This is a genomic window from Enterobacter bugandensis, assembly GCF_900324475.1.
Classification (GTDB): Bacteria; Pseudomonadota; Gammaproteobacteria; order Enterobacterales; family Enterobacteriaceae; genus Enterobacter; species Enterobacter bugandensis.
Map to the genome: position 1 here is coordinate 4356135 of NZ_LT992502.1, position 56877 is coordinate 4413011.

Annotated in this window: 53 protein-coding genes and 1 pseudogene (2 of these 54 running past the window's edge); 33 read left to right on the forward strand and 21 right to left on the reverse strand. The window is 57.8% G+C overall.

Annotation, left to right across the window (positions count from 1 at the left end; all coding sequences use genetic code 11):
- Nucleotides 1-1776, forward strand: partial view of an HTH-type transcriptional regulator MalT gene (malT, locus tag DG357_RS21180; RefSeq protein ID WP_047367202.1) — the 3' portion only. It extends 930 nt beyond the left edge of the window; 1776 of the gene's 2706 nt are visible here — the last part of the coding sequence; its start codon lies beyond the left edge, outside the window; it ends in the stop codon at nucleotides 1774-1776.
- 61 nt (nucleotides 1777-1837) lie between these two features.
- On the opposite strand, the pseudogene DG357_RS21185 reads toward malT, so the two are convergent.
- From DG357_RS21185 to glpE, 3 genes and pseudogenes are all read right to left on the reverse strand, one after another.
- A pseudogene (locus tag DG357_RS21185) lies at nucleotides 1838-2597 on the reverse strand (DeoR/GlpR family transcriptional regulator).
- A gap of 16 nt (nucleotides 2598-2613) precedes the next feature.
- A complete protein-coding gene (gene glpG, locus DG357_RS21190; protein ID WP_028014685.1) occupies nucleotides 2614-3444 on the reverse strand; it encodes a rhomboid family intramembrane serine protease GlpG in 831 nt (276 codons plus the stop codon).
- 47 nt (nucleotides 3445-3491) lie between these two features.
- Nucleotides 3492-3824: a thiosulfate sulfurtransferase GlpE gene (gene glpE, locus DG357_RS21195; RefSeq protein WP_028014686.1), complete on the reverse strand. Its 333-nt coding sequence runs from the start codon at nucleotides 3822-3824 to the stop codon at nucleotides 3492-3494.
- A 188-nt stretch (nucleotides 3825-4012) separates the two neighbouring features.
- On the opposite strand from glpE, the gene glpD reads away from it, so the two are divergent.
- Nucleotides 4013-5521 (forward strand): glycerol-3-phosphate dehydrogenase, encoded by a 1509-nt coding sequence (glpD, locus tag DG357_RS21205; RefSeq protein WP_041911900.1) that lies wholly within the window; start codon nucleotides 4013-4015, stop codon nucleotides 5519-5521.
- A gap of 36 nt (nucleotides 5522-5557) precedes the next feature.
- Here glpD and glgP read toward each other — a convergent pair whose 3' ends face one another.
- The 6 genes from glgP to asd form a co-directional block, all read right to left on the reverse strand.
- A complete protein-coding gene (glgP, locus tag DG357_RS21210; RefSeq protein ID WP_041911899.1) occupies nucleotides 5558-8005 on the reverse strand; it encodes a glycogen phosphorylase in 2448 nt (815 codons plus the stop codon).
- An 18-nt stretch (nucleotides 8006-8023) separates the two neighbouring features.
- Nucleotides 8024-9457, reverse strand: a complete 1434-nt coding sequence (glgA, locus tag DG357_RS21215) for a glycogen synthase GlgA (protein ID WP_088205105.1) — start codon at nucleotides 9455-9457, stop codon at nucleotides 8024-8026.
- A complete protein-coding gene (glgC, locus tag DG357_RS21220; RefSeq protein WP_028014690.1) occupies nucleotides 9457-10752 on the reverse strand; it encodes a glucose-1-phosphate adenylyltransferase in 1296 nt (431 codons plus the stop codon). The genes glgA and glgC overlap by 1 nt, the downstream gene beginning before the upstream one ends.
- A gap of 17 nt (nucleotides 10753-10769) precedes the next feature.
- Nucleotides 10770-12743, reverse strand: coding sequence for a glycogen debranching protein GlgX (gene glgX / locus DG357_RS21225; protein WP_069733643.1), 1974 nt, complete (start codon nucleotides 12741-12743; stop codon nucleotides 10770-10772).
- Nucleotides 12740-14926: a 1,4-alpha-glucan branching enzyme gene (glgB, locus tag DG357_RS21230; protein ID WP_088205106.1), complete on the reverse strand. Its 2187-nt coding sequence runs from the start codon at nucleotides 14924-14926 to the stop codon at nucleotides 12740-12742. The genes glgX and glgB overlap by 4 nt, the downstream gene beginning before the upstream one ends.
- A 239-nt stretch (nucleotides 14927-15165) precedes the next feature.
- On the reverse strand, nucleotides 15166-16269 hold the full coding sequence (asd, locus tag DG357_RS21235) for an aspartate-semialdehyde dehydrogenase (protein ID WP_022649649.1): 1104 nt from the start codon (nucleotides 16267-16269) through the stop codon (nucleotides 15166-15168).
- A gap of 177 nt (nucleotides 16270-16446) precedes the next feature.
- Between asd and yhgN the strand changes: the two genes are divergently transcribed.
- Nucleotides 16447-17040 (forward strand): NAAT family transporter YhgN, encoded by a 594-nt coding sequence (yhgN, locus tag DG357_RS21240; RefSeq protein ID WP_003861574.1) that lies wholly within the window; start codon nucleotides 16447-16449, stop codon nucleotides 17038-17040.
- Nucleotides 17041-17104: 64 nt separating this feature from the next.
- Here the strand turns inward: yhgN and tusA are convergent, their stop codons facing one another.
- A complete protein-coding gene (gene tusA, locus DG357_RS21245) occupies nucleotides 17105-17347 on the reverse strand; it encodes a sulfurtransferase TusA (protein WP_032653764.1) in 243 nt (80 codons plus the stop codon).
- Nucleotides 17348-17514: 167 nt separating this feature from the next.
- Here tusA and DG357_RS21250 point away from each other — a divergent pair, with 167 nt between their 5' ends.
- Nucleotides 17515-18180 (forward strand): 7-cyano-7-deazaguanine/7-aminomethyl-7-deazaguanine transporter, encoded by a 666-nt coding sequence (locus DG357_RS21250; RefSeq protein ID WP_028014693.1) that lies wholly within the window; start codon nucleotides 17515-17517, stop codon nucleotides 18178-18180.
- 72 nt (nucleotides 18181-18252) lie between these two features.
- Nucleotides 18253-18810, forward strand: coding sequence for a DcrB family lipoprotein (locus DG357_RS21255; protein ID WP_028014694.1), 558 nt, complete (start codon nucleotides 18253-18255; stop codon nucleotides 18808-18810).
- A 4-nt stretch (nucleotides 18811-18814) separates the two neighbouring features.
- Here the strand turns inward: DG357_RS21255 and DG357_RS21260 are convergent, their stop codons facing one another.
- Nucleotides 18815-20032, reverse strand: coding sequence for an MFS transporter (locus DG357_RS21260; RefSeq protein WP_041911894.1), 1218 nt, complete (start codon nucleotides 20030-20032; stop codon nucleotides 18815-18817).
- A 145-nt stretch (nucleotides 20033-20177) separates the two neighbouring features.
- On the opposite strand from DG357_RS21260, the gene DG357_RS21265 reads away from it, so the two are divergent.
- The 20 genes from DG357_RS21265 to acpT all read left to right on the forward strand — a co-directional run bounded on the left by DG357_RS21265 (nucleotide 20178) and on the right by acpT (nucleotide 37224).
- Nucleotides 20178-21227 carry an AI-2E family transporter gene (locus tag DG357_RS21265; protein WP_041911893.1) on the forward strand — a complete coding sequence of 350 codons (1050 nt, stop codon included), beginning with the start codon at nucleotides 20178-20180 and terminating at the stop codon, nucleotides 21225-21227.
- A 320-nt stretch (nucleotides 21228-21547) separates the two neighbouring features.
- Nucleotides 21548-21937, forward strand: coding sequence for an LptM family lipoprotein (locus DG357_RS21270; protein WP_088205107.1), 390 nt, complete (start codon nucleotides 21548-21550; stop codon nucleotides 21935-21937).
- Between the two features lie 68 nt (nucleotides 21938-22005).
- Nucleotides 22006-23070 (forward strand): class I SAM-dependent methyltransferase, encoded by a 1065-nt coding sequence (locus DG357_RS21275; protein ID WP_088205108.1) that lies wholly within the window; start codon nucleotides 22006-22008, stop codon nucleotides 23068-23070.
- A 47-nt stretch (nucleotides 23071-23117) separates the two neighbouring features.
- Entirely contained in the window at nucleotides 23118-23840 is a 723-nt protein-coding gene (locus tag DG357_RS21280; RefSeq protein ID WP_045631447.1) for a beta-ketoacyl synthase chain length factor, read from the forward strand.
- Nucleotides 23837-24652, forward strand: a complete 816-nt coding sequence (locus DG357_RS21285; protein WP_059357253.1) for a lysophospholipid acyltransferase family protein — start codon at nucleotides 23837-23839, stop codon at nucleotides 24650-24652. Before DG357_RS21280 ends, DG357_RS21285 begins: the two co-directional genes overlap by 4 nt.
- On the forward strand, nucleotides 24633-24890 hold the full coding sequence (locus DG357_RS21290) for a phosphopantetheine-binding protein (RefSeq protein ID WP_028014701.1): 258 nt from the start codon (nucleotides 24633-24635) through the stop codon (nucleotides 24888-24890). Before DG357_RS21285 ends, DG357_RS21290 begins: the two co-directional genes overlap by 20 nt.
- Before the next feature lie 10 nt (nucleotides 24891-24900).
- On the forward strand, nucleotides 24901-25152 hold the full coding sequence (locus DG357_RS21295; protein ID WP_024908875.1) for an acyl carrier protein: 252 nt from the start codon (nucleotides 24901-24903) through the stop codon (nucleotides 25150-25152).
- A gap of 6 nt (nucleotides 25153-25158) precedes the next feature.
- Nucleotides 25159-25746 carry a COG4648 family protein gene (locus tag DG357_RS21300; RefSeq protein WP_048960816.1) on the forward strand — a complete coding sequence of 196 codons (588 nt, stop codon included), beginning with the start codon at nucleotides 25159-25161 and terminating at the stop codon, nucleotides 25744-25746.
- Nucleotides 25739-27100, forward strand: a complete 1362-nt coding sequence (locus DG357_RS21305) for a class I adenylate-forming enzyme family protein (RefSeq protein WP_088205109.1) — start codon at nucleotides 25739-25741, stop codon at nucleotides 27098-27100. The genes DG357_RS21300 and DG357_RS21305 overlap by 8 nt, the downstream gene beginning before the upstream one ends.
- On the forward strand, nucleotides 27087-27440 hold the full coding sequence (locus tag DG357_RS21310) for an ApeI family dehydratase (protein ID WP_028014704.1): 354 nt from the start codon (nucleotides 27087-27089) through the stop codon (nucleotides 27438-27440). Before DG357_RS21305 ends, DG357_RS21310 begins: the two co-directional genes overlap by 14 nt.
- Nucleotides 27431-29122 (forward strand): glycosyltransferase family 2 protein, encoded by a 1692-nt coding sequence (locus DG357_RS21315; RefSeq protein WP_088205110.1) that lies wholly within the window; start codon nucleotides 27431-27433, stop codon nucleotides 29120-29122. Before DG357_RS21310 ends, DG357_RS21315 begins: the two co-directional genes overlap by 10 nt.
- A gap of 3 nt (nucleotides 29123-29125) precedes the next feature.
- A complete protein-coding gene (locus DG357_RS21320; protein ID WP_028014706.1) occupies nucleotides 29126-29548 on the forward strand; it encodes an acyl-CoA thioesterase in 423 nt (140 codons plus the stop codon).
- Entirely contained in the window at nucleotides 29545-30150 is a 606-nt protein-coding gene (locus DG357_RS21325) for a LolA family protein (protein ID WP_088205111.1), read from the forward strand. The genes DG357_RS21320 and DG357_RS21325 overlap by 4 nt, the downstream gene beginning before the upstream one ends.
- On the forward strand, nucleotides 30119-32443 hold the full coding sequence (locus tag DG357_RS21330) for an MMPL family transporter (RefSeq protein WP_088205112.1): 2325 nt from the start codon (nucleotides 30119-30121) through the stop codon (nucleotides 32441-32443). The genes DG357_RS21325 and DG357_RS21330 overlap by 32 nt, the downstream gene beginning before the upstream one ends.
- Nucleotides 32440-33018 (forward strand): DUF3261 domain-containing protein, encoded by a 579-nt coding sequence (locus tag DG357_RS21335; protein ID WP_028014709.1) that lies wholly within the window; start codon nucleotides 32440-32442, stop codon nucleotides 33016-33018. The genes DG357_RS21330 and DG357_RS21335 overlap by 4 nt, the downstream gene beginning before the upstream one ends.
- A gap of 1 nt (nucleotide 33019) precedes the next feature.
- Nucleotides 33020-34189 carry a beta-ketoacyl-[acyl-carrier-protein] synthase family protein gene (locus tag DG357_RS21340; protein WP_088205113.1) on the forward strand — a complete coding sequence of 390 codons (1170 nt, stop codon included), beginning with the start codon at nucleotides 33020-33022 and terminating at the stop codon, nucleotides 34187-34189.
- Complete coding sequence (locus DG357_RS21345; protein ID WP_047362581.1) at nucleotides 34186-34659, forward strand: ApeP family dehydratase; 474 nt, start codon at nucleotides 34186-34188, stop codon at nucleotides 34657-34659. The genes DG357_RS21340 and DG357_RS21345 overlap by 4 nt, the downstream gene beginning before the upstream one ends.
- Nucleotides 34656-35387, forward strand: coding sequence for a 3-ketoacyl-ACP reductase FabG2 (locus tag DG357_RS21350; RefSeq protein ID WP_049000486.1), 732 nt, complete (start codon nucleotides 34656-34658; stop codon nucleotides 35385-35387). Before DG357_RS21345 ends, DG357_RS21350 begins: the two co-directional genes overlap by 4 nt.
- Nucleotides 35384-36613 (forward strand): beta-ketoacyl-ACP synthase, encoded by a 1230-nt coding sequence (locus tag DG357_RS21355; RefSeq protein ID WP_028014713.1) that lies wholly within the window; start codon nucleotides 35384-35386, stop codon nucleotides 36611-36613. Before DG357_RS21350 ends, DG357_RS21355 begins: the two co-directional genes overlap by 4 nt.
- A 2-nt stretch (nucleotides 36614-36615) precedes the next feature.
- Nucleotides 36616-37224: a 4'-phosphopantetheinyl transferase AcpT gene (gene acpT / locus DG357_RS21360; RefSeq protein ID WP_063438474.1), complete on the forward strand. Its 609-nt coding sequence runs from the start codon at nucleotides 36616-36618 to the stop codon at nucleotides 37222-37224.
- Here the strand turns inward: acpT and arnF are convergent.
- The 8 genes from arnF to DG357_RS21400 all read right to left on the reverse strand — a co-directional run bounded on the left by arnF (nucleotide 37181) and on the right by DG357_RS21400 (nucleotide 45377).
- Nucleotides 37181-37561 carry a 4-amino-4-deoxy-L-arabinose-phosphoundecaprenol flippase subunit ArnF gene (gene arnF, locus DG357_RS21365; RefSeq protein WP_028014715.1) on the reverse strand — a complete coding sequence of 127 codons (381 nt, stop codon included), beginning with the start codon at nucleotides 37559-37561 and terminating at the stop codon, nucleotides 37181-37183. The genes acpT and arnF overlap by 44 nt on opposite strands.
- A complete protein-coding gene (arnE, locus tag DG357_RS21370; RefSeq protein WP_088205114.1) occupies nucleotides 37558-37893 on the reverse strand; it encodes a 4-amino-4-deoxy-L-arabinose-phosphoundecaprenol flippase subunit ArnE in 336 nt (111 codons plus the stop codon). Before arnE ends, arnF begins: the two co-directional genes overlap by 4 nt.
- Nucleotides 37893-39548 (reverse strand): lipid IV(A) 4-amino-4-deoxy-L-arabinosyltransferase, encoded by a 1656-nt coding sequence (gene arnT, locus DG357_RS21375; protein ID WP_041911879.1) that lies wholly within the window; start codon nucleotides 39546-39548, stop codon nucleotides 37893-37895. The genes arnE and arnT overlap by 1 nt, the downstream gene beginning before the upstream one ends.
- On the reverse strand, nucleotides 39545-40447 hold the full coding sequence (arnD, locus tag DG357_RS21380; protein WP_088205115.1) for a 4-deoxy-4-formamido-L-arabinose-phosphoundecaprenol deformylase: 903 nt from the start codon (nucleotides 40445-40447) through the stop codon (nucleotides 39545-39547). The genes arnT and arnD overlap by 4 nt, the downstream gene beginning before the upstream one ends.
- On the reverse strand, nucleotides 40444-42426 hold the full coding sequence (arnA, locus tag DG357_RS21385) for a bifunctional UDP-4-amino-4-deoxy-L-arabinose formyltransferase/UDP-glucuronic acid oxidase ArnA (protein WP_041911877.1): 1983 nt from the start codon (nucleotides 42424-42426) through the stop codon (nucleotides 40444-40446). Before arnA ends, arnD begins: the two co-directional genes overlap by 4 nt.
- A complete protein-coding gene (gene arnC, locus DG357_RS21390) occupies nucleotides 42423-43406 on the reverse strand; it encodes an undecaprenyl-phosphate 4-deoxy-4-formamido-L-arabinose transferase (RefSeq protein WP_041911876.1) in 984 nt (327 codons plus the stop codon). Before arnC ends, arnA begins: the two co-directional genes overlap by 4 nt.
- A 1-nt stretch (nucleotide 43407) precedes the next feature.
- Complete coding sequence (arnB, locus tag DG357_RS21395) at nucleotides 43408-44547, reverse strand: UDP-4-amino-4-deoxy-L-arabinose aminotransferase (RefSeq protein ID WP_088205116.1); 1140 nt, start codon at nucleotides 44545-44547, stop codon at nucleotides 43408-43410.
- A gap of 323 nt (nucleotides 44548-44870) precedes the next feature.
- Nucleotides 44871-45377: a phenolic acid decarboxylase gene (locus DG357_RS21400; RefSeq protein WP_028014722.1), complete on the reverse strand. Its 507-nt coding sequence runs from the start codon at nucleotides 45375-45377 to the stop codon at nucleotides 44871-44873.
- Nucleotides 45378-45476: 99 nt separating this feature from the next.
- Between DG357_RS21400 and DG357_RS21405 the strand changes: the two genes are divergently transcribed.
- Nucleotides 45477-46358 carry a LysR family transcriptional regulator gene (locus tag DG357_RS21405; RefSeq protein ID WP_063155485.1) on the forward strand — a complete coding sequence of 294 codons (882 nt, stop codon included), beginning with the start codon at nucleotides 45477-45479 and terminating at the stop codon, nucleotides 46356-46358.
- A 32-nt stretch (nucleotides 46359-46390) separates the two neighbouring features.
- Nucleotides 46391-47185, forward strand: a complete 795-nt coding sequence (locus DG357_RS21410) for an SDR family NAD(P)-dependent oxidoreductase (RefSeq protein ID WP_088205117.1) — start codon at nucleotides 46391-46393, stop codon at nucleotides 47183-47185.
- A 5-nt stretch (nucleotides 47186-47190) separates the two neighbouring features.
- Here the strand turns inward: DG357_RS21410 and DG357_RS21415 are convergent, their stop codons facing one another.
- A complete protein-coding gene (locus DG357_RS21415) occupies nucleotides 47191-47718 on the reverse strand; it encodes an NlpC/P60 family protein (protein WP_047367219.1) in 528 nt (175 codons plus the stop codon).
- 240 nt (nucleotides 47719-47958) lie between these two features.
- Between DG357_RS21415 and DG357_RS21420 the strand changes: the two genes are divergently transcribed.
- Complete coding sequence (locus DG357_RS21420) at nucleotides 47959-48621, forward strand: HAD family hydrolase (protein ID WP_028014726.1); 663 nt, start codon at nucleotides 47959-47961, stop codon at nucleotides 48619-48621.
- A 60-nt stretch (nucleotides 48622-48681) separates the two neighbouring features.
- Here the strand turns inward: DG357_RS21420 and DG357_RS21425 are convergent, their stop codons facing one another.
- Entirely contained in the window at nucleotides 48682-49707 is a 1026-nt protein-coding gene (locus DG357_RS21425) for a TerC/Alx family metal homeostasis membrane protein (protein ID WP_063944078.1), read from the reverse strand.
- 576 nt (nucleotides 49708-50283) lie between these two features.
- Here DG357_RS21425 and DG357_RS21430 point away from each other — a divergent pair.
- The 5 genes from DG357_RS21430 to DG357_RS21450 form a co-directional block, all read left to right on the forward strand.
- Nucleotides 50284-50838, forward strand: coding sequence for a fimbrial protein (locus tag DG357_RS21430; RefSeq protein ID WP_028014728.1), 555 nt, complete (start codon nucleotides 50284-50286; stop codon nucleotides 50836-50838).
- A 55-nt stretch (nucleotides 50839-50893) separates the two neighbouring features.
- Nucleotides 50894-51577: a fimbrial biogenesis chaperone gene (locus DG357_RS21435; protein ID WP_088205118.1), complete on the forward strand. Its 684-nt coding sequence runs from the start codon at nucleotides 50894-50896 to the stop codon at nucleotides 51575-51577.
- A 37-nt stretch (nucleotides 51578-51614) separates the two neighbouring features.
- On the forward strand, nucleotides 51615-54122 hold the full coding sequence (locus DG357_RS21440) for a fimbria/pilus outer membrane usher protein (protein WP_088205119.1): 2508 nt from the start codon (nucleotides 51615-51617) through the stop codon (nucleotides 54120-54122).
- An 11-nt stretch (nucleotides 54123-54133) separates the two neighbouring features.
- Nucleotides 54134-55177 carry a fimbrial protein gene (locus DG357_RS21445; protein ID WP_047367220.1) on the forward strand — a complete coding sequence of 348 codons (1044 nt, stop codon included), beginning with the start codon at nucleotides 54134-54136 and terminating at the stop codon, nucleotides 55175-55177.
- Nucleotides 55178-55284: 107 nt separating this feature from the next.
- On the forward strand, nucleotides 55285-56877 hold the 5' portion of the coding sequence (locus DG357_RS21450) for an integrin alpha (protein ID WP_063944074.1). The gene runs 231 nt beyond the window's last position; only the first 1593 of its 1824 coding nucleotides appear in the window; it begins with the start codon at nucleotides 55285-55287; its stop codon lies beyond the right edge, outside the window.

A 56877-nucleotide genomic window follows, 5' to 3' on the forward strand; every position in this document is an offset into this window, starting at 1 on the left:
ATGGACGACCCCGGCGAGTGGTTCAGCTATCACCCGCTGTTTGGCAGCTTCCTGCGCCAGCGCTGCCAGTGGGAGCTGGCAACGGAATTGCCGGAAATCCACCGCGCCGCCGCCGAAAGCTGGATGGCGCAAGGCTTCCCGAGCGAGGCCATTCACCACGCGCTTGCCGCCGGTGACGCCAGCATGCTGCGCGATATCCTGCTTAACCACGCGTGGGGGCTGTTTAACCACAGCGAACTGACGCTGCTGGAAGAGTCGTTGAAAGCCCTGCCGTGGGAGAGCCTGCTGGAGAACCCGCGCCTGGTGCTGCTCCAGGCCTGGCTGATGCAGAGCCAGCACCGCTACAGCGAAGTGAATACCCTGCTGGCGCGCGCCGAGCAGGAGATGGAAAGCGAAATGGATATCACCCTGCACGGCGAATTTAACGCCCTGCGGGCGCAGGTCGCGATTAACGACGGCGATGCGGATGAAGCGGAACGGCTGGCGATGGTCGCGCTGGATGAACTGCCGCTGGCGAATTTCTACAGCCGGATTGTGGCTACCTCGGTGCACGGCGAAGTGCTGCACTGCAAGGGCGAACTGACGCGCTCCCTTTCGCTGATGCAGCAAACCGAGCAGATGGCGCGCCGCCATGATGTGTGGCACTACGCCCTGTGGAGCCTGATTCAGCAAAGCGAGATTTTATTCGCACAGGGGTTCCTGCAGGCCGCCTGGGAAAATCAGGAAAAAGCGTTCCAGCTGATTCGTGAACAGCACCTGGAACAGCTGCCGATGCACGAGTTCCTGTTGCGTATTCGCGCTCAACTGCTGTGGGCATGGTCGCGTCTGGATGAAGCAGAAAGCTGCGCCCGTCAGGGTGTGAACGTGCTCTCTGGCTTCCAGCCTCAGCAGCAATTGCAGTGTCTGGCCCTGCTGGTGCAGTGCTCGCTGGCGCGTGGCGATCTGGATAACGCCCGCAATCACCTTAACCGTCTGGAAAACCTGCTCGGCAACGGTCAGTACCACAGCGACTGGGTATCGAACGCCGACAAAGTTCGGGTGATTTACTGGCAGATGACGGGGGACAAAAAATCCGCCGCCAACTGGCTGCGCCAGACGCCTAAACCGGAATTTGCCAATAACCACTTCCTGCAAAGCCAGTGGCGCAACATCGCCCGCGTGCAGATCCTGCTGGGCGACTTTGAGCCTGCCGAAATTGTGCTGGAAGAGTTAAACGAAAACGCCCGCAGCCTGCGTCTGATGAGCGACCTGAACCGCAACCTGCTGCTGTTAAACCAACTTTACTGGCAGGCTGGGCGCAAAAACGACGCCCAGCGCGTGCTGCTGGAAGCCTTGCAGCTGGCGAACCGCACCGGGTTTATTAGCCACTTCGTGATTGAAGGTGAAGTGATGGCGCAGCAGCTGCGCCAGCTGATTCAGCTCAACACGCTGCCGGAGCTGGATCAGCATCGCGCCCAGCGCATTCTGCGCGAAATTAATCAGCATCATCGCCACAAGTTTGCGCATTTCGACGAGAACTTTGTTGAACGCCTGCTGAACCACCCGGAAGTGCCGGAGCTTATTCGCACCAGCCCGCTCACCCAGCGCGAATGGCAGGTGCTGGGGCTGATCTATTCAGGCTATAGCAACGAGCAGATTGCCGGTGAGCTGGCGGTGGCGGCAACCACCATCAAAACGCACATTCGCAATCTGTATCAGAAGCTGGGCGTGGCGCACCGTCAGGACGCGGTACAGCATGCGCAGCAGCTGTTGAAGATGATGGGGTACGGAGTTTAGTTTTGTGCGGCATGATGCCCTCACCCCGGCCCTCTCCCACAGGGAGAGGGAGAACGGCTTTTCAACACAACTCTAACTGCAAATTATTATCCTTAATCACCTGCATCACGCCCGCTGGCGGCATCACGTCGGTATAGACCGCATCCACCATGCTGATGCTGCCCATGTTCACCATCGCGTTACGGCCAAACTTCGAGTGATCCACCACCAGCATCACGTGGCGCGAGTTTTCAATGATTGCGCGCTTGGTGCGCACCTCGTGGTAATCAAACTCCAGCAGCGAGCCATTCGCTGTCGATGCCGCTGATCCCCAGGATGCCGAAGTCGAGGCGGAACTGAGAGATAAAGTCGAGCGTCGCTTCGCCGATAATCCCGCCGTCGCGGCTGCGCAGTTCGCCACCCGCGAGGATGATGCGGAAATCATCTTTCTGCATCAACGTGTTGGCGACGTTCAGGTTGTTGGTCACCACGCGCAGGTTCTCGTGATCCAGCAGCGCATGAGCGACCGCTTCCGGCGTGGTGCCGATATCAATAAACAGCGTCGCACCGTTCGGGATTTGGCTCGCCACTTTACGCGCAATGCGCTCTTTTTCTGCCGTCTGCGTGGCTTTACGGTCGTGCCAGGAGGTGTTGACCGAGCTGGAAGGCAGCGCCGCGCCGCCGTGGTGGCGCAAAATACGGTTCTGATCGGCCAGATCGTTCAGGTCACGACGGATGGTTTGCGGGCTGACGGCAAACTGCTCGACCAGCTCTTCGGTGCTGACGTATCCCTGTTTTTTGACCAGTTCGATAATGGCGTCATGACGTTGTGTTTGTTTCATCAATTATCCCTGAGAATTATGTTCGTTTTCGCGCATGGAGCGTGTCGGCAAGCGCCATTGCAAGACCGACGGCGAGGCCGGTGACGTGCGCACCATTGGCGATAGACATACCAAACAGATCAAACCATCCGGCAATTAGCCATATTAACGCAAAGGCTATTAATCCGCGTTGTAAATAGATGCCGCTTTCCGGGTCGCGCTCCCCGCGAAGCCAGACGTAGCCCATCAAAGCGTAGACGACACCCGACAGCCCGCCGAACCACGGGCCGCTGAATTTATGCTGTACATAGCCGCTCAGCAGGGCGCTGATTACGGTGATGACAATCAGCTTGCCGCTGCCGAGCCGCTTCTCAACGATACCGCCGAGATACCACCACCACAGCAGGTTAAAGAGGATATGCATCACCGAGAAATGCATCAGCGCGTGGGTAAAGTAGCGCCAGACGTCAAAATCCAGCGACGGGTCATATGGCCACGCCAGCGCGATCATCACGCTCTGGTCGCCCACCACGTTCATAATAATGAAGACGATAATGCAAGCTGCCATCAGCAGCAGCGTAAACGGGCCCGCGCGCTCGCGTATCGTGGCAAGGAAGGGAAAGCGGCTGTAATGCAGTCCGCTGCCGGTCTGCCCGGATTGCCAGCTGGCCGCCAGATAACGCGGGTCGCCGGGGTTCTCAAGGAAACGCGCCAGCTCCTCGTTGACCCGCGCAGCCTGGCTCTCGTCGGCCAGCCAGACGTCGGTCTGAGTATGTTGCTGAATAGTCAGAATAACGCCCTGCGTCGCCATATAGTCGACAAACGCCTGGGCGACGCGCGGGTTGGTAAAAGAGGTGATCATCAACATGGGCAGCGGTCGCTTATTTCCACACAAAAGGGGACAGTATAGCGGGATTAGCGCTCAAACGCGTATTCCACTTCTGCCGGGAAATGACGATGCCAGGCATCGAAGCCGCCGTCGACGCTGTAAACCGCGTCATAGCCTTGCTGAATCAGATACTGCGCCGCGCCTTTGCTGCTGTTGCCGTGGTAGCACATGACCATAACGGGCGTTTCGAAGTCGTTATCGCGCATAAACGCGCCCAGCGTGTCGTTGGTCAGATGAAACGCGCCCGGCGTGTGGCCCATCGCAAAACTCTGCGGGTCGCGGATGTCCACCAGCACCGCTTTTCCCTGGTGCATCTTCTGGTGGGCTTCTTCTACGTTAATACATTCAAACTGATCCATGGTGTTCTCTTTACAGTGGTCAACGACAAGATTTTACCCCGTAGTGTACGTCCTGGCGGCGGGTAAACGCCATTATGTTATCCATATCACTCTAAATTGTTTTTTTGATGTTACCAAAAGCGCGTTCCTTTGCTATTATGAGCGATATCGAACATTTTTGAGCTTTAACGAAAGTGCATGAGGGTGTTATGGAAACCAAAGATCTGATTGTGATAGGCGGTGGCATCAACGGTGCCGGTATTGCGGTTGATGCCGCAGGACGCGGTTTATCCGTGCTGATGCTGGAAGCTAACGATCTCGCCTGCGCGACGTCGTCCGCCAGCTCCAAGCTGATCCACGGTGGCCTGCGCTACCTGGAACACTACGAATTCCGCCTGGTCAGCGAAGCGCTGGCCGAACGCGAAGTGCTGCTGAAAATGGCCCCGCATCTGGCGATCCCGATGCGCTTCCGCCTGCCGCACCGTCCGCACCTGCGTCCGGCGTGGATGATCCGCATCGGCCTGTTTATGTACGATCATCTGGGCAAACGCACCAGCCTGCCGGGTTCGAACGGTTTGCGTTTTGGCTCAGAATCGGTCCTTAAGCCGGAAATCGTGCGCGGTTTCGAATATTCAGACTGCTGGGTGGACGATGCGCGTCTGGTGCTGGCGAATGCACAGATGGTCGAGAAGAAAGGCGGCGAGGTGAAAACCCGGACCCGCGCGACCGCCGCCCGTCGTGAAAACGGCCTGTGGATTGTGGAAGCGGAAGACGTGGATACCGGCGAGAAGTTCAGCTGGAAAGCGCGCGGCCTGGTGAACGCCACCGGCCCGTGGGTGAAGCAGTTCTTCGACGACGGCATGCACCTGCCTTCCCCGTACGGCATCCGCCTGATCAAAGGCAGCCACATTGTGGTGCCGCGCGTGCATACCCAGAAGCAGGCTTATATCCTGCAAAACGAAGATAAACGCATCGTGTTTGTGATCCCGTGGATGGACGAATTCTCGATCATCGGCACCACCGACGTGGAGTACAAGGGCGATCCGAAGAACGTCGAGATCGACGAGAGCGAAGTGAACTACCTGTTGAAAGTGTATAACGCGCACTTTAAGAAACAGCTGTCGCGCGACGACGTGGTCTGGACCTACTCCGGCGTGCGTCCGCTGTGCGATGACGAGTCTGACTCACCGCAGGCCATCACCCGCGACTACACGCTTGATATCCACGACGTAGACGGTCAGGCACCGCTGCTCTCCGTATTTGGCGGTAAGCTCACCACCTACCGTAAACTGGCCGAGCACGCGCTGGAAAAACTGGCGCCATACTACAAAGGTATTGGCCCGGCGTGGACCAAAGAGGCAGTGCTGCCCGGCGGAGATATTGGCGGAAACCGCGACGATTACGCCGCGAAGCTGCGCCGTCGCTTCCCGTTCATTACCGAAGGGATGGCGCGCCACTACGCCCGCACCTACGGCAGCAATACCGAGCTGTTCCTGGGCGACGCGAAATCGCTTGCCGATCTGGGTGAACATTTCGGCCACGAGCTGTACGAGGCCGAGCTGCGCTACCTGGTTGAGCACGAGTGGGTTCGCCGCCTTGAAGATGCCATCTGGCGTCGTACCAAAGAAGGGATGTGGCTTAACGCCGAGCAGCAGTCTCGCGTGGCGCAGTGGCTGCAGCAGCATGCGGGGAAGCGTGAATTATCATTGGCGTCGTAAATGAAAAAAGCCCGGTGGCGCCACCGGGCTTTGTTTTTACAACCGCACCGGATCAATATGCCAGATGTTCTCGGCATACTCCTTGATGGTCCTGTCAGACGAGAAATATCCCATGTTGGCGATGTTGTGCATCGCCGCGCTGGTCCACTTCTCCTGCTGACGGTACAGCTCGTCCACTTTATCCTGGCAGTCCACGTAGCTGCGATAATCCGCCAGCACCTGATAGTGGTCGCCAAAGTTAATCAGCGAATCCACCAGATCGCGATAGCGGCCCGGCTCGTCGGGGCTGAACACACCGGTCGCAATCTGCGTCAGGACCTGACGTAGCTCTTCATCCCCTTCATAGAACTCACGCGGGGAGTAGCCTTTCCTGCGCAGCGCCTCCACTTCTTCGGTGGTATTGCCGAAGATAAAGATATTCTCTTCCCCTACGTGCTCCAGCATCTCGACGTTCGCCCCGTCCAGGGTGCCGATGGTCAGCGCGCCGTTGAGGGCAAACTTCATGTTGCTGGTGCCGGACGCTTCCGTTCCCGCCGTGGAGATCTGCTCGGAGAGATCTGCCGCCGGGATGATCAGCTGCGCCAGGCTGACGCTGTAGTTCGGGATGAATACCACCTTCAGCTTGTCGCCAATCTCCGGATCCTGGTTCACCACCTTCGCCACGTCGTTGATCAGGTGAATAATGTGCTTCGCCATGTAGTAAGCGGAAGCCGCCTTACCGGCGAAGATCTTCACGCGCGGCACCCACTCTGCGGTTGGATCGGCCTTAATGCGGTTGTAGTGGGTGATCACGTGCAGCACGTTCATCAGCTGACGCTTGTACTCGTGGATGCGCTTGATCTGCACGTCAAACAGCGCTTTCGGGTTTGCGACCACGTTGAGGTGCATCGCCAGCCAGACCGCCAGACGTTTCTTGTTCAGCAGCTTGGCTTCCCGCACGGCCTTGTTCACCGTCGGGAAATCAATATGCTGCTTAAGCTCGCTCAACTGGCTCAAATCGGTGCGCCAGGTGCGGCCGATATTCTCATCCAGCACGTCAGAGAGCGGCTGGTTGGCCAGCGCCAGCCAGCGGCGCGGCGTAACGCCGTTGGTGACGTTGCAGAAGCGCGTCGGGAAGATCTTCGCGAAGTCCGCAAACAGGGACTGCACCATCAGGTTCGAGTGCAGCTCGGACACGCCGTTCACCTTGTGGCTGATCACCACCGCCAGCCAGGCCATGCGCACGCGACGACCGTTGGATTCATCAATGATCGAGGCACGGCTCAGCAGCCCGGTATCGTTCGGGTACTGCTCCTGCAGCGTCTTGAGGAAGTAGTCGTTGATCTCGAAGATGATTTGCAGGTGGCGCGGCAGAATTTTGCCGAGCATGTCCACCGGCCAGGTCTCCAGCGCTTCGCTCATCAGGGTGTGATTGGTGTAGGAGAACACCTGGCACGTCACCTCAAACGCGTCGTCCCAGCTGAACTTGTGCTCGTCGATCAGCAGGCGCATCAGCTCGGGAATGGAGAGCACCGGATGGGTGTCGTTAAGGTGAATCGCGGTTTTCTCCGCCAGGTTGGCGTAGGTTTTGTGCAGCTGATGGTGGCGGCTGAGGATGTCCTGAATCGTCGCGGAGACGAGGAAATACTCCTGACGCAGGCGCAGCTCGCGCCCGGAGTAGGTTGAGTCATCCGGATACAGCACGCGGGAGACGTTCTCGGAGTGGTTTTTATCTTCCACCGCCGCAAAGTAGTCGCCCTGGTTAAATTTACCGAGGTTGATTTCGCTACTCGCCTGGGCGTTCCACAGGCGCAGCGTATTGGTCGCATCGGTGTCATAGCCGGGGATGATCTGATCATAGGCCACGGCGAGGATCTCTTCGGTTTCCACCCAGCGGGACTTTTTCCCTTCCTGCTGAATGCGTCCGCCAAAGCGCACCTTGTAGCGCGTGTTGTGGCGCTTGAATTCCCACGGGTTGCCGTATTCCAGCCAGTAGTCCGGGGACTCTTTCTGGCGGCCGTCAACGATGTTCTGCTTGAACATGCCGTAGTCGTAGCGAATACCGTAGCCGCGCCCCGGCAGCGCCAGCGTTGCCAGCGAGTCTAGGAAGCAGGCGGCAAGACGCCCGAGACCGCCGTTACCCAGCCCCGGGTCGTTCTCTTCGTCAATCAGCTCTTCTAAATCCAGCCCCATCTCTTCCAGCGCGGTTTTGACGTCGTCGTAGATACCGAGCGACAGCAGCGCGTTGGAGAGGGTGCGGCCAATCAAAAATTCCATCGACAGGTAGTAAACCTGCCGCGTCTCCTGCGAAAGCTGGGCGCGGTTAGAGCGCAGCCAGCGTTCGACCATGCGGTCACGCACCGCAAACAGGGTGGCGTTCAGCCACTCGTGCTTGTTGGCGATGACCGGATCTTTCCCGATGGTAAACATCAGCTTGTAGGCGATGGAATGCTTTAACGCCTCAACGCTGAGCGTGGGGGAAGAGTAGCTAAATGGAGCGTTCATATCAGTAACTTCGCCTCGTTACATCAAGCGTTGATAAAGGTCGCGGTACGACTGCGCCGCAACGTGCCAGCTAAAGTCCATGGACATCGCCTGACGCTGAACGTAACGCCACAGGGATGGACGGGACCACAAGACGAACGCACGCCGAATCGCCCGAAGCAGCGACCAGGCATTACTGTCTTCAAAGACAAACCCGCTGGCGATACCGTCCGCCAGGTTTTCCAGAGAGCTATCCGACACCGTATCCGCCAGCCCGCCCGTGCGGCGCACCAGCGGCAGCGTGCCGTATTTCAGACCGTAGAGCTGCGTCAGGCCGCAGGGTTCGAAACGGCTTGGCACCAGAATCACGTCCGCGCCGCCCATAATGCGGTGCGAGAACGCTTCGTGATAGCCAATCTGCACGCCCACCTGCCCCGGATGTTCCGCGGCGGCGGCGAGGAAACCTTCCTGCAGCACCGGGTCGCCCGCGCCGAGCAGCGCCAGCTGTCCGCCCTGCTCCAGTAAACCGGGCAGCGCCTCCAGCACCAGATCCAGCCCTTTCTGGCTGGTCAGGCGGCTGACCACCGCAAACAGCGGCACCTTGTCGTTGACCTTCAGCCCCATCGCAATTTGCAGCTGGCGCTTGTTCTCGGCTTTATCTTCCACCGAGTCGCGGCCATAGCGCGCGGCCAGCAGGAGATCGGTTTCAGGGCTCCAGATCTGCTCATCCACGCCGTTCAGAATGCCCGACAGGCGGCCTTCACGATGGCGCTGCTGCAGCAGCCCTTCCAGACCGTAGCCAAACTCCGGCTGGGTAATTTCACGCGCGTAGGTGGGGCTCACCGCCGTGATGTGGTCGGCGTAGTACAGCCCGGCCTTCAGGAACGAAATTTGCCCGTTGAACTCCAGCCCGTGCATGTTATAGAACGACCATGGCAGATCGATGTCATTCATATGATGCGCATAGTACATGCCCTGATACGCCAGGTTGTGCACCGTAAACACCGATTTTGCCGGATGCCCTTTTGCAGCCAGATACGCTGGCGTCAGCCCGGCGTGCCAGTCGTGCGCGTGGACCACATCCGGACGCCAGAATGGATCCAGCCCGACGGCCATCTCCGACCCCACCCAGCCGAGCAGCGCAAAGCGCAGCACGTTATCGGTATAGGCGAACAGGTTGGTATCGTGATACGGGCTGCCCGGACGGTCGTACAGGTGCGGCGCGTCGATCAGGTAAATCCCTACGCCGTTGTAATGCCCAAACAGCAGGGTGATGCGTCCGGCAAACGTTTCACGGCGGGTCACCACCTTTGCATCAGGTATGCCGCGCCGGATATCCGGGAAGGCGGGCAGCAGGACGCGGGTATCGACTCCACCGGCGATTTGCGCCGCCGGTAATGCACCAAGAACATCCGCCAGGCCGCCCGTTTTTAACAACGGGAACATCTCAGAACATACGTGTAAAACCTGCATCATCGCTCCTGTTTGATCTGCAGCTTCCGCAACATTTCCCGTGTGACTAACACGATCCCCTCTTCAGAACGGTAGAAGCGACGCGCATCTTCTTCCGCGTTTTCACCAATCACCATTCCCTCTGGAATGACGCAGGCGCGGTCGATCACGCAGCGACGCAGACGACACGAACGCCCTACCCAGACATCCGGCAGCAGAACCGCCGAATCGATATTACAGAATGAGTTTATACGCACGCGCGGGAACAGCACGGACTGCACCACCACCGAACCGGAGATGATGCACCCGCCGGAGACCAGCGAGTTCAGGGTCATGCCGTGGCTGCCGGAGCGGTCCTGCACGAACTTCGCCGGCGGCAGGGATTCCATGTGGGTACGAATCGGCCAGTTCTGGTCGTACATATCCAGCTCAGGCGTCACGGACGCCAGATCGAGGTTGGCTTTCCAGTACGCTTCCAGGGTTCCCACATCACGCCAGTAAGGCTCCGCATTCGGGTCGGACTGCACGCAGGACAATGGGAAGGGATGTGCATAGGCCATGCCAGCTTTGGTGATTTTCGGGATGATGTCTTTACCGAAGTCGTGGCTGGAGCTTTCGTCTTTGTCGTCTTCTTCGAGCAGCTCATAAAGATAATCTGCATCAAAGACATAGATCCCCATGCTGGCGAGCGATTTGGTGTCATCGCCCGGCATGGTTGGCGGGTTCGCCGGTTTTTCAACGAAGTCGATAATCTTGTCGTCCGCATCCACGTGCATCACGCCAAACGCCGTCGCCTCGGCAACGGGCACCGGCAGACACGCCACGGTGCAGCGCGCCCCTTTTTCGACGTGGTCGATCAGCATGTGCGAGTAATCCTGCTTGTAGATGTGGTCACCCGCGAGGATCACGATGTATTCCGCGCTGTAGCGGCGAATAATGTCGAGGTTTTGGGTCACCGCATCCGCCGTGCCGCGGTACCAGTTTTCCCCGTGTACGCGCTGCTGCGCCGGGAGCAGATCGACAAACTCGTTCATCTCTTCGCTGAAGAATGACCAGCCGCGCTGAATATGCTGCACCAGGGTGTGCGACTGATACTGAGTAATGACGCCAATGCGGCGAATGCCCGAGTTCAGGCAGTTTGAGAGCGCAAAGTCGATAATGCGGAACTTACCACCAAAGTGAACGGCCGGCTTGGCGCGCTTGATGGTCAAATCTTTCAGACGGGTACCACGCCCGCCCGCAAGTATCAGGGCAACGGTTTTTAATGGTAGCTGGCGCGCCAACATTAACGGATCGTTCTTCTCTAATCTAACCATGACTAACTCCTTTTTTATCATCTTTGGAATACGCACACTCCGTGCGCAGGCCCGTGCCAGACAGCCATTACTACCGGATTATCCGCTCCGGCAAAGGGGGGAACAGCTCGCCACTCCCCGTCAGGTAAAACAATCTCTGCGACGTCGTCCGTCGCGTTCAGCGTCACCAGCCACTTATCCGAAAGCAGGATTTGCAGGCAGGTGATGCCGTGTTGCCACTCTTGCGCGCTCAACGGCTGCGCGTCTTTATTCAGCCAGCTAACGTTGCCGTCGCCCTCTTCCCACCAGCTGTCGGCGGTAAGGGCGGGGATCTGCTGGCGAAGGTGGATCAGCGCCGCGGTGAAATGGGTCAACCCGCTGTTCGCCTCCCCCCAGTCAAGCCAGGTTAAGGTATTGTCCTGGCAATAGGCGTTGTTATTGCCGTGCTGGCTGTGGCCGTGCTCGTCGCCCGCCAGCAGCATCGGTGTGCCCTGAGACAGCAAAAGCGTCGTCAGCAGCGCATGAACGCTGGCGCGTCGCCGCTCGATCACATCCAGACTTCCGCCTAACCCTTCTATACCATGATTGAAGCTATGGTTATTGTTAGTGCCATCGCGATTCTCTTCGCCGTTGGCCTCATTGTGTTTCTGATTGAAACAAACGCAGTCGCGCAGCGTAAAACCGTCATGCGCCGTCACCAGGTTGATGGTGGCCGACGGACGTTTTCCGTCGCGCTTAAAGAGATCGCTGGAGCCGGCAAAGCGTCCGGCGAACTCGCCCAGCGACAGATCGCGCGCCAGCCAGAAGCGGCGGATGGCATCGCGGTAGTGGTCGTTCCACTCGGCAAACAGCGGCGGGAAGTTCCCCACCTGATAACCGCCTTCACCAATGTCCCAGGGTTCCGCAATCAGCTTCACCGTTGAGAGCACCGGGCAGTTTTTTATCGCCTCAAACAGCGGCGCCTGCTGGCTAAATGCTGGAGTGCGCCCCATCACCGGCGCCAGGTCGAAACGAAAACCGTCCACGTGGAACGTCTCTACCCAGTATTTCAGGCATTCGTACGCGTAATGCGTAACGGCCGGATGGCTGAGGTTGAGGGTATTACCGCACCCGGTCCAGTTCTCGTAATCGCCATCTTCCCTGATCCAATAATAGCTACGGTTATCGATTCCGCGCTGTGAGAGCGTCGGGCCGTCAAGATCGCTTTCCGCACTGTGGTTCAGCACCACGTCCAGAATGACCTCAATGCCCGCGGCGTGGAGTGCCTTCACCGCGTCGCGAAACTCGTCCCGCGCTTTCTCCGGATGCACCGCGTAGCGCGGGTCGAGAGCGAACATCGCCAGCGGGTTGTAGCCCCAGTAGTTGCTTAACCCAAGACGCTGAAGACGCGGCTCGCTGGCGAAATGCGCCACCGGAAGCAGCTCCAGCGCGGTGATGCCCAAATGCTTCAGGTAAGCGACCATTGTCGGATGCCCCAGCGCTTTGTAGGTGCCGCGCATCTCTTTGGGGATCGACGGATGCAGGTAGGTCAGCCCTTTGACGTGCGCTTCATAGATGACGGTGCTACCCCACGGCGTGCGCGGCGGGGCATCGTCTTCCCAGTCGTAGAGATCGTGCACCACCGCGCTTTTCGGCGCGACGGGCGCGCTGTCGCGGTGGTCCGGCTCGCCGTAGCCGACGTGGAACAGCGGGTCGTCTTTAAACTCGCCGTCCACGCGGCGCGCGCACGGGTCAATCAGCAGCTTCGCCGGGTTAAACCAGTGCCCCTGAGATGGCTCCCACGGGCCGTGTACGCGGAAACCGTAGTGCATTCCCGGACGCCCGCCGGACAGGTAACCGTGCCAGATGTCTCCCGTGCGGGACGGTAAATCGTAACGGTGCTCGTTACCCTCCCCGTCAAACACGCAGAGCTCCACCCGCTCCGCGTGAGCAGAAAAGAGCGTGAAGTTCACCCCCTTTCCATCAAAACTCGCGCCGAGCGGTTCGGGTTTACCTGCCGTAAGCTGCGTCATTCTCCCTCCCGCATCAGCCAGATGGTGCCAAGCGGCGGCAGCGTCAGGCTCAGGGAGTTTGGACGCCCGTGGCTTTCAATCGCATCGCTCTGCACCAGCCCGCCGTTACCGGCGTTACTGCCGTGGTAATGCATGGAATCGGTATTCAGGATCTCGCGCCATTTGCCCGGCTGGTTAATGCCGAAGCGGTAGTGTTCGCGCGGCACCGGCGTGAAGTTGCTGGCGACGATAATCTCGTTGCCCGCTTTATCGCGACGTACAAAGACAAACACCGAGCGCTCGTGGTCGTCCACCACCAGCCACTCAAAGCCGTACGGATCAAAGTCCAGCTCGTGCAGCGCTTTGTGGTGGCGGTAGGTCAGGTTCAGGTCGCGCACCAGACGCTGTACGCCGTGGTGCCAGTTGTCGCCGCCCTCCAGCAGATGCCAGTCGAGGCTGGTGTCGTGGTTCCACTCGCGACCCTGGGCGAACTCATTGCCCATAAACAGCAGCTTTTTGCCCGGGAAGGCAAACATCCAGCCGTAGTAGGCGCGCAGGTTGGCAAACTTCTGCCACGCGTCGCCCGGCATGCGGTCGAGAATGGATTTTTTGCCGTGCACCACTTCATCGTGCGACAGCGGCAGCATGAAGTTTTCGGTGTAGTTGTAGAGCAGCCCGAAGGTGAGCTTATCGTGGTGATACTGACGATAAACCGGGTCGAGCTTCATGTAGTCGAGCGTGTCGTGCATCCAGCCCAGGTTCCACTTGTACCAGAACCCCAGGCCACCTGATGACGGAGGGCGGGAGACGCCCGCAAAGTCCGTCGACTCTTCCGCCATGGTCACGGCGCCTTCCACCTGCTCGCCAATGATGCGGTTGGTGTTGCGCAGAAATTCAATCGCTTCGAGGTTTTCACGGCCGCCATACTCGTTCGGGATCCACTCTCCCTCTTTGCGGCTGTAGTCGCGGTAGATCATCGAGGCCACCGCATCCACGCGCAGGGCATCAATGCCGAAGCGTTCGATCCAGTACAGCGCATTCCCCACCAGGTAATTCGACACTTCACGGCGACCGTAGTTGTAGATCAGCGTGTTCCAGTCCTGGTGATAGCCTTCGCGCGGGTCGCTGTGCTCGTACAGCTTTGTGCCGTCGAACTCTGCCAGCGCAAAATCGTCCGACGGGAAATGGCCCGGCACCCAGTCGAGGATCACGTTCAGCCCGGCGGCGTGCGCGGCATCAATGAAATAACGGAAATCATCGCGCGTGCCGAAGCGCCGCGTGGGCGCATACAGCCCGGTGGGCTGATAGCCCCAACTGCCGTCGAACGGGTGCTCGTTAACCGGCAGCAGTTCGAGGTGGGTAAAGCCCATCCATTTGGCGTACGGCACCAGCTGGTCGGCGAGCTCCCGGTAGCTGAGCCAGAAGTTGTTATCGGTGTGGCGGCGCCAGGAGCCGAGATGCACTTCGTAAACGGAGATCGGCGCATCAAAGCGGTTGGCCTGCTTGCGCTCCTCGGTCTGAACGACCTTCTCCGGCAGGCCGCAGATCAGCGATGCGGTATCCGGGCGCATCTGCGCCTCGAAGGCGTACGGGTCGGCTTTAATGCGCAGGTTGCCGTGCGCGTCGATCATCTCAAATTTGTAGAGCTGGCCATTATGCGCCCCGGGGATAAACAGCTCCCAGATGCCCGTCTCACGGCGCAGGCGCATCGGGTGGCGGCGACCGTCCCAGTAGTTGAACTGCCCAACGACGGAGACGCGCTGGGCGTTTGGCGCCCATACGGCAAAGCGCGTGCCGGTGATACCGTCCATGGTATCCGCATGGGCACCCAGCGTTTCGTAGGGGCGTAAATGGGTCCCTTCGGACAGCAGCCAGGCATCCATCTCTTTTAAGAGCGGCCCAAAGCTGTAGGGATCATCAATCAGGTTTTGCTGGCCATGCCAGATAACGGCGAGCTGATAGCGAAAGGGGTTTTTACGGCGGGGCATGACGCCCGAGAAGAAGCCGCGCGAGTCGAGGCATTCCAGATTACCCACCTTGCGGCCGGTTTTGGGTTCGATAACCCACACTTCTGTCGCATCCGGCAACAGCGCCCGAACTTCCAGTCCGGCCTCTGTACGGTGCATCCCTAGCACAGAAAAGGGGTCAGCAAAATGACCCGCAATAAGCGCATTAATCACGTCTCTCGAAATACGATCGGACATGGTATTCATCCTGTTTTTTTATGTCGCCCTTTTTACGCGCTCCGGGACGACTTTTAATGTGACCTAAACGGTGCAGTTGATCCTCTCTGCTCCGCCCTACCCTCAGGTGAGAAATAAATCTTCCTTAAAGCATAGCCAACGTCGTGGTTCCTCCTGATAAAAAATAAGACATCTGCGTTTTACTCCATGTAGTACGCAAAAAAAGGGGGTGACAATCACCCCCTGTGTTTAACAAATTATTACGCCAGCTGGCGCAGCATGCGGCGCAGCGGCTCGGCGGCCCCCCACAGGAGCTGGTCGCCGACGGTGAACGCGGAGAGATACTCCGGCCCCATGTTCAGCTTGCGCAGGCGGCCAACCGGCGTGGTCAGCGTGCCGGTAACGGCAGCCGGGGTCAGTTCACGCATGGTGATATCACGATCGTTTGGTACCACTTTCGCCCACGGGTTGTGCGCGGCCAGCAGCTCTTCCACGGTCGGAATAGACACATCTTTTTTCAGTTTAATGGTGAAGGCCTGGCTGTGGCAGCGCAGCGCGCCGATACGCACGCACAGACCGTCAACCGGAATGGTATTCGCGGTGGCGAGGATTTTGTTGGTCTCCGCCTGGCCCTTCCACTCTTCGCGGGTCTGGCCGTTATCCAGTTGTTTGTCGATCCACGGGATCAGACCGCCGGCCAGCGGTACGCCGAAGTTATCCACCGGCAGCTCGCCGCTGCGGGTCAGCTGAGTGACTTTGCGCTCGATGTCGAGGATGGCGGACGCCGGGTTTGCCAGCTCGGTCGCGACGCTTTGGTGCAGCTGGCCCATCTGGGTCAGCAGCTCGCGCATGTGGCGCGCGCCGCCGCCGGACGCGGCCTGGTAGGTCGCCACGGAGACCCACTCCACCAGGTCCTGCGCGAACAGGCCGCCGAGGGACATCAGCATCAGGCTGACGGTGCAGTTACCGCCAACAAATGTTTTCACGCCGTTGTTCAGGCCGTCGGTGATGACGTCCTGGTTAACCGGGTCGAGAATAATGATGGCATCGTCTTTCATGCGCAGTGAAGAGGCCGCGTCAATCCAGTAGCCCTGCCAGCCGCTTTCACGCAGCTTTGGATAGATTTCGTTGGTATAATCGCCGCCCTGGCAGGTCACAATAATGTCGAGTGCCTTCAGCGCTTCCAGATCGTAAGCGTCCTGCAACGTGCCTGTGGTACCACCAAAGGACGGAGCAGCCTGGCCGAGCTGGGAAGTGGAGAAGAAGACCGGGCGGATAGCGTCGAAATCGCGCTCTTCAACCATGCGTTGCATGAGTACAGAGCCGACCATACCGCGCCAGCCGATGAAACCAACGTTTTTCATAGCATTTTTTTCCTGCTGAGGGTGTGTGCTGATTGTGCAAGCCAGTATTGAACTGGGATATGCTTCACATTACAAAATGCTGCCAAAGTCGCAAGCGAAATTAATCGATGATTGCCCGGCAATCAGAAATACAGCTAATTATCATAATAACCATAGAGAGTTTCAGGGATAATTTACATGAGTGAAATCATTTCAGCAGCGGTTTTATTGATCCTGATAATGGATCCACTGGGCAACCTGCCCATCTTCATGTCGGTGCTGAAGCACACCGAGCCGAAGCGCCGCCGGGCGATCATGATCCGCGAGCTGCTTATTGCCCTGCTGGTGATGTTTATCTTCCTGTTTGCCGGTGAAAAAATTCTCGCGTTCCTGAACCTGCGCGCCGAAACGGTTTCCATTTCCGGCGGGATTATTCTGTTCCTGATTGCCATTAAGATGATCTTCCCGAGCGCCGAAGGCAGCAGCAGCGGCCTGCCCGCAGGCGAAGAGCCGTTTATTGTGCCGCTGGCGATTCCCCTCGTCGCGGGGCCAACCATTCTGGCGACGCTGATGCTGCTGTCGCATCAGTATCCGAATCAGATGAGCCATCTGGTGATTGCCCTGCTGATTGCCTGGGGCGGAACATTTATTATTCTGCTGCAGTCGTCGCTGTTCCTGCGCCTGCTGGGTGAGAAAGGGGTGAACGCGCTGGAGCGTCTGATGGGGCTGATTCTGGTAATGATGGCGACGCAGATGTTCCTGGACGGCATCCGGGCGTGGATGAAAGGATGACTTTCTCCCTCTCCCCGTGGGAGAGGGCCGGGGTGAGGGCATCAGGCCGCAGGGGACAGCCCACCTACCCCTTACGAATCAAATACCGGTACGGCAGCGTTTCCGTCTGCTGCGCCACCAGCTCATGCTCCATAAAGGTACAAAAACCGGGAATATCGCGCGTGGTGGCCGGATCGTCGGCAATAATCAGCAGCGTTTCACCGGTCTGCATGTTACGCACGGTCTTACGTACCATCATTACCGGCTCCGGGCAGCGAAGGCCCTGGGCATCAAGGGTGTGGTCTGGGCTGGAAAACAGGTCGGTCATGATCTTCTCGGTCAGATAAAAACGGCTGTAGTTTACGCCCCGGCGCGGGCAATGCAAACCAGGTTAACGATTGCGCAAAAACTAACCATTGCAATGTCCAGCCAAAGCAGTATCATGCTGCGGTTTTTATTGGGTTCCCTCACCCCAACGTATAAAAAGGTCACAATATGACGCAGTTCTCTGAATCACAGCGCGTAAAAGCGTTGTTCTGGCTTTCGCTTTTCCATTTGCTGGTGATCACCTCCAGCAACTACCTGGTGCAGCTCCCGATCTCCATTTTTGGTTTTCATACCACCTGGGGCGCGTTCAGCTTTCCGTTTATTTTCCTCGCCACCGATCTGACCGTGCGTATCTTCGGCGCACCGCTGGCACGCCGCATTATCTTTGCGGTCATGCTTCCGGCGCTGTTCATCTCGTACGTGATCTCCTCCCTGTTTTACATGGGAAGCTGGCAGGGCTTTGAGGCGCTGACACACTTCAACCTGTTTGTCGCCCGTATCGCCGCGGCAAGCTTTATGGCCTACGCGCTGGGGCAGATCCTCGACGTGCACGTGTTTAACCGCCTGCGTCAGAATCACCGCTGGTGGATGGCGCCGACCGCGTCCACGCTGTTCGGCAACGTGAGCGATACGCTGGCCTTCTTCTTCATCGCCTTCTGGCGCAGCCCGGATGCCTTTATGGCCGAGCACTGGATGGAGATCGCGCTGGTGGACTACTGCTTCAAGGTGCTCATCAGCATTGTTTTCTTCCTGCCGATGTACGGCGTGCTGCTGAATATGCTGCTGAAAAGGCTGGCAGATAAATCTGAAATCACGGCATTGCAGGCTGGTTAAGGGTTCGCTTTATCAGTTGTGATAAGATGGGTGAATGAGCCGCTATGGCCGTTTATCGAAAGGAAGAAGTCAATGCGCAATCTGGTTAAATATGTCGGGATTGGCCTGCTGGTTGTGGGTCTTGCAGCCTGTGATAACAGCGACACGAAAACGCCTGCTCAGGGCGCATCCGCAGAAAGCAACGCGACCGGTCAGCCGGTGAATCTGATGGATGGCAAACTCAGTTTCTCTCTGCCAGCCGATATGACTGACCAGAGCGGCAAGCTGGGCACCCAGGCGAATAACATGCACGTTTACTCCGACGCAACCGGCCAGAAAGCGGTCATTGTGATTGTGGGCGACGACACCAGCGAAGACCTGGCCGTCCTGTCCAAACGTCTGGAAGATCAGCAGCGCGGCCGCGATCCGCAGCTGCAGGTGGTAACCAATAAATCCATCGAGCTGAAAGGCCATAAGCTGCAGCAGCTGGACAGCATCATCTCCGCTAAAGGCCAGACCGCCTGGTCTTCTGTGGTGCTGGGCAAGGTTGATAACAAACTGCTGACCCTGCAGATCACCCTGCCAGCGGAAGATCAGCAGAAAGCGCAGACGGCTGCTGAAAACATCATTAACACCATCGTGATCCAGTAACCCTTCACGACGATGACGTGGCCTCCGGTGCCTGCACCGGGGGCCATTTTTTTAGCCGCCACGTCAGCAGCAGGGCAATTATCACCAGACCCGCCGCGGCAAGATAGATCACCGGTACCCCCGCCCAGGCCATCACCAGCCCCGCCAGCGGCCCGGTTATGCCTAAAGACATATCCATAAATACCGTATAGGTCGCCAGCGCCGCCCCCTGGTTCTGCTGCGGCACCGCTTTAACCGCCACCACGCCCAGCGCCGGGAAGACCAGCGAGAAACCGGCTCCCGCCAGGAAGACGCCAATTTTCGCCATCCAGGGCGCGCTGGCGATGCCGGTTAACAGCAGCCCGACAATCTCTACCGTAAAGCAGATCATCGCCACGTTCAGCCCGCCCAGACGGTTGATACCGTTCGGGAAAAGCAGGCGTGCGCCAACAAACGCACCGCTGAAGAGGGTTAACGCAAAGGCCGCGCCCTCCCAGCCTTTGGCGTCATAAAACAGGGTAATGAAGGTCGCAATGACGCCGAAGCCGGTGGTCGCCAGGGCCAGCGCCATGCCGTACGGCCAGACGCGCCCCAGCACGGCCCGAAACGGCAGCGGCTTGCCCTTGCTGGCCTTCACCTTCGGGCGCGGCAGCGCAAACAGTATCGCCACAAGCGCGACCGCTATAATGGTCAGCGACAGTCCATACAGACCGCCAAAGGCGTAACAGGCCACGCCAAGCGGCGCGCCGAGCGCCATCGCCCCGTAGGTGACGATCCCGTTCCACGAGATAACCCGGCCAATGTGTGGTGCACCGACAACCCCCACACCCCATAGCGTCGAGCCGGTTCCTGCCAGGCTTTGCCCAATCCCCAGAATGACGCGGCCCAGGCAAAGCAGCGCCAGGCTGACCAGCGGCCAGTGGCTGGTAGCGGCAGCCAGCAGGTAGCTCAGACCACTGAGGAAACAGCCGCACAATCCCACTACCACGATGCTTTTGGGACCGAACAGGTCGGCATAGCGCCCGGCGTGCGGGCGGCTAAGGAGCGTGGCGAAATACTGCAGGCTGATGACCAGCCCCGCCCAGAACGCGCTAAAACCCATCACGTCGTGGACGTAGCCCGGCAGAACCGCCAGCGGCAGGCCGATCGTTAAATAGCTGGCAAAGTTGAAGATAACGACGGAAACAATGCGCAGATTGAGGCGCAATCCGCTCAGTGCCGGTTCGGCGGCAGGTTCTGGCATGGGGTTCTACCTGAATTTTTTGCAACAGTGTTTCACTATTACCACGGAGCAATAAGAAAATCAGCCCCGACTTTCAGATTATCGGTGCCAGACGAAGCGGCCCTAAGGCACTACACTTATCGGGTCATCTTATTAAGGAACGCGCATGTTAGCTCCCCAGCCTGATAAAGCAGGACTCCACATCTTATTAAAACTCGCCTGTCTGGTGGTTATCCTTGCGGGTATACATGCTGCCGCTGACATTATCGTCCAGCTCCTGCTGGCGCTCTTTTTTGCCATTGTCCTCAATCCGCTGGTGACCTGGTTTTTACGCCGGGGCGTGAGCCGCCCGGTGGCCATCACCATCGTGGTTATCGTGATGCTGATTGGCCTGACGGCGCTCTTCGGCGTACTGGCGGCATCGCTGAGCGAATTCTCCACCATGTTGCCGCAGTACAATAAAGAGCTGACGCGTAAAATCGTCGCGCTGCAGGAGATGATGCCCTTTCTTAACCTGCATATTTCCCCAGAACGGATGCTGCGCAGGATGGATTCCGAGAAGGTCATGACCTACGCCACCACGCTGATGACCGGTCTTTCCGGCGCGATGGCCAGCATTTTGCTGCTGGTCATGACGGTGGTGTTTATGCTGTTCGAAGTGCGCCATGTTCCGTATAAGCTGCGCTTTGCTTTAAATAACCCGCAAATACACATTGCCGGCCTACACCGCGCCTTAAAGGGCGTCTCCAAATATCTGGCGCTGAAAACGCTGCTAAGCGTCTGGACCGGGATTATTGTCTGGCTGGGGCTGATGCTGATGGATGTTCAGTTCGCGCTGATGTGGGGGGTGCTGGCGTTTCTGCTGAACTACGTGCCGAATATTGGCGCGGTGCTTTCCGCCGTGCCGCCGATGATTCAGGCGTTTCTGTTTAACGGTTTCTACGAATGTATGCTGGTCGGGGCGCTGTTCCTCGTCGTGCATATGGTGCTGGGCAATATTCTTGAACCGCGCATGATGGGGCACCGGCTGGGCATGTCGACGCTGGTGGTGTTTTTATCCTTGCTGATTTGGGGATGGCTGCTGGGCCCTGTCGGCATGCTGCTGTCGGTCCCGCTGACCAGCGTATGTAAAATCTGGATGGAAACCACCAAAGGGGGCAGCAAGCTGGCGATCCTGCTTGGGCCGGGGCGGCCGAAAAGCCGGTTGCCGGGGTAACGTATCTGTCTGTGTAAACGGGTTTATACCGTCAAATACCGCGACGCTCACCGTCGCGGTATTTTTATTTGCGTTAAGGCTTATTCCTTCCGTTTTTTTATCAACTCACTCAGATTTCGCTTAAATGCCCCCCCCCTTAAAGCAAATTAAAAAAAACGGAATGATTAATTATTTTGCGTGATATTATACCCCGCCTTAGCGACGACGTAATGTAAACATTAATATTGATTAAAAACACACCTGACTTAATCCCTAAGCCTGGTGATGCTTATTTGTAAAAAACACTACCTTTAATTGTTATTATTGATATGGAGTTGTTGATGAAAAAGCTCGTTAAATGGTGCGCTGCCGCCGTATTCGTTGGCACACTGGCTGGCTGTGCGCGTACCGCCCCTATTGCTCAGGTTCACTCTGTCGTGAGCGCGGGTCATACTGCCGATCAGGTGAAAACAGCCATTTTGAAAGCAGGCCAGAAGCGTGACTGGATCATGACGGAAGCGGGCCCGGGCGTGATTAAGGGCCGTCTGCAGGCACGCGATCACTCGGTCCAGGTGCGTATTCCCTACTCTGCGACAAGTTATTCAATTAATTACGAAAGCAGCCTGAACCTGAAAGCGGCAGACGGTAAAATTCACAAAAATTATAACCGCTGGGTGAACAACCTCGACCACGATATTCAGCTGAACCTTTCTGCGGGTGCCGCGCTGTAATATTTTTCTAAAGTCGGGCCGGACATGGCCCGATAACCTCATTTCTTACCCTGAAAGGTTACGCAACAATGTACGAAAAGGACACGCTCAGCGCGCTGGATGCCATTACCGAAGCGCAACGCATCGCTTTTGCGCCGATGTTATTTCAGACCGCGCTTTGTCTGCGTAACTCGGGCGCTCTCGCCTGGCTCGATAAACAGGGTAATAAGGGGGCGAGCCTCGACGAAATAACCGAAAACAGCACACTGAGCAGTTATGCCGTCAGCGTATTGTTAGACATGGGATTAAGCGGGCGGATAATTACTTATAAAGAAGGTCGTTATTTCCTGGCGAAAGTGGGCCATTTCTTACTCCACGATCCCATGACCCGCGTTAATATGGATTTCACGCAGGACGTCTGTTACCAGGGGTTATTTCATCTGGCCGATGCCCTGCAGAAAGAAAAACCGGCTGGATTATCCGTGTTTGGCGACTGGCCAACCATCTATCCGGCTTTATCCCAGCTTCCTGCCCCGGCAAAAGAGAGCTGGTTTGCCTTCGATCATTACTATTCCGACGCCGCTTTTGACGCTGCGTTGCCATATATATTCGCAAGCTCGCCGACAAAATTGTACGATGTGGGCGGAAATACAGGTAAATGGTCGTTACGCTGCTGCCGCTATGACGACAATGTTGCCGTGACGATCCTCGATCTCCCGCAGCAGATAGCGCTGGCGCAGGAAAACATCGAAAAAGCAGGTTTTTCTCATCGTATTGGATTCCATGCTGTCGATATGCTTAGTCCTTCGGCATTGCCGGGAGATGCCGACGTCTGGTGGATGAGCCAGTTCCTCGACTGTTTCTCTCCGGATCAGATTGTCGCCATGCTGACGCGCGTCGCAGAGGTCATGAAGCCTGGCGCACGGTTGTGCATCATGGAGCTTTTCTGGGATGCCCAGAAATATGAAGCGGCGGCTTTCAGCCTGAATGCCACCTCGCTCTATTTCACCTGTATGGCGAATGGCAATAGCCGGTTTTACAGCGTAGAGAAGTTTTATCACTACCTGGAAAGGGCGGGCTTCAGCATAGCACAGCGGCTGGATAACCTTGGGGTAGGTCATACCCTGTTAATTTGCACCAAACGTGAACAATAGCGCAGCCTGGCTGCCCTTTGAATACGGTATTCCGCGGACGCGCGTAGATGAAATTTTCACTGAACATTATTGACTGGCAGGCAAGAGCGCCAGGACTAAGCGATGCCGCAGAGTGGCAGGCGTGGTCGCGCCTGCAGTCGACCATCGACCCGACGGCTCCTCTACCCCGCCTGACCGCGTTACCCATGATGACCGCGCGCCGCCTTAACTCAGGCAGTAAGCTGGCGGTGGATATTGGTCTTGCCATGCTGCAAAGCCACGCCATAGACGCCGTCGTCTATTCCAGCCGCCACGGCGAGCTGGAGCGCAATTACCGTATTCTGCATACGCTGGCGACCGGGCAGGCCGTCTCGCCTACCGACTTCGCCATGTCCGTGCATAATTCCGCGGTGGGCAATCTCACGATCGCCGCTCGCCAGCCTGTTGTCTCATCATCCATTTCCGCCGGGCTGGACACCTTCCAGCAGGCCCTGTGTGAAGTGCTGAGCCTGCTGCATGCGGGCTACTCCCGCGTCCTGCTGGTGGATTTTGACGGCGCGCTGCCAGAATTTTACCATCCGGCGTTACCGCCGCAGATGCCTACCTGGCCGTACGCGGTGGCGCTGGTGATTGAAGCCGGCAGCGAATGGCAGTGCGAAACCCGCAGCGGCAGCACGGGCGAGGAAGCCGCCCTGCCGCAAAGCCTGATGTTCCTGCAACGCTATCTCCGTGAGGAACAACAGTTTGTGGTGCCCGGCGAACGTTTGCTGTGGCAGTGGGCGCGCCAATGAACCGCCTGACCGCCCGGATCAACTGGCTATGGCGTCTGGCCATGACCGGATTCTGCTTCGTGCTGTTTGGCGCGGGCGGGCTGCTGTTGTCGCTGGTCTGGTTCAACCTGCTGCTGATTGCCCAGCGCGATCGCGCCAAACGCCGTCGCCTGGCGCGCCGCAGCATCGCGGCCAGCTTCCGCTTCTTCTTAACCGTTGCCCGCGGCACCGGGGTGCTCGACTATCGCATCCACAATCTTGATGCTCTGCGCGGCGATCGGGGCTGCCTGGTAGTGGCTAACCACCCTACGTTAATTGACTACGTGATTCTGGCGTCGGTAATGCCCGAAACCGACTGTCTGGTGAAAAGCGCGTTACTGCGCAATCCGTTTGTCAGCGGCGTTATCCGCGCGGCGGATTATCTAATTAACAGCGAGGCCGAGCCTCTACTCGCCGCCAGCCAGCAGCGTCTGGCCCAGGGCGAAACGCTGTTAATCTTCCCGGAAGGGACGCGTACCCGCCCAGGTGAGGCGATGTCCCTCCAGCGCGGCGCGGCAAATATCGCCGTGCGCTGCGGCAGCGATCTGCGGATCGTACTCATCCACTGCAGCGAGCACCTGCTGGATAAAAAAAGCCGCTGGTATGATGTACCGCCCGCAAAACCTGTCTTTACCGTCGATGTGCGCGATCGCGTGAACATCGACGAATTTTACGATGCAAGGCAACAAGAACCGGCACTGGCGGCAAGGCAGTTAAACCGGCACCTGCAGCATCGATTAACATCAGGCCTTCAATCTTTGTCAGGAATTAATGATGCAAGCGCTTTATCTTGAAATTAAGAATCTCATTATCACCACGCTGAATCTGGACGAGCTTACCGCAGAGGATATTGATACCGATGCCGCGCTGTTTGGCGACGGGCTGGGTCTCGACTCTATCGACGCGCTGGAGCTGGGTCTGGCGGTGAAAAACCAGTATGGCGTGGTGCTTTCTGCCGAAAGCGAAGAGATGCGCCAGCACTTCTTTTCCGTCGCCACCCTGGCGTCCTTTATCCACGCCCAACGCGCCTGAGATGTGAACTATGACCGAACAAGAAACCATTTATCAGGAAGTCTGCGGCCTTCTGACCAAACTCTTTGAAATCGACCCGCAGGACATTACGCCCGAAGCCCGTCTTTACGAAGACCTGGAGCTGGACAGCATTGACGCGGTGGACATGATTGTCCATCTCCAGAAGAAAACCGGTAAGAAAATCAAGCCGGAAACCTTCAAATCGGTTCGTACCGTTCAGGATGTGGTAGACGCCGTCGAACAGCTGCTGCGCGAAGAGTAAGACACCGTGCGTGGTGGACGGACGTTCCCGGTCATCCCACTTCTGACGGGGCTGATGCTGCTGGCGTGGCCCTTCCTGATTGGATTTGGGCTGACGCATAACAGCCTGCCGTGGCTGCTGCCGGTGATGGCGCTGCTGTTGCTGCTGCGGCTGCGTCAGGCGCGGCGTAACACCGGCCCGATGCGGTATGTGGTGCAGTGCGTGGCGCTGGCGGGGATCGCGCTCTGCGCGGCAAGCTACCTGCTGAAAACCCACCAGTGGCTGCTGTTTTACCCTGTGGTCGTTAATCTTGTGATGCTCGCCGTCTTCGGCGGTTCGCTCTGGACAGCGATGCCGCTGGTCGAACGCCTGGCGCGCTTACGTGAGCCAAATTTGCCGCCGGAGGGCGTGCGCTATACCCGCAGGGTGACCCTCGTCTGGTGCGGATTTTTCATCGGCAACGGGGCGATGGCGCTGTATACCGTCCTGCACGGCGACATGCACCTGTGGACGCTGTGGAACGGTATGGTGGCTTACATCCTGATGGGGACGCTGATGGCGGCAGAGTGGCTGGTGCGCCAGCGGGTGATAAAAAAAGAGATGCAGAATGACTAACCCCCTTCCGCTGGGCCAGTGGTTAAACGCGCCCCGCCCTGACGACACGCCCGTCGCCTGGCTCGACGATCGTACCTGGACGCTGGGCCAGCTGCGCCACGACGTGACGTTACTGGTCGACACCCTGCGTCAGCAGGAAGGCGAGCGCTGGGCGCTGTGCTTTGAAAACAGCTACTTGTTTATTGTTGCGCTGCTGGCCTCGCTGCATGCTGGTAAAACGCCGGTCATTCCCGGCCATAGCCGCGTTTCGCTGCTTGAGGAGCAGCAGCCGCTGTTTAGCGGCGTCCTGAGCGATCGGTCCCTCGATATTGACGGGCAGCTGATTGTGGTAGCCTCCCGCCACCAGACGATCGCCCGCTGGGTACCCCTGCCGGAGATTAACGAAAACCGCTTCGTCGAGCTGTTCACCTCCGGCTCCACGGGAACGCCGCGCCGGGTGGTTAAGCACATCGTCAGCCTGGATCGCGAAGCCCGCCTGCTGGCTGACCGCTTCGGCGAACGCCTGGCTGGCTGTAGCGTTGTGGCCTCCGTCGTCCCGCAACATCTCTATGGCCTGACATTTCGCATCGTACTGCCGATGGCGATGGGCCTGCCGCTGCATGCCGCGATGCTCTACTACGCAGAGCAGCTGGCCGCCCTTCCTCATGACCGGCATTACCTGTTCATCAGCAGCCCGGCGTTCCTGAAGCGCCTGGATACCGAACTGGCCGCGCCGCCCGTCAGGATGCTGATTTCCGCGGGCGGAATGCTGCCCTGGCGTGACGTCTCCGCCACGGTTGGCTGGCTTAACATCTGGCCGGACGAAATTTATGGCAGCACCGAAACCGGGATCCTCGCCTGGCGCCATCGCGTGGAAGATAACCTGCCGTGGCTACCCTTCCCCGGCGTAAACTTCCATCAGGAAGATGACGCCTGCCGCGTCACTTCGCCACTTATCCATGAGGCTGAAGGACTCCAGCTGGACGATATCCTCCACTTCGACAGTGAGGGGCTGTTTAGCATCGCCGGTCGTCGCGGGCGGGTGGTCAAAATTGAAGAAAAGCGCATCTCGCTTAACGAGATCGAGCGTCGCCTGCTGGAGCTTGACGGCGTTTGCGAGGCGGCTGCGCTGCCGGTTACGCGCGGGGGCCGTCAGGGGATTGGCGTCCTGCTGGTGCTGGATGAGGCGGTTCGTCAGCGCTGGCATCTGCAGGATAAAAAAGCCCAGGAGTTCGCCTGGCGACGCGCCCTGCTGCCGTGGCTTGAGCCGGTCGCCGTTCCACGCTACTGGCGCATTGTCGATGAGATGCCGGTAAACAGTATGAACAAGCGTGTCTATGCGCAGTTAGAGGAGTTATTTCATGAAAATTCATGAAATCGAGCGCCATCAGGCACAACCGGAGAAGCTGGAGATCGTGTTGCATCTCGACGCCTCTCTGTTCTGGTTTCAGGGCCATTTTGCCGTACAGCCGCTGCTGCCCGGCGTTGCGCAGCTTGACTGGGTGATGCACTACGCAACGACTTTACTGGCACCGGGCTACCGCTTTCACAGCATTCAAAACGTGAAGTTCCAGGCGCCTCTGCTGCCGGAAACCACGGTGACGCTGGTGCTTGAGTGGCATGCCGGGCGCAAACTGCTGACCTTCAGCTACCTGCGTCATGACGGAGCTGAACGCCATACCGCCAGCAGCGGGAAAATTCGTCTATGTCAGTAACCTTCCGCCCCTGCGTGCTGATCCCGTGCTACAACCACGGCGCCACGATGGCCAGCGTGCTGTCGCGCCTCTCGCCGTTTGGCCTGCCGTGCCTGGTGGTGGATGACGGCAGCGAAGCCGCCACCCGCCAGGAGCTTGAGCGGCTGGCGGCGGAGCAGCCGCAGATGACGCTGGTCCGTCTGGCACAAAACGCCGGCAAAGGTGCCGCGGTCATCAGGGGGCTGGAGGAGTGCGCGCGTGCGGGCTATACCCACGCCCTGCAGGTGGACGCGGACGGCCAGCATGCCATCGAAGATATTCCCAAAATGCTTGCGCTGGCGGAGCGCCACCCGGACGCGCTGATTTCCGGCCAGCCCATTTACGATGATTCTATCCCGCGCTCGCGGCTCTACGGGCGCTGGGTCACCCACGTCTGGGTATGGATTGAGACCTTATCCCTGCAGCTTAAAGACAGCATGTGCGGCTTTCGGGTCTACCCGGTCTCGCCCACGCTGCGGCTCGCCGCGCGTGAAACGCTCGGTAAACGGATGGACTTTGACACCGAAGTGATGGTCCGTCTCTACTGGCAGGGCAACACCAGCGTCTTTCTGCCCACCCGCGTGACCTATCCGCAGGACGGGTTGTCCCACTTCGACGCGTTGAAAGATAACGTGCGGATCTCTCTGATGCATACCCGGCTGTTCTTCGGCATGCTTCCGCGCATTCCCGGCCTGCTCTTCCGTCGACGCGGCCAGCACTGGGCGCAGCAGGACGAGGTTAAAGGCCTGTGGGGCATGCGCCTGATGCTGCGCATCTGGCAGCTGCTGGGGCGGCGGGCGTTTACCGTGCTGCTGTGGCCGGTGATCGGCGTCTACTGGCTTATCGCGCGTCCAGCACGGCAGGCTTCGCGGCAGTGGATTGCACGGGTGAAGCAGGTGCTGATACAGCGGAACATGCCTGTTCCAGCACGGCTCAACAGCTTTTTCCATTTCATGCGCTTCGGCAACGCGATGCTGGACAAAGTCGCCAGCTGGCGCGGCGAGCTGAAGTTTAAGCGCGACGTGGTCTTTGCTCCCGGCGCGAGCGAAACGCTTAATATCGCGGCGCCGCAGGGCAAGCTGCTGCTGGCCTCGCATCTTGGCGACGTAGAAGCCTGCCGGGCGCTGGCCCAGCTGGACGGCAGCAAAACCATCAACGCCCTGGTCTTCAGCGAGAACGCCCGGCGTTTTAAGCAAATTATGAGCGAAATGGCGCCCCAGGCCGGCGTGAATTTGATGTCGGTCACCGACATCGGCCCGGACACCGCCATTGCCATCAAAGAGAAGCTTGAGCGCGGAGAATGGGTCGCGATCGTGGGCGACCGCATCGCCGTCAACCCGCAGCGTGGCGGCGAGTGGCGGGTGATCTGGAGCCCGTTCATGGGCCAGCCCGCACCGTTCCCTCAGGGGCCGTTTATCCTGGCCTCCATCCTGCGCTGTCCAGTGGTATTGATTTTCGCCCTGCGCCAGCAGGGTAAGCTCGTCCTGCACAGCGAGCCGTTTGCCGACCCGCTGATCCTGCCGCGCGGGGAACGCCAGCAGGCGCTGCAGGCTACCGTCGATCGCTACGCGCAGCGGCTGGAGCATTACGCCCTGATGTCGCCGCTCGACTGGTTTAATTTTTTCGATTTCTGGCATCTGCCAGAGTCCAGAGAGAAGGAGTAAAGGGTGCTGACCGATCCCCGCTTTACGACTGAAGTTGAGATCACCGTTCCGTTCCACGACGTCGATATGATGGGTGTGGTCTGGCACGGCAACTATTTCCGCTACTTTGAGATCGCCCGCGAGGCGCTGCTCAATCAGTTTGACTATGGCTATCGCCAGATGAAAGCCTCCGGCTACGTCTGGCCCGTTGTCGACACGCGGGTGAAATACCGCGATGCGGTGACCTTTGAGCAGCGCATTCGCGTTCGCGCGCAGATTGAAGAGTATGAAAACCGCCTGCGCATTGCCTATCAAATTTTCGATGCGCAGACCGGCAAACGCACCACCACCGGCTACACCATCCAAGTGGCGGTGGAAGAAGCCACCCGCGAAATGTGCTTTGTCAGTCCGGCAGTACTGTTTGAACGTATGGGAGTCACGCCATGAAATGGTTGCCTTTGCTGGCGCTGCTCGTCAGCCCGCTGGTCAGCGCCGTGACGCTGGATGAACTGCAGCAGCGTTTCACCGAGCAGCCCGTTGTGCGCGCGCACTTCGAACAGGTCCGCACGATAAAAGATATGCCGCAGCCGCTGCGCTCGCAGGGCGAGATGCTGATCGCCCGCGACAGCGGCCTGCTATGGGATCAAAAAGCGCCGTTTCCAATGACGCTGCTGCTGGACGACAAGCGGATGGTTCAGGCGATCAACGGCCAGCCGCCGCAGACCATCACCGCCGAAAATAATCCGCAGATGTTCCAGTTCAACCACCTGCTGCGGGCCCTGTTCCAGGCCGACCGCAAGGTGCTGGAAGAGAACTTCCGCATCGATTTTAAAGACCTGGGCGCGGGCCGCTGGTCGCTGGTGCTTACCCCAAAAACGACGCCGCTGGACAAGATTTTCGCCACCCTCGATCTGGGCGGCGCGACCTATCTTGAGACGATCCGCCTGAACGACAGGCAGGGCGACCGTACCGATATCGCCCTTTCAAACCACCAACTGACGCCCGCCAGCCTGACCGATGACGAACGCCAACGCTTTGCCGCACCGTAAATCCCTGCGCCCGGCGCTGCTGTGGGCCACGGTATGTCTGGTTATGCTGGGCGTGCTGCTGTCGCTGCTGCCCGGCGCGCGGCTGAACAGCAGCGTGCTGGCCATGCTGCCGAAGCAGACGCTGGGGGCGATCCCTCCGGCGCTCAACGACGGGTTTATGCAGCGTCTCGACCGCCAGCTGGTCTGGCTGGTCAGCCCCGGCAAAGAACCCGATCCGCGCGTGGCGCAGCAGTGGCTTGAACTGCTGCACAGCAGCGACGCGCTCCGCGAGGTCAAAGGCCCGATGGACGCCGCCGGGCAAAAGGCCTGGGGAGAGTTCTTCTGGCAGCACCGCAACGGGCTGATTGATCCGGCCACCCGTGCCCGCCTGCAAAACGGCGGAGAAGCGCAGGCGCAGTGGATTTTATCCCAGCTCTATTCCGCCTTCTCCGGCGTCAGCGGTAAAGAGCTGCAAAACGATCCGCTGATGCTGATGCGCGGCTCGCAGCTCGCCCTGGCGCAAAACGGCCAGAAGCTGCGGCTGATGAACGGCTGGCTGGTCACGCAAGATGAAGCGGGAAACTACTGGTATCTGCTGCACGGCGAACTGGCGGGCTCGTCATTTGATATGCAGCAGACCCACCGGCTCGTGACGACGCTTAATGCGCTGCAACAGACGCTGAAAGCGCGTTACCCGCAGGCGCAGCTGCTTTCGCGCGGGACGGTGTTCTACAGCGATTATGCCAGCCAGCAGGCTAAACGCGACGTCTCAACGCTGGGCATCGCCACCCTGCTTGGGGTGATCCTGCTGATCGTGGCGGTGTTCCGCTCTCTACGCCCGCTGCTGCTGAGCGTGCTCTCCATTGCCATCGGCGCGCTGGCGGGCACGGTGGTGACGCTGCTGCTCTTTGGCGAACTGCACCTGATGACGCTGGTGATGAGCATGAGCATCATCGGTATTTCGGCCGACTATACGCTTTACTACCTGACCGAACGGATGGTGCACGGCGCGGATCACTCCCCCTGGCAAAGCCTGGCCAAAGTGCGCAATGCGCTGCTACTGGCGCTGCTGACGACCGTCGCCGCCTACCTGATTATGATGCTGGCCCCCTTCCCCGGGATCCGCCAGATGGCGGTATTTGCCGCGACGGGGCTGAGCGCCTCCTGCCTGACGGTGATTTTCTGGCATCCGTGGCTGTGCCGGGGTTTGCCGGTGCGCCCGGTTCCCTTTATGGTCCTGATGTTGCGCTGGCTGGCCGCCTGGCGACGCAGTAAAAAACTGTCCGTTGGTCTGCCCGTCGCGCTGGCGCTGCTCTCCGCCGTGGGAATGAGCACCCTGAAGGTGGACGACGACATCGCCCAGCTGCAGGCGCTGCCGAAAGATATTCTGGCGCAGGAGAAAACCATTACCGCCCTGACCGGCCAAAGCGTCGATCAGAAATGGTTTGTGGTGCACGGCGCTTCTCCCCAGCAAACGCTGGAGCGGCTGGAAGCCTTTACTCCCGCGCTGGCCGAGGCGCAAAAGGCGGGGGATCTCACCCGCTGGCGCACCCTGCCGCTGAACTCGCTGGCCCGCCAGAAAAGCGACCTTGCGCTGCTGCGGAACGCCGCGCCTGCGGTGACGAACGTGCTGAAAAGCGCAGGGCTCAACGCCGTTTCCCCCAATCTGGACGCCATGCCGGTCAGCGTGGACGCGTGGCTTGAAAGTCCGGCCAGCGAGGGCTGGCGCCTGCTCTGGCTGACCCTGCCCGATGGGGAAAGCGGCGTGCTCGTGCCGGTGGACGGCGCAAAAAACAGCGCGGCGCTCGGTGAGCTGGCCGCGCGCTATGACGGCGTCGTCTGGGTGGACCGCAAGGCCAGCTTTGACAGCCTGTTTGCCCTCTACCGCACGCTGCTGACGGGGCTACTGTTTGCGGCGCTGGCGGTGATTGCCTGCGGGGCGATACTGCGCCTCGGCTGGCGCAAAGGGCTGATAAGCCTGGTGCCGTCCGCACTGTCGCTGAGCTGCGGGCTGGCCGCGCTGGCCGCAACGGGCCACCCGGTAAATCTGTTTTCACTGCTGGCGCTGGTACTGGTGCTCGGCATTGGCATTAACTACACGCTGTTCTTCAGCAACCCGCGCGGTACGCCGCTGACTTCGATGCTGGCGATTACCCTGGCCATGATGACCACCCTGCTGACGCTGGGCATGCTCGTCTTCAGCGCCACCCAGGCTATCAGCAGCTTTGGTATTGTGCTGGTGAGCGGTATTTTCACCGCCTTCCTGCTGGCACCCCTGGCGATGCCGGATAAGAAAGAGAGAAAACGTAAATGAACGCTGTTTATCGCGCCGTCGCGCTGGCCGCGGCGCTGCTGCTGGCAGGCTGCAGCCATTCGACCGATACCAAAGAGACGCGGCCTCAGGCCTGGCTTCAGCCTGGCACCAAAGTCACTCTGCCGCCGCCCGGCATCAGCCCGGCGGTAAGCTCCCAGCAGCTGCTGACCGGCAGCTTTAACGGGCAAACGCAGTCCCTGCTGGTGATGCTCAACGCGGATGCGCATAAGGTCACGCTGGCTGGCCTCTCTTCCGTGGGCATTCGCCTGTTCCTGGCAACGTACGACGAGAGCGGTATTCATACCGAGCAGTCGATCGTCGTGCCGCAGCTGCCGCCCGCCAGCCAGGTGCTGGCCGACGTGATGCTCAGCCATTGGCCGATTAGCGCCTGGCAGCCGCAGTTGCCGAAGGGCTGGACGTTAACGGACAATGGCGATCGGCGCGAGCTGCGCAACGCCAGCGGCAAGCTGGTGACGGAGATTGTCTACCTCCAGCGCAAAGGCAAGCGCGAGCCGATCAGCATCGAGCAACACGTATTCAAATACCACATCACCATTCAATATCTGGGTGACTGAGATGATTTATATATCCGCTGTTGGCATGGTCAACGCGCTGGGCAACTCGCCTGATGAAATTGCCGCCAACCTGGCTGCGGGCGTGGCGCCGGGCATGCACGCCCGGACCGGCTGGCTGCAGGGAATGCCCGAAGCGGTACTGGGCGGGGTGGAAGGCGAACTGCCGCTCATCCCGGACACCTTCTCTGCACACCGCACCCGCAACAACCAGCTGCTGCTGGCCGCGCTGGCGCAGATTCAGCCCGCCGTTGACGAGGCCATCGCCCGCGTTGGTCGCGACCGCGTGGCCGTGGTGCTGGGAACCAGCACCTCCGGGCTGGATGAAGGCGATGAGCACGTGCGTCTCATGACCGACGGCGAGACCAGCACGCGCTGGCAGTATCCGCAGCAGGAGCTGGGCGATCCGTCCCGCTTTCTCGCCAACTGGCTGCAGCTTGAAGGCCCGGCCTATACGATCTCCACCGCCTGCTCCTCCAGCGCGCGGGCGATGATCGGCGGCAAACGCCTGATCGAAGCCGGGCTGGTAGATATCGCTATTGTCGGCGGAGCAGACACCCTGAGCCGGATGCCCGTGAACGGCTTTAACAGTCTTGAATCCTTCTCCCCCACGCTCTGCGAGCCGTTTGGCCGGGACCGCCGGGGGATCACCATCGGTGAAGCGGCGGCGCTGATGGTATTAAGCCGGGAACCCGCGGACGTGGCGCTGCTCGGCACGGGCGAATCCAGCGATGCGTACCATATTTCCGCCCCGCATCCGCAGGGCGACGGGGCGATAAGGGCTATCACTCAGGCGCTCAGCGAAGCGGGCATGCAGCCGGACGACATCGGCTACATCAACCTGCACGGCACGGCCACGCCGCTCAACGATCAGATTGAATCACAGGTGGTTCACGATCTCTTCGGAGAAAGCGTGCCGTGCAGTTCAACCAAACACCTTACCGGCCACACGCTGGGCGCTGCCGGCATTACCGAAGCGGCTTTGAGCTGGCTTATCCTGACGCGCGATCTGCCCTTGCCGCCGCAGGATTTTTCCCGCTACGCTCCGGACGAGACGCTGGCGCCGTGCGGCCTGCTGCACCAGAACACCGCCCTGAAAAAGCCGGTGATTTTGTCTAACTCGTTCGCGTTTGGCGGCAATAACGCCAGCATTCTGCTGGGGAGAACGTCATGAGCTATCTATCACCCGAAGCCTATTTGCCGCACGATGCGCCCATGATGCTGCTGGGGTCCGTTGAAAATGTGACGGATGACATGGCGGTCTGCCGCGTTGCGGTTGACAGGCAAAGCGTGCTGGCGCCGTTTCTCAATGCCGATGGCGACCTGCCGGGCTGGTACGCGCTCGAGCTAATGGCGCAGACCGTTGGCGTCTGGTCGGGCTGGCATCGTCAGCAGCAGGGGCAGGAACATATCGCGCTGGGCATGGTGCTCGGCGCGCGCGAGCTGGTCTGCGCCAGCGGGCGTTTCGCCAAAGGCTTAACGCTGGACATTACCGTTAAGCTGCTGATGCAGGACGAACGCTTCGGCAGTTTTGAATGCACGATTTGCGCAGGTGAAGAGACGCTGGCCACGGGCCGGGTCAATACCTTCCAGCCGAGTGCAGAAGAATTAACATCGCTTTTTAATCAGGGATCCCACGCATGAGTCGTTCCGTACTGGTCACAGGGGCCAGCAAAGGCATTGGTCGCGCCATCGCCCGCCAGCTTGCCGCTGACGGGTTTACCGTCGGCGTGCATTACCATCGTGATGCCGCAGGCGCGCAGGAGACGCTGGACGCCATCACGCAGGCGGGCGGCAGCGGCCGTTTACTCTCGTTTGACGTAGGCAACCGCGAGCAGTGCCGTGAAGTGCTTGAGCAGGAAATTGATGCCCATGGCGCATGGTATGGCGTGGTCAGCAACGCCGGAATTACCCGCGATGGCGCTTTTCCGGCACTGAGTGAAGACGACTGGGACAGCGTGATCCACACCAATCTCGACAGTTTTTATAACGTCATACACCCCTGCATTATGCCCATGATCGGCACCCGTCAAGGCGGGCGCATTATTACCTTATCCTCCGTCTCCGGCGTGATGGGCAACCGCGGCCAGGTGAACTACAGCGCGGCCAAAGCGGGCATTATCGGTGCCACCAAAGCGCTGGCGATCGAGCTGGCAAAACGCAAAATCACCGTGAACTGCATTGCGCCAGGGCTGATTGATACCGGCATGATTGAGATGGAGGAGGCCGCGCTGAAGGAAGCGATGTCCATCATCCCAATGAAACGTATGGGCCAGGCTGATGAGGTCGCCGGGCTGGCAAGCTATCTGATGTCGGATATCGCGGGCTACGTCACCCGCCAGGTCATTTCGATTAACGGAGGAATGCTATGACGCGTCGCGTGGTGATTACGGGCATGGGCGGCGTCACCGCCTTTGGCGAGAACTGGCAGTCCGTTTCCAGCCGGCTGCTGGCGTATGAAAACGCCGTGCGTAAAATGCCGGAATGGCAGGTTTATGATGGCCTGCACACCCTGCTGGGCGCGCCGATCGACGATTTCGCGCTACCGGAACACTATACCCGCAAGCGTATTCGCGCCATGGGCCGCGTGTCGCTGATGTCGACCCGCGCCACCGAACTGGCGCTGGAGCAGGCGGGGCTGATTGGCGAAGCGGTGCTCACCAACGGGCAAACCGGCATCGCCTACGGTTCTTCGACAGGCAGCACCGGCCCGGTCAGCGAATTCGCGACCATGCTTACCGAAAAGCACACCAATAACATCACCGGGACAACCTACGTCCAGATGATGCCGCACACCACCGCGGTGAATACCGGCCTGTTCTTTGGACTACGTGGCCGCGTGATCCCAACGTCGAGCGCCTGTACCTCCGGCAGCCAGGCGATTGGCTACGCCTGGGAGGCAATTCGCCACGGGTATCAGACCGTGATGGTCGCGGGGGGCGCGGAAGAGCTTTGTCCGTCTGAAGCGGCGGTGTTTGACACGCTGTTTGCCACCAGCCAGCGCAACGACGAACCCAAAACCACCCCCTCGCCGTTCGATACGCAGCGCGATGGTCTGGTGATTGGGGAAGGCGCAGGCACCCTGATTCTGGAGGAGCTGGAGCACGCCAGAGCGCGCGGGGCCACCATCTACGGTGAGATCGTGGGCTTTGCCACCAACTGTGACGCGGCCCATATCACCCAGCCGCAGCGTGACACCATGCAGATTTGCATGGAGCAGTCGCTGGCGATGGCGGGGTTAAGCGCCCGGGATATGGGGTATATCTCCGCGCACGGTACCGCCACCGACCGCGGCGATATCGCCGAAAGCCAGGCCACGGCCGCCATCTACGGTGACAGCGTGCCGGTTTCTTCGCTGAAGAGCTATTTTGGCCACACGCTGGGGGCCTGCGGCGCGCTGGAAGCGTGGATGAGCCTGCAGATGATGCGCGAAGGCTGGTTTGCCCCGACGCTCAATTTAACGCAGCCGGATGAGCAATGCGGGGCTTTAGATTATATTATGGGAGAAGCCCGTCAGATTGACTGCGAGTATCTGCAGAGCAATAACTTCGCGTTTGGCGGCATCAATACCTCGATTATCATTAAACGCTGGGCGTAACTATGTACCGGTTTGTACTGGGAAAAATTTCCACCCTTTGCGCGGACCCGCTGGCGTCAACGCTTGCAGATAAGGCACCTCAGGGTGCACGACAGGCCTCCTGGCTGGCTGGCCGGACGCTGCTCGCCAGAACATTATCCCCTCACCCGCTCCCCGACATCATTTACGGCGAGCAGGGGAAGCCGGCATTTGCGAAGGGGGATCCGCTGTGGTTCAACCTGAGCCATAGCGGTGATGATATCGCCCTGCTGATGAGCGATGAAGGCGAAGTGGGCTGCGATATCGAAGTGATTCGCCCCCGCAAGAACTGGCAGGCGCTGGCCAACGCCGTTTTCAGCCTGACAGAGCATGACGAGCTGGAGCGTGAAGCGCCCGAGGAACAGCTTTCTGCCTTCTGGCGTATCTGGACGCGCAAAGAAGCGATTGTGAAACAGCGCGGCGGCAGCGCCTGGCAGATTGTCAGCATCGACAGCACGGCGCAGTCGCACTCGGTCAGCCAGCTGCAGCTCGGTTCTCTGAGCCTTGCCGTCTGTACCTCGACCCCTTACACCCTGACCACCGAGTCGATTATTCACGTCGGGGCAGGAAAATCACCAGTACTCCCAGCATAATCAACGCGACGCCCAGCAGCCCATGCCAGGAGAAGTGCTCCCCCCAGCCGGGCAGCAGGATTGCCGCACCCCACACCAGGATATAGCTGAGGCTCAGCAAGGCATACGCTTTGCTGAGCGCCATGCGATGCAGCGCCAGATACCAGCAGCCCATGGAGGCAACGTATCCCGTTAACCCCAGCAGCAGCGCGCCCGTGCCGGACGAAACGTGCCACAGCGCGGAGATAAACGTCAGAAAATCGCTGACCGGCGGCAGAGCCTGCATGGCATCGCGCAGCAACAGCTGTGCGGCGCTGACTAACAGTACGCTGCATAACGCCCAGAACGCGCCTTTCACAGGCTTCCTCCCAGCACGATAATCCCCATGATAATGAACCCGACCCCCAGCCAGTGGTGCACAGCAACGTGCTCGCGCCAGAAGACCTTCGCCGCCAGCGTCACCCAGACAAAATTGAGGCTCAGCATAGGGTAAGCTACGCCGACGGCCAGGCTCTGCAGCACCACCAGCCAGACCAGCATTCCGCAGCCCAGTGCCAGCATCGCCAGGCCAAGCCACAGCATGATGTGCGCGCCACGCCGTCCGCCTTTCGCCGGACGGGTAGCCTGTTTCTGGCACAGCTGTCCCGCGCAGCTCAGCAGGCTTGCCAGTATGAGCCAGGTCCAGGTCATCACTTCGGCAGATACTCCAGCAGGGCCAGACGCCCCTGGATATAGAGATTGTCCGGCTGCGGTAAATTCGCCTCTGCAATATCGTCACGTTTAGACAGCAGCATCACCAGCGACACGCTTCCCTGCTTACGATGCGTTGCCAGCCACTGCGCGAAGTCGTCTTCACTGACAAAGCGATCTTTCGCATCGGGATAATCCAGCCCGTAGCGCAGCTCGCCGCTCTGAGCAAACAGCGTGATGTCACTGCGCTTCAGCTCCCACGCCAGGCCCGCGGCCACGCCAACGTTATTGGTCAGCACAAAGCGGCTGCCCTGAAGCGGCTCGCGCACGGTATCCACCAGCGACTGCGGCTGTTTGGAATCCACCACCAGGTTCGGAATGGCAAAACCAATCAACAACGCCAGACCCGCAGGACACAGCGCCGCCAGCCACCAGCGCCGCTGGCTCTGCCGCAGCGTAAACCAGCCTACCGCGCCCCAGATGAGGAACGCCACCACCGCGCAGAAGACTTTATACAGTTCGACCGATGTCCAGACCGGATGCTTAGCCAGCCCCCACGGCGAGACCGCCAGCGCCGCCACCACGCCGATAGCGCCAAACGCCAGGTTAATGCCGCCGTTAATGCGCAACGCTCTGGCCCCTTTTTCCGCCGCGAGGCAGGCATAGCGCGCCATCAGGATAGCCAGCGGGGCAAAACAGGGCAGGATATAGGTCGGCAGCTTGCCTTTAGCGATGCTGAAAAACAGCAGCGGCATCACCACCCACCCCAGCAGGTAGAAGCCGCCGCCCACGTTTTGCCTGTCATTCCAGCCAAGACGCAGCGCGCCTGGCAGCAGCGCCAGCCACGGCAGGCTGCCCGCGAGCAGGAACGGCAGGTAATACCAGAACGGAGCTTTATGCTGCGCGTCGCTCTGGGCAAAACGCTGAATATGCTCAACCCAGAAGAAGTAGCGCCAGAAATCAGGCTCGCGGTGCGCAATGGCCAGCCCCCACGGCAGAACAATCAGCACGCAGCTCAGGACCGCGAGCCAGCCAAAAATCAGCACCTCTTTCCAGCGCTTCTGGGCAATCACCCACGGCAGCACGCCAATCACCGGTACCGCCAGCGCCAGAAAGCCTTTGGTCATTACCCCCATCCCGCACGCCAGCCCAAGCAGCACATAGCCGCCCGCTTTTCCGGCCACGGTGCGCGCCTGTGAGGCGAGCCAGAAGCTGCACATCGCCGCCACCAGCCACAGAGTGACGATGGGGTCCAGCACCGCATAGGTGCCGATGCCATACACCAGGAACAGGGTCAGGAAGATCAGGCCGGAGAAAATGGCCGTACGCTTATCCCGCCAGAGACGCCAGGCCATCCAGATCACCAGCAGCGCCGCGAGCCCGGTGGAGAAGATCGACCCGGCGCGTACGGCAAAGTTCGTGTGCCCGAACAGCCATTGTCCGATAGTGTTGATCCAGTAGCCGGCAATCGGCTTTTCAAAGTAGCGCAGCCCGAGGAAATGCGGGACAACCCAGTCACCCGATGCCAGCATTTCGCGGCTGATTTCCGCATAGCGCGTTTCATCAGGCTGCCACAGCAGGCGAATATCGACCGGAATGAAGTAATAAACGATAAACAGTGCGAAAAGCGCTACGCCATAACGGGCTGTTTTCATGGGACCGGACTCACGGTTTGTTGATAGCCAAGCCAGCCTTCCCGGCCAGCCAGTTCATTACGGACGACTTTACCCACGGGCAGGGTGCTGAGGTCGTCCGGCAGCAGCTCGCTCATCGGACAGAACGCAATGCCTTCCTGAGCGGCCATCGTCAGTAGTTCATCGAAATCATGCTGCCAGGCAATCCCTTCCACTTCGGCATGGATGGTATAGACCGGCGTTCCGGCGTCACGATGGATGCGGTCCAGAATGTAGCGATTAAATGCTTCCGCCTTCACCTCGCGCCCCACCACCTCATCCCACGTGGGAAGCGTGACCGGAATTTGCACCGTACCGTAGCGATTTTCGCCCAACAGCGGCAAAAACGGCCCGGTTCCACGACAGTCGCTATTGTAGCGAAACGCGAAATGCTCTTTGGCTTTGACCACCCGCTGGTCGGCACGCCATCCCGCCACGGCGGAACAGCGCACGGACTGACCGATGATGGCCTCAAGCTCCAGCATTCCACGCTCGACCTCACGGGACAGGCGCGGGATATCCCAGACGCCCGCCCACGCCTGCCAGGCGTGATGATCCCAGGCATGCAGGCCGACCTCGTGTTGCTGCGCCGCCGCGCGGATAACCGCTTCATTACCCGCGCCGATGCGTCTGCCGGGCCAGGCGGTGCCGGCCAGCAAAATATCCCAGCCGTAGAGGGATGCCGCGCGCGAGCGCAGCATTTTGAACAGAAATGCCGGTTTAACCAGACGCCATAAATGGCGTCCCATGTTGTCAGGCCCCACGCTGAAGAAAATGCTGGCACGCACGCCGTGCCTGCTCAGCAGTTCCAGCAGTCTGGGCACGCCGTCACGCGTTCCCCTGAAGGTGTCGACATCAATGCGTAAACCGACTTTTTTCATGAGGCCTGTTCCGACAGCTCCACGGTGCGCAGGAAGAAGTCGAGCGTTTCATCAATGGTCTGCTCCATCTTCACCGTCGGCGTCCAGTTCAGGCAGCGCTTCGCGTTGCGGATGCTTGGCTTACGGTGCTCGACGTCCTGGTAGCCCTTTCCGTAGTAGCTGCTGCTTTCCACTTCGCGGAAACCGGCAAACGGCGGGAAGCGATCGCGCAGCGGGTGGCGCTCAAAGCTGGCCAGCAGCATCTCTGCCAGCTCGCGAATGCTCGCCTCGTTTTCCGGGTTACCGATGTTAATGATCTCACCGTTGCAGCGGTTATCTTTGTTCTCAATGATGCGGAACAGGGCTTCGATACCGTCGCTGATGTCCGTAAAGCAGCGTTTCTGACTCCCGCCTTCAATCAGCTTGATAGGCGAGCCTTCGACCAGGTTCAGGATCAGCTGAGTGATCGCGCGGGAGCTGCCGATTCGCGCCGCGTTCAGGTTATCCAGACGCGGACCCATCCAGTTAAACGGACGGAACAGGGTAAAGCGCAGACCCTCTTTCTCGCCGTAGGCCCAAATTACGCGGTCCAGCAGCTGCTTGGAGACAGAGTAGATCCAGCGCTGCTTGTTGATCGGCCCGACCACCAGGCTGGAGGCATCCTCATCGAAGTTTTTGTCGGTACACATGCCGTACACTTCAGAGGTGGACGGGAAGATGATGCGCTTGTCGTATTTCACGCAGTCGCGGATGATCTTCAGGTTCTCTTCGAAATCCAGCTCGAACACGCGCAGCGGGTTACGGGTGTACTCGATTGGCGTGGCGATGGCGACCAGCGGCAGCACCACGTCGCATTTTTTAATGTGATATTCGATCCACTCGGAGTGAATGCTGATATCCCCTTCCACAAAGTGGAAGCGCGGGTTGTTGAGGAAACGGCTGATGGCGTCAGAGCCGATATCCAGACCGTAAATCTCGTAGTTATCGTCTTTGAGCAGACGTTCGGTCAGGTGGTTCCCGATAAAGCCGTTCACGCCGAGGATCAGCACGCGCGTGCGGCGCTTGATGGCAACCACCGGGGCGCTGGTGATCAGCGCCCCGGCTACCAGACCCAGAGACTGCGCCAGCTGCGTGCCCTGAACGTACAGGCCGTTGTCGGTCTGCCCGGTGACGATCTCCAGCGCCTGCTCGCCGCAGCTCACAATCAGCGGGGAGACGGAGACGACGGTGCCCGGCTTAGCGGCCGGGATATCGTCACGCACGCGGGATTTCCAGACGATAAATTTGCTTACGCCTGCAAAGCTGTATGCGCCCGGCCACGGGTCGGTCACGGCGCGCACCAGGTTGTGCAGCTGGCGGGCGGGTTTATTCCAGTCCAGGCGACCATCTTCCGGCGCGCGGCGGCCAAAGCAGCTGGCCTTGCTTTCGTCCTGCTCGGTCTCGCTGAAGGTGCCGTTGAGGATGGCTGGCAGCGCGTCACGCAGCAGGCTTTGCGCCGCGGTGCAGAGTTTATGATGCAGCTCAAGCGCGGTTTCATCCGCGTCGATTGCCACGCGCTGCTGGGCGACGATGGCCCCGGCATCCGCGCGGCGCACCATGCGGTGCAGCGTCACTCCCGTTTCCGTTTCGCCGTTGACCAGCACCCAGTTCAGCGGCGCGCGGCCACGGTAGGCGGGCAGCAGAGAGCCGTGAAGGTTAAACGCCCCTTTTGCGGCCAGGCCTAAGATCTCGTCGCAGATCAGGTTGCGATAGTAGAACGAGAAGATGACATCAGGCGCGAGCGCGCGGATGCGATCCACCCACAGCGGGTGGTTGACGTCGTCCGGAGCATACACCGGAATACCGCGCTCGGCGGCGATACGCGCCACGGAGCCGAAGAAGTGATTCTCTCCCGCCGCGTCCGGATGGGTAAAGATTGCAGCAATGTCATAGCCCGCTTCCAGCAGGGCCAGCGTGCCCGCGCACCCCATATCGTGATAGGCAAATACAACGGCTTTCATGGGTGGTTTTCCTCTTGAGATGCTTTGTGTTCCTGACGGACAACACGTTGAATAAAGTAGCGCGGACGTGCGCGAACATCGTTATAGATACGGCCTATGTATTCACCGAGCAGGCCCATTCCGACGAACTGGGCGCCGATGAACATAAACAGCACGGCAAAAAGCATGAAGACCCCTTCCGCCGCCCACTGCGGGCCAAAGACCAGCCTCAGCACCACCAGCAGGACGGACAGCGTAAAGCCGGCCAGGGCGATGATGCTGCCGAACACGCTCAGCAGGCGCAGCGGCGTGGTGGTCAGGCAGGTGACGAGGTCGTACATCAGGTTGATGAGACGCATAAAGCTGTACTTCGATTCCCCGTGCTCGCGCTCGGCGTGCAGGACCGGAATTTCCGTTGCCTTGCGGGCAAAGGTGTTGGCGAGGATCGGAATAAAGGTGCTGCGCTCATGGCAGTGCAGCATGGCGTCGACAATATGGCGGCGGTAGGCGCGCAGCATGCAGCCGTAATCGCCCATTGCTTTACCGGTGGTGCGCTGAATAAGACGGTTGATGGTGCGTGACGCCAGCTTGCGGAACAGGCTGTCCTGACGGTTCTGACGCACCGTGCCGACCACGTCATAGCCTTCATCGGCTTTCGCCACCAGGCGCGGGATCTCCTCCGGCGGGTTTTGCAGATCCGCGTCCAGGGTGATAATCAGATCGCCCGTAACGTGGCTGAACCCGGCCATAATGGCGGAGTGCTGGCCATAGTTACGGTTGAGCAGCACGGCGACAATATGGCTGCCTTCGGCCTGGGCGGCTTCGGTCAGCATCAGCGCGGAATCATCACTGCTGCCGTCGTCCACCAGCAGAATTTCATAGGCTTTGCCCAGCGTGTCGCAGGCGGCCGTGGTGCGGCGGATCAGCTCGGGCAGGCTCTCCTGCTCGTTATAAACTGGGATGACCACAGAAACTTTTTGTACAGGCGGTGCGCTGAACATATCAATGTCCTGCAAGCTGATGGAGCGCGGTAATGACGCGGGTTGTGTCGTCATGAGTCATGTCCGGGAAAAGAGGGAGAGAACAAATACGCGCGCTGTTCCATTCCGAATTCGGAAGCGATACATCAGGAAAACGCTCGCGGTAGTATTTTTGGGTGTGCGCCGCGCGGAAATGAAGGCCGGTACCAATGCCTTGCTCCTTCAGCGCCGCCATCAGGTTGTCGCGTGAGATCCCGCAGCGCGCTTCATCAACGCGAATAATAAACAGGTGCCAGGCGTGAACGTGTGGCCATGACGGAATGCTCAGCGGCTGGAACGGCGTATCGGCAAGCTCGCGCAGGTAGCGTTGCGCGATTGCCTCGCGGCGTAGGTTGGCCTCTTTCAGCTTGCCCAGCTGTACCAGCGCCAGCGCGGCGTTGATATCTGCGAGGTTGTACTTAAAGCCCGGGGAGATCACTTCGGCCTGCGGCGCGCGGCCGTGCGTCTGGCGGTCATAGGCATCCACGCCCAGGCCGTGGAATTTCAGGCTGCGGATCCGCGCGGCAAGCCGGGCGTTATCCGTGACAACTAAACCACCTTCTGCGCAGGTCATGTTTTTGATGGCGTGGAAGGAAAAAATCGCCGTGCCTTTCCAGCCCACGTGACGGTTCTTGTAGTACGTTCCGGCGGCATGGGCCGCGTCTTCAATCACCGGAATACCGTGACGCTCACCGACGGCATGAATGGCGTCGATATCACACGGCGCGCCGGCGTAATGCACGGGAATAATCGCTTTGGTACGCGGGGTAATGGCGGCTTCAACCGCTTCCGGCGTCACCATCAATGTCTCTTTGTCCACATCGATCATGACCGGCGTGGCGCCCAGCAGCACGATCATATTCAGCGTGGAGACCCAGGTTTGGGAGGGGGTAATGACCTCATCGCCCGGACCAATATCCAGCGCCATCAGCGTGACGTGCATGCCCGCCGTCGCCGAGCAGACGGCAATCGCGTGCTGGTTCCCCGTCAGCTGACAAAATGCCGCTTCAAGTTCCTGATTTTTAGGCCCTGTGGTGATCCAGCCGGAGGTTATAACCTCCTGCAACGCCGCTAATTCCTCACTACCCATCGACGGGCGGGAAAAAGGCAAAAAATCACTCATCATTAATTTCCTTGCAATAAGAATGGCACGCACTTGATATTAACCAATTACTTTTTCGTTTATTTCAACGAACCATAAACTCATATCAAGGTATCGTTCATTTCTTAGGGAAAAATTAAGATGCGTAATTCAGATGTAACAAATTCAATATCAATTCATTTATAAACAATAGCTTATGTAATTGTGAATTATTTATTTCGTGATCAAACTCAATTTTTACAAAATGTTATTTTAAACCGAACATCAACAAACAAAAAAAATCCCGGTTATTTCTTTAAAAGCAGAAATAACCGGGAACTTTTCTTTTTAGTTAATTGTCGCGCTTATTTTAAGTTATCGGGAAAGTTTTTCGGTAACTCGCTGGCCGCGCAGGCAATCACGCTTTCGTTGTTCGCACCGCAGTCGCGTACAAAGGTGATGGTGGCAAATTCGTCAATCACTTCTGTTGGATATGCCGGCCCCGCATCGCGATAGCTGTTCATCAGCGGAATATGGTCGTTCTGGAAGCAGACGGTTTTTTCCGGGTTGTTCATGACCCAACGCGGGAAGAAGATGGTGCCATGGAACAGTTTGTCGCCCAGGTTCACAATCAGGCTAACGTCCGTACCGGTTGGCTCGGTCCAGGAGATTTTATAGATGCTCTCCCCTACCCGCACGATGTAAGCCTGCTGATCTTTAACCCAACGGTTCGCCACCAGACCGCTGTGAATACGGTAGTCGAGAGTAGTCTCGTTTTTGACATAAATTTCGTAATTCCAGCCGTTGTCATAGGTATAAACCAGATGTTTGCCAACGAATCCGCTTAAGTCGTGTTTGTCGAATGTGTTCATAAGATGTCTCCTTCGTTTTGATGAGACGATCTTAAGCCTTCAAAAAATGAATGAATAACGCTATGTTTTAATCAAATTCATCCAAATTTTAGATAAATTATGCACAAGACGACGCTGGAACAGTGGGCTTTACTGGAAAAAGTGGTGGATGCGGGCAGCTTTGCCAAAGCTGCAGAAGAAACCCACCGCAGTCAGTCCTCGGTGAGCTATAACCTGTCGCTGCTGCAGGAGCGGCTGGGCGTGGCGCTGCTGGCGCCGGAGGGGCGCAGGGCGGTGTTGACCCCGGCCGGTGAACTGCTTCTCGGCCAGGTGAAACCGCTGCTGAAAGCGTTTTCGTATGTCGAGACGCGCGCGGCGACCCTTCGTAACGGGATGCGCACGCGGCTGGACCTGGTGGTGGACTCGATTTTCCCACGCCGCCGCCTGTTCGCCATTCTGCGTCAGTTCCAGCAGCAGTATCCGCAAACTCAGGTCCGCCTCACGGAGGTGCTGGAAAATACTCGCGCCGATGCCATGAACAACGAGGCCGATGTGATGGTTTTAACCCGCCGCCAGGACATTACCGGGCTCGGCGAATGGCTGATGAACATTGACTTTGTCGCCGTGGCGCATCACCGGCATCCCCTCTTTAGCCTCGACGCGCCGCTGAATGATGAGATGCTGCGCCCGTGGCCGCTAATCCAGATTGCGGACAGCCAGAACGCCGCGCGGGCTGCCGGCGAGTCGTGGACGTTCTCGACCATCGACGCTGCCATAGAGGCGGTCGTCTCGCAGGTCGGCTACGGCTGGCTGCCAGAGGAACGCATTCAGCCCCAGCTGGAGCAAGGCGTACTGAAAATCCTCCCGCTGAGCCACGGCGTTCGTCGGGCCACGCCGCTGCATCTGATCGTGAAGCGCACCCTCGCCCCGCTGGATGAGCAGGTTGAAACCCTGCTGCGCCTTTTTAGCCAGGAGCCGTCATCATCACCTGCTACGCTTTAAGGTCCGAACGTTAAAACGATAAGGAGCTGATGATGAAAATCGACTTTACGGGGAAAGTGGCCCTGGTCACCGCCTCAACCGGCGGGATCGGGTTTGCCATTGCCAGAGGCCTGGCAGAAAGCGGCGCGGAAGTGATCGTTAATGGCCGCAGCACCGACTCGGTGAACAAAGGTATTCAGCAGCTGCAGCAGGTTGTGCCTGGCGTGCAGGTGCGTGCCGCCATTGCCGATCTCAGCACCGCGGAAGGGGTTGAATCGCTGCTGAAGGTCGCGAGCGACGTCGATATTCTGGTGAACAACGCCGGGATTTACGGCCCGCAGGATTTCTATGGCACCGACGATGAAACCTGGGAGCGCTACTGGCAGACCAACGTGATGTCCGGCGTGCGCCTCTCCCGCGCCCTGCTGCCGGGCATGGTGAAAAAAGGCTGGGGCCGCGTGGTGTTTATCTCCTCCGAGTCAGCCTGCAATATCCCGGCAGACATGATCCACTACGGGGTGACCAAAACGGCCCAGCTCTCGCTGGCGCGCGGGCTGGCGAAGTTCGTGGCGGGAAGCGGCGTGACGGTGAACAGCGTGCTGCCGGGCCCGACGATGTCCGACGGTTTCGCTGAAATGATGAAAGATGAGATCGAGAAAACCGGTAAATCGCTGGAGCAGCTGGCGAAAGAATTTGTCATGACCAACCGCCCCAGCTCGGTTATCCAGCGCGCCGCCACCGTTGAAGAGGTGGCTAATATGGTGATTTATGTCTGTTCGACGCAGGCCTCCGCCACCTCAGGCGCGGCATTGCGCGTCGATGGTGGCGTGGTGGACGACATTATTTAATGTCGTCAGGCGGCGCTGCCCGCGACACGACGGGCGGTAATGTAACGATCCTGCCAGTAGTCATCAGTCAGGGTTGAGACCGTTACGCCCTGGCTGCTGGAGGCATGAATAAACTGGCTGTTACCGATATACACGCCAACGTGCCTGCGGTTCGGGCCCGTCTGGAAGAAGACCAAATCTCCCGCCTTCAGACGGTATTGCGCTACCTGTACACCGCGATGGATCTGCTCGCTCGTCGTGCGCGGCAGATAAAGATGCGCCGCATCGCTGAACAGATGCTGCATAAGCGCGGAGCAATCCACTCCGCGGTGCGTGGTGCCGCCCCACTGATAGTGAGTCCCTTTCCATTTCTGGTATTGATCCAGTATCCGGGAGCGGAGTGGGCCTGTCTCCTGGTGAAGAAGGGCCGACTTCACCGACGATTCCGCAAATGTGCTATCGGCGGAGATCATCGATGCGGGCAGCTGAAAACTCAGTGCGGAAAACGAAGCAAAACTTAACGTGAGGATTGAAATAAGCGATCTGAATGTCATATCTAAACAGGAGCTTTGAGTGAATTTTTCCTTACCTGTGGAGGCCAACGTTCCCCCGAAATATCTTTCGATGTGGCGATAATATAGACTGCTCACTTTTTCACCAATCATTATTGAGGCCAAAATTGGACTCACTTTCAGATCGCAAGATTGAGAAAAAAAAGGGTGGTGATGTAAGGACTGTTCAGATAAAGCAGGTAAACTGATCGACAGAATGTGTAATTCAGCTAAGACGTATTTATGACCAATATGATTGCCGACGAGACGGTGGCGAAATCCAGCGTGCTCTCTGTCTTTGACTTTGACGGGACGCTCACGCACCACGACAGCTTTATCCCTTTCCTGCGTTTTGCCTTTGGGAAACGCTACTTTGCGGGTCGTCTGGTGCGCATGGCGCTGCCCACGCTCCACTGCGTGCGCCGCAAGCTGACGCGTGATGAGCTGAAGGAAGTGCTGATTAAAACGTTCCTGACGGGCGTGGACGAACACTGGCTACGCCAGCAGGCGGAAGCCTTTTGCGAAAAATACTGGAACAAGCTGATGCGCCCCGAAGGGGTTCTGGCGGTGGCGGCTGAGGTGAATTCCGGCGCGGAAGTGACGATCTGCTCTGCGTCGCCGGCGCTGGTGCTCCAGCCGTGGGCGGACAGGCTCGGCATTAAGCTGATTGGCACGCAGCTGGAAGTGAAGGACGGCAAGCTGACGGGACGCATTACGGGCAATAACTGCCGCTGCGCCCAGAAAGTGGCAAGGCTGGAGAAGGTGTATGGCGATCTGAACGACTATCATCTGCGAGCCTGGGGCGACACCCGCGGCGACCACGAACTGCTGGCCGCGGCGCAGGATCCACACTGGCGGCACTTCCATCACCCGCGCAAGCGTCGGAATTCACCGATTAAGGGTTAGGTGCGGTCTGTTGCCCTCACCCCAGCCCTCTCCCACAGGGAGAGGGAGAAAAGCGGTGCATCAGGCCTCACGTTTCCCCGGGAACATCACGCTCGCAATAATCCCCAGCGCCAGCACACCTAACACCACAAACAGGCTGGCCGTCGCGCCAATGCTGTAACCGTGATGCCAGAAGTGATCGGTCGCATTCAGACCCAGCTTGAACGCCACGAAGAACAGCAGCAGCACCACCGCTTTCTCCAGGTGCACCAGATACTGCTTGAGTGCTTCCAGCACAAAGTAGAGGGTACGCAGGCCGAGAATGGCGAACATCATGGCGCTGTAGATAATCAGCGGCTCGCGGCTTACCGCAATAATCGCCGGTACGGAGTCAAACGCGAACATCACATCAGAGAGTTCCACCACCGCCACGCAGAGCAGCAGCGGCGTTGCGTAGCGCTTCGCCTTCTTCACGCGGCCAACCATTACGTCCTGGTTTTCCGGCTTTTCAAGCTCCGCATCGACCTCTTTCTGCGTCAGGATAAACGCGTGGCTGCTGATTTTGGGCCAGACGGGATAGAAGCGTTTCACCAGGCGATAGGCAAGGTGACCCGAGTAATCTTCCACTTCGTCACTCTCTTCATTGCGCTTGAGCATCATCACCGCCGTCCAGCCGACGACCAGCGCAAAAATAACCTCCACGTACGGCCCCAGGCTCAGCAGACTGGTGCCGATCGCCACGAAAATACCGCGGAAGACAATCGCCCCCAGCACACCCCAGTAGAGCACACGGTGACGGTACTTATCCGGCACGCCGAACCAGGCAAAGATCGCCATCATCACGAACAGGTTATCGATGGAGAGCACCTCTTCCAGCGCGTAACCGGTGAGGAACAGACTCGCCATCTCGGCGCCGTGGTGGATGTACAGAAAACCGGCGAAGGCCATCGCCATCGAGAACCAGAAAACGGACCACATGGCCGCACTTTTCAGCGAAACAGGTTTATCGTGACGGTGCATGAAGAGGTCGATAAACATCGCCCCAACGGCCATCACCACAAAGACAACAACGGTTTCAGTCGGGAAACCGAGATGAGCAGAAGCCATGAATCTATCCTTAACCTTCATCTGCGCGCTGGCAGAGGCAACGTTTGCAACAAAAAAAAGAAAACGCCCGTATCACCGGGCAAGAGAATAATAATAACACTTCTTGACGCCAGCCCGGCAATGTAAATGTGATGTTAAAAGCGCCAGGATTTCTCTTACGTCTTCCGGGAAGGCAACGTGTTCTTCCGGAGATTATTCTTTCATTATTATGAAAGTTTTATTATCTGAGCTGAACCTGACATACGGCAAGTAGTAAATAAGCCGTAAAATTCTCACACTGAATTGCTGATAAAACCCTGATAAAAACAACCTAACCTGTTGATTTTAAAACAACCAAAGACAAATCATGACGTTCTCACTTTATTTTTTTTAAACGCTTGTTAACCTGACCCAGAAAAATATTCAGACTTCTTGTGATGGAAGTTTTTCACATGGACTGGTAAGCGATGATGAATATCCACCTTAATGTTTCATATTAGCGGAATATCCACATCCCGTGACCACAACAACGCTTTCGAGTGACTAACCCGAAATAATACTGTTCTACCTTTTACACACTGAGGAATATTTTAAAAAATGAATAAATCCGTTATTACCATGGGATTTTTATTGGCTGCAATTGCCAGTCCTTCCAGCCATGCAGCGCCAGGTAAAGGCGCAGGGACGATTGAATTCACGGGTATGATTACCGCGAGCACCTGTGATGTCGATATTAACGGTCAGGGCGGGAACCCAACGATCGATATGGGTACCATCTCGTCTTCAGCATTTAAAGAAAAAGGTGACGTTGCGGGTATTCACCGTATCCAGATAGAACTGTCTAACTGCGATACCGCCGTCCTTAAATCAGCCGGAGCACGATTTGGCGGTGCCTATGATGCTAATGATAATAATCTGCTCGCGCTTAAAACCGGTGGCGACGCCGCAACGGGTTTGGGTATTGAATTCCTGAATGAAGATGGAACATCGTTAAAACTGGGCGACAACCCGAATAAATTTGTTCCTATTACCGGTGATGGCACCACGGGGGCAGCCACCCTGCTGTATTCAGCCCGTTATAAATCATCCCTGGATGCTGTGACCGCCGGTAAGGCAGATGCGGTTGCGGATTACACCATTATCTATAAATAAATCATTCAACTCAGTTCCGGGCAATGAATAACAGCCCGGAACGCAAGGACGTTTTATGTTAAGGAAACGCTATCTGACGCTGCTGGCTCTGCTCTTTGGCTCTTGTATGTCACACGCCAGTGTGACCTTATCCAATACGCGAGTGGTGTATCATGCGGACAAGAAAGAGAGCAATATTACAGTCAGAAATAATACTGCCAGCCCGTTCCTGGTACAGAGCTGGGTACAGGGCAAAGTTTCACAGGGCACCAAAGCCCCGTTTATTGTGACGCCACCGCTTTTTCGCATGGATGCAGGTAAGTCCAACGCGCTCCGTATTATCTATAACGGCGCGCCTTTACCGCAGGATCGCGAGTCGCTTTTCTGGATCAACGTAAAATCGATCCCCTCCTCTTCCAGAGAGGACATTAATAAACTGCAGATAGCGGTAAATACCCGGATCAAATTATTTTATCGTCCGTCAAATTTAATGGATGAACCCACGGATATTAGTAAGAATGTGCAATGGTCTGTTAAAAATAACGAACTCATTGTACGCAACAACTCGTCTTATTACATTTCCTTTGCGGAGGTGAAGATCAATAACAAAGCATGGTCAGAGATTGACATGCTCGCGCCTAAAAGCAGCACAACATTCACGCTCAGGAACACGCTTTTGAAAAACAATGCCACCGTGCAATGGAAATATATCAATGATTATGGCGGCAACAGCCAGTTAATCACACAAAAAATAGAATAACGATTTTAAAACAATAACCTCACAGGGGTATTTTTTCATGACTATATTTTGGGGCATTCGTCCAGCGCTTTGCTTTGCCTGGATATTACCCAGCGCATTATACGCCAGTGATTACTTCGACCCGGCCTTTCTGGAAACGGGTGGCGCGCCGCGTACCGCCGTCGATCTTTCTCTCTTTGAGAACAAAGAGAGCCAGACACCCGGCGTTTATCGTGTTGACCTGTTTCTTAACAATAAAATGTACGACACGCGCGATATCACGTTTCGACTCGAAGAGAACGCGCAGCATAAAAATATCCTCGCACCGTGCCTCAGCGAGGAGACGCTCCAGTCGTTTGGTGTTAAAACGGCGGCATTCCCGTTGCTCCGGGACGATACCCAGGGCTGCGCGAATCTGTCGGCGATCCCTCTCGCAAGCAGCGAATTTGACTTCAGCGAGCAGGCGTTAAGGCTCAGCATTCCCCAGGCGGCCCTGGACAGCCACGCTCACGGCTACATCGATCCTGCGCGCCGGGAACAGGGTATTCCGGGCCTGATGCTCAGCTACAACTACAGCGGCGCCACGTGGACCTCGCACAACGGGACGGGAACCGATAGCCAGTACCTCAGCCTGCGTCCGGGACTGAACGTTGGACCCTGGCGTTTACGCAATTTCTCGACCTGGAGTAACAGCCAGGGGCAAGCTGGGCGCTGGGAATCGGTTTATACCTATCTGCAGCGTGATATCAGCGCCCTGAATAGCCAGCTGATTGTCGGGGATAACAGTTCTACCGCAGAAGTCTTTGATAGCACCCCGTTTCGCGGCGTTCAGCTTTACTCGGATGAACAGATGCTTCCGGGCAGCCTGCGAGGCTATGCGCCGGTGATCCGCGGTATTGCTCGTACTAATGCCCAGATCACTATTTTTCAGAACGGCTACAGCATTTATCAAAGCTATGTCCCGCCCGGTGAATTTGTCATCAACGATCTTTACCTCGGCAGCAGCGGCGAGCTGAAAGTTGTGGTGAAAGAGGCGGATGGCAGCGAACAAGTCTCTTTAGTGCCTTACGCGTCGTTAGCGGTTATGCAGCGGGAAGGGCAATACAAATATGAAGTCATTAGCGGCAGCTATCGTTCCAGCAGCAGCGATGCTGAGAATGCCCTGTTTTCACAAGGGAGCCTGATTTACGGTCTGCCATGGGAAACCTCGATATACGGAGGCATGCAGGCTGCCAGTCAATATCAGTCCCTGCTTTTTGGCATGGGTAAAAACATGGGCGATTTTGGCGCACTGTCATTTGATATTACCCAGGCCTGGGCCACCACTAAACAGGCAGAGAAAAACCGGGGACAGTCGCTACGCCTGCGCTATAACAAAAATTTGCTGTCTACCGGCACTAACGTTGCGATTGCGGGCTATCGCTACTCGACGTCCGATTTCTACACGCTCGGTGAAACCCTGAGCAGCTATCACTCGCAACCCTCGCGCCCGGATCGACGCCGTAGCCGTACAGAACTAACGCTAAACCAAAACCTGGGAGAAAACCTCGGCTATCTCTCCGCCATGCTGGTCAGCGAGGACTACCACACGAGCCAAAAACGCACGACTTCCGCCACGCTGGGCTATGGCAACAGCTGGAACGGGATCAGCTATAGCCTGAATTACAACCACTATCTGAACGTGACAAAAGAGGATAACCAGCGTCTCTATAACCAGGACAATCTGTTCAGCCTGAGCGTGAGCGTCCCTCTGGACAAATGGCTCCGCTCCACACGTGCCGGTTACACCTTCTCTGCGGCGGAAAAACGCTCGCCAGGCCACAGTGTTTCCCTGAGCGGCAGCGCCCTTGAGGACAATAACCTGAACTGGAGCGTACAGCAGAATATCAACCCAGGGAGCCAGGCAAACAGCAGCGATGCCTCGCTTAGCTATAACGGACGCTATGCGCAGGTTGGCGCCGGGTATGGCTATAGCCGGGACGCGCAGCGGCTGAATTACAGCCTGCGCGGGGGCGTGCTGGTTCATCCTCATGGCGTCACGCTGGCGCAGTCGCTGGGTGAAACGGTCGCTCTGGTTGAAGCGCCGGATGCCGCAGGTGTCAGCGTCCGTAACCACACTGGCGTGCGCACCGACCCCTGGGGCTATGCGGTGGTGCCTTACCTGACACCTTATCAGGAGAGCAATATCCAACTGCGTCCCGATACATTACCTGACGATGTCGAGCTGGAAAGTAACAGCCATAAAGTCGTTCCCACCCGGGGGGCTATCGTTCGGGCACGTTTCACCACGGCGGTGGGTAAACGCCTGATGATGACGCTGAAAGATGCGCAGGGCAAACCCGTTCCGTTCGGTGCCATTGTTTCTCAGAATACCACCAGCAGCATTGTGGGTGATGAAGGCAGCGTATTCCTCACCGGGATGGCAGAAAAAGGGACGTTAGACGTGAGCTGGGGTAAGAAACCCGATCAGCGTTGCCAGGTTCACTATCAGCTTTCTGGCCAGGAACCCACGATTAGCGGAATTGTGCAGTTAACGCAGACCTGCAAATCATCCGTTAATAAATAAAGGAATTAAAAATGAAAAAATTAACGTTACTCGCGTGCCTGGCAGCAGGGGGATTGATGGGCGCGCCAGCTTATGCTGATGTTGTAGGAAGCTGCTGGCCGACATCAACCGTATCTGGCCAGGCGCACAAGTTTGATATTATCGAAAACCTTACTGCCGACGACGTACCCGGCACAACCCAATCCACATGGAATAATAAAGGTAATTTTAATGGTATCTGCCTCTGTCAGGACTCCAGCGTGCCAGAAAGTATCTTATTTCGATTTACCAGTACGAAACTGGGCACAGGAGGCGGCAAACGTAACGCAGACTTTATCTATTATCCTCTGGATGCGGAAAAGGGTATTAATATCGGTATAAATGTCGTTCTTGGTGGCGAGGATGAATTGCGGTATATCCCGGTTGATTTGAGTAATACCGCCGGTGTTGATAATGGACGTCCTGCGACAAATAACTGTGATGATAAAAACGACCATACTCTGTTCGCAACCGGCTCCAGCGGGACTGTCTCTCTGGAATTAACTAAACCGCTTCCTTCAGGCCGCATTGATATTCCTATGCAGGAATTAGTGACCATTTTTGCCAAAAAACAGACGGGGAGTTATGACACCTCCAGACCTTTTGTCACACTTAATTTCCAACTGTCAATTGATATTCCACCACAATGCATGATTAATGACGGGCAAACCATCAAGGTCCCGTTTGGCAGTATTACCGCGAATGAATTTAAGCCCGAGGCCACCGGTAAGCAAAAAAGCGTGGATATTCGTGTGACTTGCAAAAATCCTGAAGATGAAAGCAAGGTGAGTATTAAGTTCCGCGCGTCCGATTTTAATGGCTCTGGTTTTATCAAGACCCATAATGATGAAGGTGAGCGCAATGATTTAGGGATAAAACTTGAACACAACGGGAATAAAATTGATGGCAGCAGTTCGGCCGTACCAACGCAGGAGGGGAATGTCACTATTATAGCAACACCTGTCCAACAAGGAGAAAAGTCTCCACAACCGGGAAAATTTGAAGCCACATCCACGCTGGATTTCGAGTTTAAATAAAGAAAAAACTTAATACAGCGTAGAAACCTCTTATTTCCCGGCAACACATAGCGCTATACAAATGAGTTGCCGGGTATGAAAAATGGATTTGTATAAGGATATATACTATGAAACTCAAAACGAAAACGCGTGTAGCGCTTTGCGTTGCAGCTTTATCAGGTACTGGCATCACGGCATCACAGGTTATCGCCAGCGATATCGAGCCTTATTCTGTCCCTGTATCTATTAAGGGTGAAAAACAAAAAGACTATTTCGGTATGACGATGACCACGATCGGTAAGTTTTCCGATAAGGACAATGGTTCGCATATCGCGGGTGAAGATATTGTCATTACTGCCCCCTGGGGGGATGGCGCAAAAGGGATCGCGTACGTCATTTTCGGGACTTCCGGTGGGAAACCCATGCAGCAAGTCAATAACGTAGGTGAATTCGATCCGCAAAACGCGCTTAAAATTATCCACAGCAATAAAGCGAATAAGCCTGGCTCAGTGACGACAAAATGGATGGGCGTCGCGGTACGTAAAATAGGTGATATTAACGGCGATGGATATGATGATTTAGTCATCGCCTCCCACTGGCATGATCAGGTCTATATTATCTGGGGCGGACCGCATCACCGTACCGGCGCGCGTCTTTCTAATCAGATTGACCTCAATGATATCGACAACGGCGACGCTCGCCTGGGTATTCGCATCCGTACGGTGAATTCTTCAGGCAATGCGAATACCGGCGGCTGGTTTGGCGCCGCGGTAGGCCCAATTAAATATAAAAATTCTGCCGTGGCTAACAAGATGGTCGATCTTGCTATCGGCGATATCGAAGGCACGGGCGGACGCGGCGGCGCCGTCATTATCTACGGCGCTCAAAAGCCAGGCGATCAGTGGCAGAACATTGATATTAAGCGCAACAACCTGGGCGACTGGGAGATCCCTGCCGCGACCGGTGCCTATATTCGTCCGCAGATGACCGCCACCAATGGCCCGGATAAACCCCTTAACTACAACCTTGGGCAGCAGATCAGCGATGTCGGGGATATTAACGGCGACGGCTTCAGTGATTACCTGATCGTCGACCCGGAATCGGTCAATGAAGGCCGTAAATCAGAGAACAGCGGCACTGATGGACGCGGCACGGCCTATCTCGTCTACGGCAGCAGCTTCAACCAGGGGAATCTCGACATCGCCTCGCTAAACGCGACGCAGGCAACCCGCATTCACGGTATGGGGGCGGCTTTCCTGGGTGGTCAGTCCGGCGGAGGTGAAGGAAGTAACGATCATAGCGCGTATACGCAGGATAAGCCCAATAACGGCACCATTACGCCATTAGGTAATTTCCTGAATGCTCACGCTAACGCTTTTGCGATTAGCGCCCCTGCCGACATGGGTATTGATAAAAAACGTTCCGGGCTGGTCTGGATTATTAAAGGTAAGGCCGACGGCAGTAAGCTACCATCGTCTCTGTTCCTCGATGCGGCGCACACCCGGCTGAACTACAACAAAACATTTAGCGTACATGATGGCTATGCTATTTACGCCGAAAGGCCTGGCAGCAAGCTGGCAGGGTTCGGGAACAGCATTCTCGGTAATGTGGACTTGAACGGCGACGGTAAAAAAGACCTGGTGATCGGCGATCCGAATGCGGTAAACGGCAGCGGCACGCAGGTGGGCGCCGTGTACGTCATCAACGGCGGTAAAAGCCTG

What these genes read in the sequence shown, in the direction of transcription:
- glpG (WP_028014685.1), bottom strand. Translation starts at nt 3,444, where the DNA reads ATGTTGATGATCACCTCTTTTACCAACCCGCGCGTCGCCCAGGCGTTT.
- glpE (WP_028014686.1), bottom strand. Translation starts at nt 3,824, where the DNA reads ATGGATCAGTTTGAATGTATTAACGTAGAAGAAGCCCACCAGAAGATG.
- glpD (WP_041911900.1), top strand. Translation starts at nt 4,013, where the DNA reads ATGGAAACCAAAGATCTGATTGTGATAGGCGGTGGCATCAACGGTGCC.
- glgP (WP_041911899.1), bottom strand. Translation starts at nt 8,005, where the DNA reads ATGAACGCTCCATTTAGCTACTCTTCCCCCACGCTCAGCGTTGAGGCG.
- glgA (WP_088205105.1), bottom strand. Translation starts at nt 9,457, where the DNA reads ATGCAGGTTTTACACGTATGTTCTGAGATGTTCCCGTTGTTAAAAACG.
- glgC (WP_028014690.1), bottom strand. Translation starts at nt 10,752, where the DNA reads ATGGTTAGATTAGAGAAGAACGATCCGTTAATGTTGGCGCGCCAGCTA.
- glgX (WP_069733643.1), bottom strand. Translation starts at nt 12,743, where the DNA reads ATGACGCAGCTTACGGCAGGTAAACCCGAACCGCTCGGCGCGAGTTTT.
- glgB (WP_088205106.1), bottom strand. Translation starts at nt 14,926, where the DNA reads ATGTCCGATCGTATTTCGAGAGACGTGATTAATGCGCTTATTGCGGGT.
- asd (WP_022649649.1), bottom strand. Translation starts at nt 16,269, where the DNA reads ATGAAAAACGTTGGTTTCATCGGCTGGCGCGGTATGGTCGGCTCTGTA.
- yhgN (WP_003861574.1), top strand. Translation starts at nt 16,447, where the DNA reads ATGAGTGAAATCATTTCAGCAGCGGTTTTATTGATCCTGATAATGGAT.
- tusA (WP_032653764.1), bottom strand. Translation starts at nt 17,347, where the DNA reads ATGACCGACCTGTTTTCCAGCCCAGACCACACCCTTGATGCCCAGGGC.
- DG357_RS21250 (WP_028014693.1), top strand. Translation starts at nt 17,515, where the DNA reads ATGACGCAGTTCTCTGAATCACAGCGCGTAAAAGCGTTGTTCTGGCTT.
- DG357_RS21255 (WP_028014694.1), top strand. Translation starts at nt 18,253, where the DNA reads ATGCGCAATCTGGTTAAATATGTCGGGATTGGCCTGCTGGTTGTGGGT.
- DG357_RS21260 (WP_041911894.1), bottom strand. Translation starts at nt 20,032, where the DNA reads ATGCCAGAACCTGCCGCCGAACCGGCACTGAGCGGATTGCGCCTCAAT.
- DG357_RS21265 (WP_041911893.1), top strand. Translation starts at nt 20,178, where the DNA reads ATGTTAGCTCCCCAGCCTGATAAAGCAGGACTCCACATCTTATTAAAA.
- DG357_RS21270 (WP_088205107.1), top strand. Translation starts at nt 21,548, where the DNA reads ATGAAAAAGCTCGTTAAATGGTGCGCTGCCGCCGTATTCGTTGGCACA.
- DG357_RS21275 (WP_088205108.1), top strand. Translation starts at nt 22,006, where the DNA reads ATGTACGAAAAGGACACGCTCAGCGCGCTGGATGCCATTACCGAAGCG.
- DG357_RS21280 (WP_045631447.1), top strand. Translation starts at nt 23,118, where the DNA reads ATGAAATTTTCACTGAACATTATTGACTGGCAGGCAAGAGCGCCAGGA.
- DG357_RS21285 (WP_059357253.1), top strand. Translation starts at nt 23,837, where the DNA reads ATGAACCGCCTGACCGCCCGGATCAACTGGCTATGGCGTCTGGCCATG.
- DG357_RS21290 (WP_028014701.1), top strand. Translation starts at nt 24,633, where the DNA reads ATGCAAGCGCTTTATCTTGAAATTAAGAATCTCATTATCACCACGCTG.
- DG357_RS21295 (WP_024908875.1), top strand. Translation starts at nt 24,901, where the DNA reads ATGACCGAACAAGAAACCATTTATCAGGAAGTCTGCGGCCTTCTGACC.
- DG357_RS21305 (WP_088205109.1), top strand. Translation starts at nt 25,739, where the DNA reads ATGACTAACCCCCTTCCGCTGGGCCAGTGGTTAAACGCGCCCCGCCCT.
- DG357_RS21310 (WP_028014704.1), top strand. Translation starts at nt 27,087, where the DNA reads ATGAAAATTCATGAAATCGAGCGCCATCAGGCACAACCGGAGAAGCTG.
- DG357_RS21315 (WP_088205110.1), top strand. Translation starts at nt 27,431, where the DNA reads ATGTCAGTAACCTTCCGCCCCTGCGTGCTGATCCCGTGCTACAACCAC.
- DG357_RS21325 (WP_088205111.1), top strand. Translation starts at nt 29,545, where the DNA reads ATGAAATGGTTGCCTTTGCTGGCGCTGCTCGTCAGCCCGCTGGTCAGC.
- DG357_RS21330 (WP_088205112.1), top strand. Translation starts at nt 30,119, where the DNA reads ATGACGAACGCCAACGCTTTGCCGCACCGTAAATCCCTGCGCCCGGCG.
- DG357_RS21335 (WP_028014709.1), top strand. Translation starts at nt 32,440, where the DNA reads ATGAACGCTGTTTATCGCGCCGTCGCGCTGGCCGCGGCGCTGCTGCTG.
- DG357_RS21340 (WP_088205113.1), top strand. Translation starts at nt 33,020, where the DNA reads ATGATTTATATATCCGCTGTTGGCATGGTCAACGCGCTGGGCAACTCG.
- DG357_RS21345 (WP_047362581.1), top strand. Translation starts at nt 34,186, where the DNA reads ATGAGCTATCTATCACCCGAAGCCTATTTGCCGCACGATGCGCCCATG.
- DG357_RS21350 (WP_049000486.1), top strand. Translation starts at nt 34,656, where the DNA reads ATGAGTCGTTCCGTACTGGTCACAGGGGCCAGCAAAGGCATTGGTCGC.
- DG357_RS21355 (WP_028014713.1), top strand. Translation starts at nt 35,384, where the DNA reads ATGACGCGTCGCGTGGTGATTACGGGCATGGGCGGCGTCACCGCCTTT.
- acpT (WP_063438474.1), top strand. Translation starts at nt 36,616, where the DNA reads ATGTACCGGTTTGTACTGGGAAAAATTTCCACCCTTTGCGCGGACCCG.
- arnE (WP_088205114.1), bottom strand. Translation starts at nt 37,893, where the DNA reads ATGACCTGGACCTGGCTCATACTGGCAAGCCTGCTGAGCTGCGCGGGA.
- arnT (WP_041911879.1), bottom strand. Translation starts at nt 39,548, where the DNA reads ATGAAAACAGCCCGTTATGGCGTAGCGCTTTTCGCACTGTTTATCGTT.
- arnD (WP_088205115.1), bottom strand. Translation starts at nt 40,447, where the DNA reads ATGAAAAAAGTCGGTTTACGCATTGATGTCGACACCTTCAGGGGAACG.
- arnA (WP_041911877.1), bottom strand. Translation starts at nt 42,426, where the DNA reads ATGAAAGCCGTTGTATTTGCCTATCACGATATGGGGTGCGCGGGCACG.
- arnC (WP_041911876.1), bottom strand. Translation starts at nt 43,406, where the DNA reads ATGTTCAGCGCACCGCCTGTACAAAAAGTTTCTGTGGTCATCCCAGTT.
- arnB (WP_088205116.1), bottom strand. Translation starts at nt 44,547, where the DNA reads ATGAGTGATTTTTTGCCTTTTTCCCGCCCGTCGATGGGTAGTGAGGAA.
- DG357_RS21400 (WP_028014722.1), bottom strand. Translation starts at nt 45,377, where the DNA reads ATGAACACATTCGACAAACACGACTTAAGCGGATTCGTTGGCAAACAT.
- DG357_RS21405 (WP_063155485.1), top strand. Translation starts at nt 45,477, where the DNA reads ATGCACAAGACGACGCTGGAACAGTGGGCTTTACTGGAAAAAGTGGTG.
- DG357_RS21410 (WP_088205117.1), top strand. Translation starts at nt 46,391, where the DNA reads ATGAAAATCGACTTTACGGGGAAAGTGGCCCTGGTCACCGCCTCAACC.
- DG357_RS21415 (WP_047367219.1), bottom strand. Translation starts at nt 47,718, where the DNA reads ATGACATTCAGATCGCTTATTTCAATCCTCACGTTAAGTTTTGCTTCG.
- DG357_RS21420 (WP_028014726.1), top strand. Translation starts at nt 47,959, where the DNA reads ATGACCAATATGATTGCCGACGAGACGGTGGCGAAATCCAGCGTGCTC.
- DG357_RS21425 (WP_063944078.1), bottom strand. Translation starts at nt 49,707, where the DNA reads ATGGCTTCTGCTCATCTCGGTTTCCCGACTGAAACCGTTGTTGTCTTT.
- DG357_RS21430 (WP_028014728.1), top strand. Translation starts at nt 50,284, where the DNA reads ATGAATAAATCCGTTATTACCATGGGATTTTTATTGGCTGCAATTGCC.
- DG357_RS21435 (WP_088205118.1), top strand. Translation starts at nt 50,894, where the DNA reads ATGTTAAGGAAACGCTATCTGACGCTGCTGGCTCTGCTCTTTGGCTCT.
- DG357_RS21440 (WP_088205119.1), top strand. Translation starts at nt 51,615, where the DNA reads ATGACTATATTTTGGGGCATTCGTCCAGCGCTTTGCTTTGCCTGGATA.
- DG357_RS21445 (WP_047367220.1), top strand. Translation starts at nt 54,134, where the DNA reads ATGAAAAAATTAACGTTACTCGCGTGCCTGGCAGCAGGGGGATTGATG.